This is a genomic window from Brachymonas sp. J145, assembly GCF_036312245.1.
Classification (GTDB): Bacteria; Pseudomonadota; Gammaproteobacteria; order Burkholderiales; family Burkholderiaceae_C; genus Brachymonas; species Brachymonas wangyanguii.
The window spans coordinates 340,634-395,544 of sequence record NZ_JAZDCI010000001.1; the positions used below are offsets into that span (position 1 = coordinate 340,634).

Annotated in this window: 55 protein-coding genes and 1 other RNA gene (2 of these 56 running past the window's edge); 27 read left to right on the plus strand and 29 right to left on the minus strand. The window is 64.9% G+C overall.

Features of this window, described 5'->3' with window-relative positions:
- On the minus strand, positions 1-480 hold the 5' portion of the coding sequence (locus V1261_RS01595) for a DUF484 family protein (protein WP_329769671.1). 309 nt of this gene lie to the left of the window's left edge; 480 of the gene's 789 nt are visible here — the first part of the coding sequence; the start codon lies at positions 478-480; its stop codon lies beyond the left edge, outside the window.
- The gene (gene dapF / locus V1261_RS01600; protein ID WP_329769672.1) at positions 477-1,385 is read right to left on the minus strand and encodes a diaminopimelate epimerase; all 909 of its coding nucleotides are present in this window, start codon (positions 1,383-1,385) and stop codon (positions 477-479) included. Before dapF ends, V1261_RS01595 begins: the two co-directional genes overlap by 4 nt.
- 101 nt (positions 1,386-1,486) lie before the next feature.
- On the opposite strand from dapF, the gene V1261_RS01605 reads away from it, so the two are divergent.
- A complete protein-coding gene (locus tag V1261_RS01605) occupies positions 1,487-3,163 on the plus strand; it encodes an MBL fold metallo-hydrolase (protein WP_329769673.1) in 1,677 nt (558 codons plus the stop codon).
- 30 nt (positions 3,164-3,193) lie between these two features.
- Here V1261_RS01605 and rnpB read toward each other — a convergent pair.
- Positions 3,194-3,527: RNase P RNA component class A (gene rnpB, locus V1261_RS01610), an RNA gene on the minus strand.
- A 132-nt stretch (positions 3,528-3,659) separates the two neighbouring features.
- Here rnpB and panD point away from each other — a divergent pair.
- Positions 3,660-4,043 (plus strand): aspartate 1-decarboxylase, encoded by a 384-nt coding sequence (panD, locus tag V1261_RS01615; RefSeq protein ID WP_329769674.1) that lies wholly within the window; start codon positions 3,660-3,662, stop codon positions 4,041-4,043.
- 15 nt (positions 4,044-4,058) lie between these two features.
- On the opposite strand, the gene V1261_RS01620 is transcribed toward panD, so the two are convergent.
- From V1261_RS01620 to V1261_RS01630, 3 genes are read right to left on the minus strand one after another with little or no spacing between them, the layout of a single operon-like run.
- Entirely contained in the window at positions 4,059-4,517 is a 459-nt protein-coding gene (locus tag V1261_RS01620; RefSeq protein ID WP_329769675.1) for a putative toxin-antitoxin system toxin component, PIN family, read from the minus strand.
- Positions 4,517-5,542 carry a hypothetical protein gene (locus tag V1261_RS01625; protein WP_329769676.1) on the minus strand — a complete coding sequence of 342 codons (1,026 nt, stop codon included), beginning with the start codon at positions 5,540-5,542 and terminating at the stop codon, positions 4,517-4,519. Before V1261_RS01625 ends, V1261_RS01620 begins: the two co-directional genes overlap by 1 nt.
- Positions 5,539-6,864 (minus strand): THUMP domain-containing class I SAM-dependent RNA methyltransferase, encoded by a 1,326-nt coding sequence (locus V1261_RS01630; RefSeq protein WP_329769677.1) that lies wholly within the window; start codon positions 6,862-6,864, stop codon positions 5,539-5,541. Before V1261_RS01630 ends, V1261_RS01625 begins: the two co-directional genes overlap by 4 nt.
- Positions 6,865-6,952: 88 nt before the next feature.
- Between V1261_RS01630 and V1261_RS01635 the strand changes: the two genes are divergently transcribed.
- Positions 6,953-7,180, plus strand: coding sequence for a cysteine-rich CWC family protein (locus tag V1261_RS01635; RefSeq protein WP_329769678.1), 228 nt, complete (start codon positions 6,953-6,955; stop codon positions 7,178-7,180).
- Positions 7,181-7,197: 17 nt separating this feature from the next.
- Positions 7,198-7,995 carry a class II glutamine amidotransferase gene (locus V1261_RS01640; protein ID WP_329769679.1) on the plus strand — a complete coding sequence of 266 codons (798 nt, stop codon included), beginning with the start codon at positions 7,198-7,200 and terminating at the stop codon, positions 7,993-7,995.
- Between the two features lie 51 nt (positions 7,996-8,046).
- Here V1261_RS01640 and V1261_RS01645 read toward each other — a convergent pair whose 3' ends face one another.
- The 5 genes from V1261_RS01645 to V1261_RS01665 all read right to left on the minus strand — a co-directional run bounded on the left by V1261_RS01645 (position 8,047) and on the right by V1261_RS01665 (position 12,106).
- On the minus strand, positions 8,047-9,033 hold the full coding sequence (locus V1261_RS01645) for a PhaM family polyhydroxyalkanoate granule multifunctional regulatory protein (protein ID WP_329769680.1): 987 nt from the start codon (positions 9,031-9,033) through the stop codon (positions 8,047-8,049).
- 120 nt (positions 9,034-9,153) lie between these two features.
- Positions 9,154-9,681 carry a copper chaperone PCu(A)C gene (locus V1261_RS01650; protein ID WP_329769681.1) on the minus strand — a complete coding sequence of 176 codons (528 nt, stop codon included), beginning with the start codon at positions 9,679-9,681 and terminating at the stop codon, positions 9,154-9,156.
- A gap of 153 nt (positions 9,682-9,834) precedes the next feature.
- Entirely contained in the window at positions 9,835-10,221 is a 387-nt protein-coding gene (locus tag V1261_RS01655) for a DUF2946 family protein (RefSeq protein ID WP_329769682.1), read from the minus strand.
- Positions 10,222-10,249: 28 nt separating this feature from the next.
- Entirely contained in the window at positions 10,250-11,176 is a 927-nt protein-coding gene (locus V1261_RS01660; RefSeq protein ID WP_329769683.1) for a fumarylacetoacetate hydrolase family protein, read from the minus strand.
- A gap of 27 nt (positions 11,177-11,203) precedes the next feature.
- Complete coding sequence (locus tag V1261_RS01665) at positions 11,204-12,106, minus strand: LysR family transcriptional regulator (protein ID WP_329769684.1); 903 nt, start codon at positions 12,104-12,106, stop codon at positions 11,204-11,206.
- Positions 12,107-12,214: 108 nt separating this feature from the next.
- Between V1261_RS01665 and V1261_RS01670 the strand changes: the two genes are divergently transcribed.
- The 6 genes from V1261_RS01670 (at position 12,215) to purU (ending at position 16,134) form a co-directional block, all read left to right on the plus strand.
- Positions 12,215-13,033, plus strand: a complete 819-nt coding sequence (locus V1261_RS01670) for a DODA-type extradiol aromatic ring-opening family dioxygenase (RefSeq protein WP_329769685.1) — start codon at positions 12,215-12,217, stop codon at positions 13,031-13,033.
- Positions 13,034-13,056: 23 nt separating this feature from the next.
- Positions 13,057-13,362, plus strand: coding sequence for a DUF2218 domain-containing protein (locus V1261_RS01675; RefSeq protein WP_329769686.1), 306 nt, complete (start codon positions 13,057-13,059; stop codon positions 13,360-13,362).
- An 18-nt stretch (positions 13,363-13,380) separates the two neighbouring features.
- Positions 13,381-13,905 (plus strand): cytochrome b, encoded by a 525-nt coding sequence (locus V1261_RS01680; RefSeq protein ID WP_329769687.1) that lies wholly within the window; start codon positions 13,381-13,383, stop codon positions 13,903-13,905.
- Between the two features lie 8 nt (positions 13,906-13,913).
- Positions 13,914-14,753 carry a DUF3108 domain-containing protein gene (locus V1261_RS01685; protein ID WP_329769688.1) on the plus strand — a complete coding sequence of 280 codons (840 nt, stop codon included), beginning with the start codon at positions 13,914-13,916 and terminating at the stop codon, positions 14,751-14,753.
- Between the two features lie 130 nt (positions 14,754-14,883).
- Positions 14,884-15,180, plus strand: coding sequence for a BTH_I0359 family protein (locus tag V1261_RS01690; RefSeq protein ID WP_329769819.1), 297 nt, complete (start codon positions 14,884-14,886; stop codon positions 15,178-15,180).
- A gap of 105 nt (positions 15,181-15,285) precedes the next feature.
- Positions 15,286-16,134 (plus strand): formyltetrahydrofolate deformylase, encoded by an 849-nt coding sequence (gene purU / locus V1261_RS01695; protein WP_329769689.1) that lies wholly within the window; start codon positions 15,286-15,288, stop codon positions 16,132-16,134.
- 34 nt (positions 16,135-16,168) lie between these two features.
- On the opposite strand, the gene V1261_RS01700 is transcribed toward purU, so the two are convergent.
- Positions 16,169-17,299 (minus strand): aminotransferase class V-fold PLP-dependent enzyme, encoded by a 1,131-nt coding sequence (locus tag V1261_RS01700; RefSeq protein ID WP_329769690.1) that lies wholly within the window; start codon positions 17,297-17,299, stop codon positions 16,169-16,171.
- Between the two features lie 105 nt (positions 17,300-17,404).
- Between V1261_RS01700 and rarD the strand changes: the two genes are divergently transcribed.
- Positions 17,405-18,283, plus strand: coding sequence for an EamA family transporter RarD (rarD, locus tag V1261_RS01705; RefSeq protein WP_329769691.1), 879 nt, complete (start codon positions 17,405-17,407; stop codon positions 18,281-18,283).
- On the opposite strand, the gene V1261_RS01710 is transcribed toward rarD, so the two are convergent.
- Entirely contained in the window at positions 18,265-18,984 is a 720-nt protein-coding gene (locus V1261_RS01710) for a YggS family pyridoxal phosphate-dependent enzyme (protein ID WP_329769692.1), read from the minus strand. The two genes, rarD and V1261_RS01710, sit on opposite strands and share 19 nt — an antisense overlap.
- A 174-nt stretch (positions 18,985-19,158) precedes the next feature.
- On the opposite strand from V1261_RS01710, the gene V1261_RS01715 reads away from it, so the two are divergent.
- From V1261_RS01715 to V1261_RS01740, 6 genes are all read left to right on the plus strand, one after another.
- Positions 19,159-19,983: a mechanosensitive ion channel family protein gene (locus tag V1261_RS01715; RefSeq protein ID WP_329769693.1), complete on the plus strand. Its 825-nt coding sequence runs from the start codon at positions 19,159-19,161 to the stop codon at positions 19,981-19,983.
- Positions 19,984-20,112: 129 nt separating this feature from the next.
- Positions 20,113-21,156, plus strand: coding sequence for a type IV pilus twitching motility protein PilT (locus V1261_RS01720; RefSeq protein ID WP_329769694.1), 1,044 nt, complete (start codon positions 20,113-20,115; stop codon positions 21,154-21,156).
- A 61-nt stretch (positions 21,157-21,217) separates the two neighbouring features.
- Positions 21,218-22,120 (plus strand): NAD(P)-dependent oxidoreductase, encoded by a 903-nt coding sequence (locus V1261_RS01725; RefSeq protein ID WP_329769695.1) that lies wholly within the window; start codon positions 21,218-21,220, stop codon positions 22,118-22,120.
- A gap of 9 nt (positions 22,121-22,129) precedes the next feature.
- Entirely contained in the window at positions 22,130-22,507 is a 378-nt protein-coding gene (locus tag V1261_RS01730; protein ID WP_329769696.1) for a YbaN family protein, read from the plus strand.
- 77 nt (positions 22,508-22,584) lie between these two features.
- On the plus strand, positions 22,585-23,898 hold the full coding sequence (locus tag V1261_RS01735; RefSeq protein ID WP_329769697.1) for a tryptophan--tRNA ligase: 1,314 nt from the start codon (positions 22,585-22,587) through the stop codon (positions 23,896-23,898).
- A gap of 128 nt (positions 23,899-24,026) precedes the next feature.
- On the plus strand, positions 24,027-24,212 hold the full coding sequence (locus V1261_RS01740) for a DUF1328 domain-containing protein (RefSeq protein WP_329769698.1): 186 nt from the start codon (positions 24,027-24,029) through the stop codon (positions 24,210-24,212).
- A 100-nt stretch (positions 24,213-24,312) separates the two neighbouring features.
- On the opposite strand, the gene V1261_RS01745 is transcribed toward V1261_RS01740, so the two are convergent.
- The 9 genes from V1261_RS01745 to nosZ form a co-directional block, all read right to left on the minus strand.
- Positions 24,313-25,665 (minus strand): alanine/glycine:cation symporter family protein, encoded by a 1,353-nt coding sequence (locus V1261_RS01745; RefSeq protein ID WP_329769699.1) that lies wholly within the window; start codon positions 25,663-25,665, stop codon positions 24,313-24,315.
- A gap of 115 nt (positions 25,666-25,780) precedes the next feature.
- Entirely contained in the window at positions 25,781-26,647 is an 867-nt protein-coding gene (locus V1261_RS01750; protein ID WP_329769700.1) for a pirin family protein, read from the minus strand.
- Between the two features lie 44 nt (positions 26,648-26,691).
- Positions 26,692-27,360, minus strand: a complete 669-nt coding sequence (locus V1261_RS01755) for a nitrous oxide reductase accessory protein NosL (protein WP_329769701.1) — start codon at positions 27,358-27,360, stop codon at positions 26,692-26,694.
- Positions 27,361-27,363: 3 nt separating this feature from the next.
- Positions 27,364-27,957 carry a nitrous oxide reductase accessory protein NosL gene (locus V1261_RS01760; protein WP_436231797.1) on the minus strand — a complete coding sequence of 198 codons (594 nt, stop codon included), beginning with the start codon at positions 27,955-27,957 and terminating at the stop codon, positions 27,364-27,366.
- A 2-nt stretch (positions 27,958-27,959) separates the two neighbouring features.
- On the minus strand, positions 27,960-28,778 hold the full coding sequence (locus V1261_RS01765) for an ABC transporter permease (RefSeq protein ID WP_329769703.1): 819 nt from the start codon (positions 28,776-28,778) through the stop codon (positions 27,960-27,962).
- A complete protein-coding gene (locus V1261_RS01770) occupies positions 28,775-29,773 on the minus strand; it encodes an ABC transporter ATP-binding protein (protein WP_329769704.1) in 999 nt (332 codons plus the stop codon). The genes V1261_RS01765 and V1261_RS01770 overlap by 4 nt, the downstream gene beginning before the upstream one ends.
- Positions 29,763-31,079, minus strand: coding sequence for a nitrous oxide reductase family maturation protein NosD (locus V1261_RS01775; RefSeq protein ID WP_329769705.1), 1,317 nt, complete (start codon positions 31,077-31,079; stop codon positions 29,763-29,765). The genes V1261_RS01770 and V1261_RS01775 overlap by 11 nt, the downstream gene beginning before the upstream one ends.
- Before the next feature lie 10 nt (positions 31,080-31,089).
- On the minus strand, positions 31,090-33,741 hold the full coding sequence (locus V1261_RS01780) for a 4Fe-4S binding protein (protein WP_436231793.1): 2,652 nt from the start codon (positions 33,739-33,741) through the stop codon (positions 31,090-31,092).
- A 75-nt stretch (positions 33,742-33,816) separates the two neighbouring features.
- Positions 33,817-35,778: a TAT-dependent nitrous-oxide reductase gene (gene nosZ, locus V1261_RS01785; protein ID WP_329769706.1), complete on the minus strand. Its 1,962-nt coding sequence runs from the start codon at positions 35,776-35,778 to the stop codon at positions 33,817-33,819.
- 354 nt (positions 35,779-36,132) lie between these two features.
- Between nosZ and V1261_RS01790 the strand changes: the two genes are divergently transcribed.
- Positions 36,133-37,182 carry an FAD:protein FMN transferase gene (locus V1261_RS01790; protein ID WP_329769707.1) on the plus strand — a complete coding sequence of 350 codons (1,050 nt, stop codon included), beginning with the start codon at positions 36,133-36,135 and terminating at the stop codon, positions 37,180-37,182.
- 22 nt (positions 37,183-37,204) lie between these two features.
- On the opposite strand, the gene V1261_RS01795 is transcribed toward V1261_RS01790, so the two are convergent.
- A complete protein-coding gene (locus tag V1261_RS01795; protein ID WP_329769708.1) occupies positions 37,205-37,624 on the minus strand; it encodes a polyhydroxyalkanoate granule-associated phasin in 420 nt (139 codons plus the stop codon).
- A gap of 356 nt (positions 37,625-37,980) precedes the next feature.
- Here V1261_RS01795 and V1261_RS01800 point away from each other — a divergent pair, with 356 nt between their 5' ends.
- Positions 37,981-40,188: a malate synthase G gene (locus V1261_RS01800; RefSeq protein WP_329769709.1), complete on the plus strand. Its 2,208-nt coding sequence runs from the start codon at positions 37,981-37,983 to the stop codon at positions 40,186-40,188.
- Positions 40,189-40,388: 200 nt separating this feature from the next.
- A complete protein-coding gene (locus V1261_RS01805; protein WP_329769710.1) occupies positions 40,389-41,258 on the plus strand; it encodes an EF-hand domain-containing protein in 870 nt (289 codons plus the stop codon).
- A 147-nt stretch (positions 41,259-41,405) separates the two neighbouring features.
- Here V1261_RS01805 and V1261_RS01810 read toward each other — a convergent pair whose 3' ends face one another.
- The 3 genes from V1261_RS01810 to mnmA form a co-directional block, all read right to left on the minus strand.
- Positions 41,406-41,903 (minus strand): CinA family protein, encoded by a 498-nt coding sequence (locus V1261_RS01810; RefSeq protein ID WP_329769711.1) that lies wholly within the window; start codon positions 41,901-41,903, stop codon positions 41,406-41,408.
- Positions 41,903-42,298 (minus strand): TraR/DksA family transcriptional regulator, encoded by a 396-nt coding sequence (locus tag V1261_RS01815; protein ID WP_329769712.1) that lies wholly within the window; start codon positions 42,296-42,298, stop codon positions 41,903-41,905. Before V1261_RS01815 ends, V1261_RS01810 begins: the two co-directional genes overlap by 1 nt.
- 112 nt (positions 42,299-42,410) lie before the next feature.
- Positions 42,411-43,526, minus strand: coding sequence for a tRNA 2-thiouridine(34) synthase MnmA (mnmA, locus tag V1261_RS01820; protein WP_329769713.1), 1,116 nt, complete (start codon positions 43,524-43,526; stop codon positions 42,411-42,413).
- A gap of 162 nt (positions 43,527-43,688) precedes the next feature.
- Between mnmA and V1261_RS01825 the strand changes: the two genes are divergently transcribed.
- The 6 genes from V1261_RS01825 (at position 43,689) to V1261_RS01850 (ending at position 50,670) form a co-directional block, all read left to right on the plus strand.
- Entirely contained in the window at positions 43,689-44,909 is a 1,221-nt protein-coding gene (locus V1261_RS01825) for an NAD(P)H-dependent flavin oxidoreductase (RefSeq protein WP_329769821.1), read from the plus strand.
- Positions 44,910-45,170: 261 nt separating this feature from the next.
- Positions 45,171-47,630: an adenosylcobalamin-dependent ribonucleoside-diphosphate reductase gene (locus V1261_RS01830; RefSeq protein WP_329769714.1), complete on the plus strand. Its 2,460-nt coding sequence runs from the start codon at positions 45,171-45,173 to the stop codon at positions 47,628-47,630.
- Between the two features lie 48 nt (positions 47,631-47,678).
- Positions 47,679-48,320, plus strand: coding sequence for a leucine efflux protein LeuE (leuE, locus tag V1261_RS01835; protein WP_329769715.1), 642 nt, complete (start codon positions 47,679-47,681; stop codon positions 48,318-48,320).
- A gap of 9 nt (positions 48,321-48,329) precedes the next feature.
- Positions 48,330-48,869: a 3'-5' exonuclease gene (locus V1261_RS01840; protein WP_329769716.1), complete on the plus strand. Its 540-nt coding sequence runs from the start codon at positions 48,330-48,332 to the stop codon at positions 48,867-48,869.
- A 160-nt stretch (positions 48,870-49,029) separates the two neighbouring features.
- Positions 49,030-50,211: a nicotinate phosphoribosyltransferase gene (pncB, locus tag V1261_RS01845; protein ID WP_329769717.1), complete on the plus strand. Its 1,182-nt coding sequence runs from the start codon at positions 49,030-49,032 to the stop codon at positions 50,209-50,211.
- A gap of 12 nt (positions 50,212-50,223) precedes the next feature.
- Positions 50,224-50,670, plus strand: a complete 447-nt coding sequence (locus V1261_RS01850) for a CopD family protein (RefSeq protein ID WP_329769718.1) — start codon at positions 50,224-50,226, stop codon at positions 50,668-50,670.
- A gap of 15 nt (positions 50,671-50,685) precedes the next feature.
- Here the strand turns inward: V1261_RS01850 and V1261_RS01855 are convergent, their stop codons facing one another.
- The 3 genes from V1261_RS01855 to V1261_RS01865 are packed head-to-tail and all read right to left on the minus strand — an operon-like array spanning position 50,686 to position 54,656.
- Positions 50,686-52,248: an acyl-CoA synthetase gene (locus tag V1261_RS01855; protein ID WP_329769719.1), complete on the minus strand. Its 1,563-nt coding sequence runs from the start codon at positions 52,246-52,248 to the stop codon at positions 50,686-50,688.
- Positions 52,249-52,283: 35 nt separating this feature from the next.
- A complete protein-coding gene (locus V1261_RS01860; protein WP_329769720.1) occupies positions 52,284-53,468 on the minus strand; it encodes a thiolase family protein in 1,185 nt (394 codons plus the stop codon).
- Between the two features lie 33 nt (positions 53,469-53,501).
- Complete coding sequence (locus tag V1261_RS01865; RefSeq protein ID WP_329769721.1) at positions 53,502-54,656, minus strand: acyl-CoA dehydrogenase family protein; 1,155 nt, start codon at positions 54,654-54,656, stop codon at positions 53,502-53,504.
- Positions 54,657-54,826: 170 nt separating this feature from the next.
- On the opposite strand from V1261_RS01865, the gene V1261_RS01870 reads away from it, so the two are divergent.
- Positions 54,827-54,911, plus strand: the beginning of a protein-coding gene (locus V1261_RS01870; protein WP_329769722.1) for an AraC family transcriptional regulator. The gene runs 947 nt beyond the window's last position; only the first 85 of its 1,032 coding nucleotides appear in the window; its start codon is at positions 54,827-54,829; its stop codon lies off the right edge, out of view.

A 54,911-nucleotide genomic window follows, 5' to 3' on the forward strand; every position in this document is an offset into this window, starting at 1 on the left:
CTCCACGCCCACATGCATGCCGCAATATGGCGATTGCAGCGAGCTGGCGAAGGCCTGGCCTTCTTCGCTGACGCCACAGGCAAAACCCTGGCTGGCGTATTCGGGCGTGACACCCCAGATGCGCAGCGCCACCTGCGGCACCTGGAACTGCTCCTGCAGATTGCGGCACAGCGTGGCCGGCAGCGCCAGTGGATCGTGCTGCAGATACAGCCCGGTGGCCCACTTGAGCAGGCGGTTGGTGGTCAGACTGTTGCTGCTGCCGTGGCGGATCATGTCGACCAGGCGGTGCTCCAGCACCTTGATCTTGTCGCGCAGCATCTCGGCCTGGCGCTCGTGCAGGTTGACGACGCGCTGGCCGTGGGCGCTGCCCAGTTGCACCGCTGTCAGCAGTTCGGCATTGCGCTCGAAAAAGCCGGGATTCTGGATCAGGTATTCGGCGATGTCGCGCTCGGTGATGGGGGCAAATTCGTTCGGATTCATGCGAGAAATTGTTCGTTCTGGTCGGTCGGCAGGACCGGGAATTCGGGCAAGTCGATCTCGCCATGGTAGACGGTGGTGGCCGGGCCGGTCATCATGACGCGGCTGCCGGCACCGTCCCACTCGATATGCAGGCTGCCGCCGCGGGCATCGACCTGCACGCGGCTGCCCAGCAGGCCGAGCTGACGACCGGCCACCACCGCGGCGCAGGCACCGCTGCCACAGGCCAGGGTTTCACCCACACCGCGCTCATAGACGCGCAGGCGCGCATGGTCACGCCCCAGCACCTGCAGGAAGCCGACATTGACGCTGGCAGGGAACGCCGGCAGCGCCTGCACCGCACGGCCAATGGCCTCGACCTGGGCCTCACGCGTATCAGGCACCAGCAGCACCGCATGCGGATTGCCCATGGACAGCAGCACCGCCTCGACCGGCTCCAGGCCAGCCGCCGACAGGTCCAGCTGCCACAGCGTGGCCTGCTGCGCCTGGCGCTGCGCCACGCCCTGCGGCTCGAAGGGCAGCACCGCGCTATCGAAGGCGGGAATGCCCATGTCTACCGTGACCAGTCCATCCGCACGCGCCTGCAGCACGATGGTGCCGCGCTTGACCTCGACCGCAATCGTGTCCTTGTCGGTCAGACCCTGCTCCAGCACGTAGCGCACGAAGCAGCGCGCGCCGTTGCCGCAATGCTCGACTTCACCGCCATCCGCGTTGTGGATCACGTAGGCAAAGTCGGTATCGAGCCGCGTTGCCGGGCGCACGCTCAGGATCTGGTCCGCCCCGATGCCGTAGCGCCGGTCGGCCAGAAAGCGGTAATGCGTGCGGTTCAGCCCGAGACTGCCGCGCATCTCGTCCAGCACGATGAAATCGTTGCCGGCACCCTGCATCTTGGTAAAGCGGATCTTCATGCCGGCATTATCGACCAAGGTGACAGGGTTTGCAGCAATCCGCCCGCGCAGGGCTTGTGGCATAGTTGACGCTCACGTCAATCCGATTTCTGATCTGCTCCATGCCACGCGCCAGCCAACTGCTCCACCCCGAACTGACCCCTGCCCCCCTGCGCCAGGCCGCCACCGTGCTGCTGGTACGCGATGCCCCCGACGGCTGGGAAGTGCTGATGACCAAGCGCTCGTCCAAGGCCAGTTTTGCCGCCGACCTGTACGTGTTTCCCGGCGGCGCCGTCGATGCCGCCGACCTGGCGATCCAGCAGCAGCCGCAGCTGTTCTGCCACCAGCCGCTGCAGGAAGGCGAGCCGCTGACCTGGGCGCTGGCCGCACTGCGCGAAAGTTTCGAGGAGGTTGGCGTGCTGCTGGCCACGCGTGCCGATGGCAGCCCGGCCACGCAGCAGGATGTCGATGCGCTCGATGCCGCCATCGGCCGCCGCAACACGGCCCCGGCCTTTTACGATGCCTGCCGTGACGCTGGCCTGTGCCTGCGCGTGGATCAGGTCTACCTGCTGGCACGCTGGACCGGCCCGCTGGACATTCCCAAGCGCTTCGATACCCCGTTCCTGGTGGCGCGCATGCCCGAAGGCCAGCAGGCGCTGACCGACGACCACGAGCAGTTCGAAGCCTGCTGGGTGCGTCCGTCCGACGCGCTGGAGCGCCACGAACGCAATGAATTCGCCATCATGTTCCCGACGCACGGCACGCTGCAGCGCATTGCGCACTTTGCCAACGTGCAGGAGCTGCTGGACGCCTGCACGCCGCACCAGCCGCGCTGGCACTACATGCCGCGCGGCGCACAGCTGAATGGCGAGGAGGCACGCATCGTCAACGACGAACTCGCCTTTGGCGAGATCGGCCTGGTGACGCCGCACGGCCAGCCGGTACACCCGCTGGACTGGCAGCACGAGCGCCCGGTGCCACTGCTGCGCAACGTGCAGCGTCTGACCGCCAACAACAGCGGCCGCATGACCGGCCCCGGCACCAACAGCTATATCGTCGGCACGGCAGGCAGCGGCTATATCGTGATCGATCCGGGCCCGGCACTGCCCGATCACGTGCAGCGCCTGCACGATGCCTGCGGCGGCGATATCCGCCACATCGTCTGCACCCACTCGCACCCCGACCACAGCCCAGGCGTACCGCTGCTGCAGGAACTGGTGGAGCGTAGCGGCCATCCGCGCCCGCAGCTCTACGGCCTGCCGCACGGCCCCGATGCGCGTGCCGACAGCCATCTTTCGCCGGACGTGGCACTGGCCGATGGCCAGCAGCTGGTGCTGCAGGAGGCGGATGGCAGCACGCACACGCTGCTGGCGCTGCACACGCCTGGCCATACCGCCAACCATGTCTGCCTGGCACTGCTGGAAGATGGCCTGCTGTTCAGCGGCGACCATATCCTGAACGGCAACACCACCATCGTCGATCCGCCGGATGGCCATATGGGCGATTACCTGGCCTCGCTGGAACGGCTGGAACAGCTGTGCACGGGCCAGGACGTGCAATACATCCTGCCGGCGCACGGCCATGTGATGGAAGATGCCGCCGGCGCGATCCGCCGCCTGCATGCGCACCGCCTGATCCGCGAAGCCAAGGTACTGGCCGCGGTACAGGCGCTGCCCGATGGCCAGCCGGAAGACTGGGTGCCGCTGGCCTACCAGGACACGCCGGAAGCCCTGTGGCCGCTGGCGCGCCGTTCGCTGCTGGCGCACGTGCAGCACCTGCGCGAACTGGGTCAGATCTGAGCCCGGAAAACTGAGCCCGGCAAAGGAAAAAAGGGAAGCCTGCCGATACGCCGGATTCTGTGCGCGACGGTTGCCCGTCGCGTGACCGCCATTCATCTGGGCCGGGGGTCACCCCACCGGCTCGGTGCTACCTACCCGCCAGCTCTGCGGAACCACATCAACGCTGGCCTACTTGGTATTGCTGCGCGCAGAGATTGCCCGTTTCACCCGGACTGAACCGGCTCGTCTCTGTTGCTCTGATCCTCACCTTGGTCCTTGCGGCTTTCGGTGGAGAGGTGTTACCTCCTGCGCTGTCCTGTGCAGTCCGGACGTTCCTCCAGTGCGGTGTTTCCACGCTTGCACCAGCGGCGGCCTGGCAGGCTTCGGGCGCGATTATGGCCCAGGAAAACTGTCGTGGCAATGTGAACTTGGCGACATAAAACCCATCCAAGTGCTGCACGGTATCCGTACAACCCCTAGAATGCCGATTCTTTCCCATCCACGAGGACATCAAGCAATGCCCCAACACACCCTGCTCAGCGGCAAGATCCACCGCGCCACCGTCACCCACTGCGAACTGCATTACGAAGGTTCCTGTGCCATCGACGAGGACCTGCTGGACGCCTCCGGCATCCGTGAGTTCGAGCAAATCGCGATCTGGAACATCAACAACGGCGAACGTTTCAGCACCTACGCCATCAAGGCGGCACGCGGCAGCGGCATCATCTCCATCAACGGCTCGGCCGCACGCCGCGCCAGCACCGGCGACCTGGTGATCATTGCCGCCTTCGTCGGCCTGGACGCGAGCGAGCTGGACAGCCACAAGCCGCAGCTGGTGTTCGTGGACGAGCACAACCGCCAGATCGAACTGCGCCAGCACATCCCGACGCAGCAGCCCTGAGCGGCCGCCTGTCCCTCACAGGGCAGGCACTGGCTCCCAGCTGTCGGGCAGCAGCCGTGCCACCAGCACCTGCTGCTTCGCCAGCCGCTTGCGCAGCTTGAGCACCTGGGCATCCTTGCTCAGCAGGATCGCCTGGTGCGCGGCGGCCAGATCGACAAAGCACTGGTCGTCCGTATCCTTACAGCTGACGCCCGCCGGCCCGGCCGGCTCCACATACTGCACCACCGCATCCATGCGCTGCAGCAGCTGTTCCGTGCTGTGGCCATAAAACGCCATGCGCGGGGCAATCTGCGGGTACTGCAGCACCCGCTCCAGCTCGTTGCGCATGCGCGGAATCGCCAGCCAGCGCAGCCGTTGCTGTTGCAGGGCCTGACGCAGCGGTTCCACCGCCGGCTCGGCAAACAGCAGCAAGTCGAGCACGATATTGGTATCGATCACCACCACGCGGGTGGACGTGTCTTGCGGCAGCGTCATCAGAACTCCGGCACCGGACTCGGGCCACCCTCGATCAGCTCGAAACGGCCGTCCTGGTAGCGATAGAGCTGGGACTGCTGCACCTCCTGGCGGCCGGTTTTCGGCTGCCAGAGACGCCCACGGTAGCGGATGCTGACATCGGCCGCCAGGCCCTCGCGCGAGATCGGGTGCACCTCGCCCTGCACATCAAAGCAGTCCTGTGCCGACTGCCGCTCGCCTGCAGCGCCCTGCCCCTGGAAGGCACTGTTGCGCTCCTGCCGCGACAGGCCGAGCTGCAGCGCGCAATCGGCATAGGCCTGGTTGCTGGCGGCCAGCCGCTCACGCAGGCTGGGCTGCATGCCTTGGGACCGCAGCGTATAGCCATGCAGCCACTGGCCACACACGCCCTGCCAGCAGGCCGCGGGCTGGAAGGTCAGCAGGTAGTCATTCAGGCCCAGCTTGTAGATCTGGCTCTCACCCGCAGTTCCGTCATGGCCGATCGCATCCACCACCGGCTGCCAGCGCGTGATGCGCCAGCGCTCGCCGTCCGATGCACGGCCGGCAGTGCCCGCCTCATGCAACAGGCTGAAATGGATGGCGCCGACATAGGCGCGCGTGGTCGGCGTCTGCAGCGTGCGCTGCTCGTTCTCCAGCGGCACCGATTCGATCACCAGCGTGGCATGTTGCTGGCCAAAGCGGATCACTTCACGCGGCAGCACCGCCACGCGCACGCGCTGCTGCAGCTGTGCCACCGGCACGGCGCCCGGCGCCGGCAGCTCGCGGGGCGCGCTGGACGGCAGCATGGCCGCCGGCAGGCGTGCTGGCGGCAGTTCGGGCAGTGTCATGGTGGTGCGCCAGCGCACCTGCTCCTTCTCGACCAGCTGCTGGTCGTTGCCGAAGGCGGCATCCATCAGGGCGCTCGGATGCAGGCTGTTGGCGATGCCCAGGTGCTGCACCGCACTGGCATCATTGGCCGGGCGCTCGCAGCCGGCCAGGGCCAGCAGCAAGGCCAGACCCAGCCATCGCCCGACACGCCCCAGGCTCATGCGCCCGGCTCCGCCGGCGGACCGCTGCGCGGCTGCATGGCACCGGCCACCAGGTCAAAACGGAACAGGCGGCACTCGATCGGGCCGTTCCACATCGGGATCTTGCGCGATTCACGCAGGCGCATGCGGCGCGGCAGCTCGCGATCGGGCGTAAGCAGCCAGGCAGTCCAGCCGGGGTAGTTGCGTTTCCAGTGGCTGGACAGGCGCTGGAAGAAGTCGTCGTTGTCCTCGGCCATCAGGGCATGTTCGCGACCACCACGGGTAGCTGCTGGTGCACGGTTCAGGCCGAGCCGGCCCTCGATACGCGGGCCCGCGGTGTGCACGCGCTGGGCGCGTTCTTGCGCTCGCTCGCCAGCAACGCCGGCTGCGGCAATGCGCTCGCCATACGGCGGGTTGATCAGCAGCACGCCAGGCGTCTGGCCGGGCGGCATGCGCTGCAGCGCATCACCGCCGCGCAGCTCCAGCGCATGCGCCACGCCGGCACGCTGGGCGTTGCGCTGGGCAAAGTCCACCATGCGGTGCGCCACGTCACTGCCAAACACCAGCATCTCGGACGGGCGGATTTCGGCGCTGCGCGCCTGTTCACGCAACTGCTGCCAGACATGCGGCTGGAACGGCAGCAGGCGCTCGAAACCAAAGCGGCGCTGGCTGCCCGGCGCCATGCGACAGGCCATCTGCGCCGCCTCGACGGCAATCGTGCCGCTGCCGCAGCAGGGGTCGTACAGCGGCACGCCCTGATCGGGCTGCCAGCCGCTGGCGGCAATCATGGCCGCGGCCAGGGTTTCCTTGAGCGGCGCGTCGCCCTTGTCCTCGCGCCAGCCACGCTTGAACAGCGGCTCGCCCGAGGTATCGATATACAGCGCCATGCGGTCATTGGTCAGGTGCGCATAGATGCGCACATCGGGCCAGTGGGTATCCACGCTCGGGCGGCTGCCGGCGCGGTCACGGAAACGGTCGGCGACCGCATCCTTGATGCGCAAGGCGGCAAAGTTCAGGCTGCGCAGCGGGCTGCGCTGTGCCGTGATGTCAATGCGGAAGGTGTGGCGCGGCGTGAACCAGCTTTCCCAGGCGGTCTCGAAAGCGGCCTGGTAAAGATCGGATTCATTGGCATAGGGCGTGCGCGACAGCTGGACCAGCACGCGCTGCGCCAACCGGCTGTGCAGGTTGAGCAGCATGGCATCGCGCCAGCTGCCGTCCACCAGCACGCCAGCACGCAGGGGACGCACCTGGGCGTCGCCCAGTCCGGTGATGGTGCGGGCCTCGGCGGCGAGATAGTCCTCGACACCGGCCGCACAGGGCAAAAACAGCTGCAGGGCATTCATCCCGTAACCTTACCAGAGTCTGTCAATACCGCCATGACGCAGCAGCAGGAAATTCGCCAGCAGCCTGCTCTTGGGACAAAATAGGCGCATGACCAGCTCCCCCTCTCCCGCATCGGCCGATCCGGCCCTGATCTGTCCGCGTTGCGGCCAGTCCAACCAGTGTGCCGCAGCCGCCGGCCAGCCAGCGGGCAGCTGCTGGTGCCTGAACCAGCCAGTGCTGCCGGCGATCCGCGACGGCGCCCCGATCGGCGACCGCTGCTATTGCCCGGCCTGCCTGCAGGCGCTGCACCAGGCTGCTGTTGACGCCACCCCCTGATCCAGGAGATTCCGCCCATGTGCCAGTTGCTGGGGATGAACTGCAACACCCCGACCGACATCACTTTCAGCTTCAGCGGCTTCTCGCAGCGCGCCGGCGTCACCGACCACCACAGCGACGGCTGGGGCATCGCCTTTTTCGAGGGTCGCCATGATGCGCCGCCGGACGCGCCGGACAAGGGCGTGCGCCTGTTCGTGGACCACGAGGCAGCCAGCAGCTCGGCGATTGCCCAGCTGATCCGCAGCTACCCGATCAAGAGCCGCAACGTGATCGCGCATATCCGCAAGGCGACGCAAGGCGTGATTTCGCTGGAAAACTGCCATCCGTTCGTGCGTGAGCTGTGGGGACGCTACTGGGTATTCGCCCACAACGGCAATCTGGAAGATTTTCATCCGCACCTGCACCGCCAGTTCCAGCCGGTAGGCGATACCGACAGCGAGCGTGCCTTTTGCTGGATCATGCAGGAAGTGGCCAAGTCGCATGCCGCCATGCCCAGCGTGGAGGAGCTGACGCGCACCCTGCGCGAACTGATGCCGCAACTGGCCAGTCACGGCACCTTCAACATGCTGCTCTCCAATGGCGCTGCCTTGTGGGCGCATGCCAGCACCAACCTGCACTACATCGTGCGCCAGGCGCCGTTCACCACGGCACAGCTCAGCGATGAGGATGTGAGCATCGATTTTTCCGATGTCACCACGCCGCAGGACCGGGTCGCCGTGATTGCCACGCTGCCGCTGACCACCAATGAGCAGTGGACCGCGTTTGCCAGCGGCGAACTGCGCACCTTTGTGGATGGTGCGCCGGTCGACTGCTGAGGTACTACCCCGCTGATGCGGCAGCCGTAACGCCGCCGCTGGCCTGCTGCATCAGGCAGCGCCGGGCTTGCGTGTGCGGCTGCTGGCCGGCTTGCTGGCAGCGGCCGGCTTGGCTGCCGTGGCGGGCTTGCTGCGACTGGCGGCGGGTTTGGCAGCGGGCTTGCTGGCCGCAGCACTGCTCGTCTTGCTGGCAGCCGGCTTGGCGGCAGCGGTACGCGGCGTTGCCGGCTTGCGCGTGCTGGCCGCAGGCTTGCTGGCGGCGGCAGCCGGCTTGGCCACCGGGGCAGCAGCCTTTGCCGCCGCTTCCTTGGCCGCAGCGGCCTCCTTCTCGGCACGCGCATCGGCTTCGGCCTGCATGCGGGCAGCAGCCTCTTCCTGCGCCTTCATGAAGTCGGCCTGCTGCTTGAGCACATCTTCCTGCGCCTGCTGGGCGATGCTCTGGAAGGTGTTCATCATGCTGCCCCACCACTGGCCCGCCTGAGCCCAGGCTTCGTTGAAGGGGATTTCCGGGGTGGCTTCCGTGGCGGGCGGCTCGGCGGCAGCGGCTTGCGGAGCCGCCGCTGCAGTCGGCGAGGCCGACTGGCTGGCTGGCTCAGCATTGGCGCTGCCGGTGAACGGTTGCCAGAAGGCGGCAAACGGCGACACCGGCGCCTCTTCGGCTGCGGGCGCGGCTTCGCTGCTGTCGGGCGCGACCGCCTTGACTGCCTGCGTGACGCTGGAAACAGTATCGGCCGCAGCCTGCTGGAACACCTGCGCCATGTCGTTCATGCTGACATTCATGTCCTGCAGCGTGCTCAGCGTCATTTTCTGCACTTCCAGCGCCTGGATCGTGGCCTTGAGCGCAGTGGTGTTCTGTTCCAGCCAGAACTGCACGGTGCGCAGCTCCTGGATGCGGCGATCGACCTCTTCCGGGTCAACCGTGGGCGCGACCCACTGCGCGGCCGTGGGCGACAGGCCGCGCGGCTGCGTCATCTGGCGCAGGAAATCGAATCCGGGTACGAACTTGCTGAAATCAAAGCCGGCGGCATTCACGGTCATGGCGGGGTCCCCTGTCTGGTTGGCATGGATCGGACAAGCATACCGCAAGCCACCGCTGCAGAACAGGCAGGCATTCCCTCAGGCCGGCAGCCACTGCTGCCAGGCCGCCGATTCAGGCCATCAGTGGTGCATCATCGGCATTTTCTGCTGCGGGCCGGCGCTACGTGTCAGCGCGTGCACCGGGACCTGCAGCGTACGCTCGACGGCCTTGCCCTGGGCATCGCGCAGCTCCAGCGTGAGCGGAATGACGCTGCCAGCCTGCACCGGGGCCTTCAGGTCCATCAGCATGATGTGGTAGCCACCCGGCTTGAGCGCGGTGGCCTGGCCGGCCGGCAAGGGCAGCTCGGGGAGATGGCGCATCTTCATCACGCCATCGATCACGGCCATTTCGTGCACTTCGACCACCGGCGTCAGCGGCGAACGGGCACCAACCAGCGTCATGGCCTGGCTCGGCTGCAACTGCATGAAGGCACCGGTGGCCTGCTGGCCAGTGACCGTGGCACGGATCCAGGCATCATGCACCTGCAGCTGGTGCCCGGAGACAGCGGTGGCGGCAGCGCGTGCCGGAGTGGTTTGGGCCTGGCTGGCAAAAGGCGTGACCGCAGCGGCCAGGGCGATCAGCAGGGAAGAGATACGAATGGGGGACATGGTCTTGCTCCGTCAATGGATAGTGGCAGGGTATAGCCCGCTGCAGTGGCCAAAAGGGGGAAAAGCAACACTGCAGCAGGTGCCAGCAGCGCGCCGGGCAGCTGCATGGCGAACACGCGCCGGCTGACAGGCACACGCCTGCCGGCGACCGGCTCAGCCGATGGCTGGCGGCGCGCGCGCCTTGAACGGAGAAGCCGCCACCACGGGCAGTGTCGGCTGGTGCCAGACCGGAACCGCTTCAGCTGTCTCGACCTGCGGTGGCAGGCCAAAGGTGGCGGCGGGCGGCGGAGCCTCGAGCGCCAGGCACAACGCACACTCCTTGCCGTGCTGCAGGCCCACTGACAGGGCATCACTGTCGACATCGATCCACTGGATGTGCCCCGCGCTGGAGCAGACCAGCCGCATGGATTCGGCATGCACCAGCGGGCTGACCCAGCTGGCGACCAGGGCCAACCAGACCAGGATGATCCAGCGACGCGCCCGCAGCGCCGGAGCGCGCAGCACGCGCTCGAATGGCTGGTGGTCGGCTGGAGTCCTCATGGCAACTGATTATGAGAGCAACAGACAGTTACGACAAGTCGATATCCTTAGTGAATGCCACCTCATGCTGCAGGGCACCGAACAGGACCGAGCCCTGCCGGCTGCGTGCTTCGGCACGCCAGACATCGCCCGGCTGCAGCCAGGGCGTGCTGATCTGGCCATCGCGCTGCTGCTCGAGTGCGCGGCGGTCGGCCAGGCTGCATTGGCCCTTGCGCGTGTCCTGGTTGCGCACGGGAGCGGCACACAGGATGCTGCCGGCGCGCAGCGGACGCGTGGTGCACAAGCGCGCCAGCAGTTCGTGCAGGCCTTGCGCCATGTCGCTGCCGGCATCGCACATGCCAAGCTTGCGGCCATTGCCGCTGAACTGCAGCGTGAGCTGCAGCCGGCCGTCCTGCCAGCTGTCGCCGAGTTCGTCAGGCGTCAGTGCCACCGGGCTGAAGGCGGTGAAAGGCTGCGCCAGCGCGGCATCGTCCACGCCCTGCCAGCGCAACTGGCTGCACAGCATCAGCAGGCGGATGCCGGCCAGCGCCTGGTCGCTGCTGGCGCCCTGCGGCAGATCACCGGTGACGACGGCCAGGCCCACTGCCAGATCGCCCTGGGCACGCTCCGAAGGCAGCAGCAGCCCGGCATGTGCCGCATGCAAGGGATCGCTGACGGCCTGCTCCAGCTGCGGCGTCAGCGCCTCAGGCAGCCAGGGATCGGCCTGCACGCACTGGTAGGCACGCGGCAGCGGTGCCATGCAGCGCGCCGGATCAAAGGCAAAGGCGTGCGGCGCGCGACCGCTGTTCAGGCTGTCGTAGATGTCCTGCAGCTGCGGCGACAGGAAGTTCCAGTCATCCAGCACCTGCTGCAGGCGGCCGGCGACATGGGTGGCATAGTGCGCGTGGCGCAGGTCGCGCGAGACCACGACCAGCTGGCCATCACGCGAGCCGTCGGAATAGGTAGCAAGTTTCATGTGGGGGCATAACGGCGGATCAGGCCGTCATTGTGCGACATCCTGTGCCCACTGTTCGGCCAGGAAATCGATCATCACGCGCACCTTGGCCGGCGGCCGCCGTTGCGGCGGGTAGACCGCATGGATGCCGCCCACCTCCATGCCCGGATGCTCCAGTTCCAGCAACTGCAGTCGCCCGTCCTGCACCGCATCCTGCACGATGAAATCCGGCTCGTAGATGATGCCCTGGCCGCCCACCGCCGCCAGCAGCAGCGCATCGCCGTTGCTGCAGCGCAGATTGCCGCTGATCTTCTGGCGCACCCGCCCGCCAATCCCAAAACGCCATTCATCGCTGCCCGAGCTGACCGACAGCGCATAGCGCAGGCAGTTGTGCTGCGCCAGATCTGCCACCTGGCGCGGCACGCCATGCTGGTCCAGATAGGCCGCGGACGCACACAGGCAGAGCCGGACCTGGCCCAGCCGGCGCGCCTGCAGCGGCGCGTCCTGCAAGTCACCTATGCGGATCGCCAGATCCCAGCGCTCGTCAAGCAGGTCGACGCGCACATCGGTCAGGCCCAGATCCACCGTCACCGCCGGATAGCGCTGGCTGAACAGCGGCAGCAGCGGGGCAATGCGGCGCAGGCCAAAGGACAGCGGCACGTTCATGCGCAGCACGCCGCTGGCATCGATGCGCTGCGAGGCCGCCTCGGCTTCGGCCTCGTCGATATCGGCAAGGATGCGCTGGCAGGCCTCGAGGTAAGTGGCGCCGGCATCGGTCAGTGTGAGCCGGCGCGTGCTGCGATGAAACAGGCGCACGCCCAGCCGCGCTTCCAGCGCATCCACATGGCGCGTGGCCATGGCCGGTGACATGCCAAGATGCCGCGCCGCCGCCGACAGGCTGCCGGCCTGGGCCGCTCTTGCAAAAACACGCATGCTTACCACTCTATCCATGGCTCATCTCCTACTGATAGTAGGAACTGTACCTGCCACATCGTCTCTTCTCAAGTACCAGGCTCATCCCCATAATGAGAATCATCCTCGATTCAACACCTGACTGACATGAGCACCCACACCCCCCGCATGCCCACGCTGTACATCCCGCATGGCGCCGGCCCCTGCTTCTTCATGGACTGGAACCCGCCAGACGCCTGGGACGCCACCGCGGCCTATCTGCGCAGCATCGCCGGCAGCCTGCCGCAACGGCCCAAGGCCATCGTGCTGGTCACGGCGCACTGGCTGGCGCCGCAGTTCACCGCCGGCAGCGCCGCCCAGCCCGGCATGCTGTTCGATTACTACGGCTTTCCGCCGCACACCTACCAGCTGCGCTACCCGGCACCGGGCGCACCAGCGCTGGCCGAACGTGTCACCGGCCTGATCCAGGCGGCCGGCCTGCCAGCCGCCCAGGACAGCGAACGCGGCTACGACCACGGCGTCTTCATTCCGATGCTGCTGGCCTTTCCCGATGCCGATATCCCGGTGCTGCAACTCTCGCTGCTGCAGGATCTGGATCCAGAAGCGCATCTGGCCATGGGCCGCGCGCTGGCACCGCTGCGCGACGAAGGCGTACTGATCATCGGCAGCGGCATGAGCTTCCACAATATGCGCGCCTATGGCGATCCGCGCGCCACGCCGGTGTCGCAGCAGTTTGATGCCTGGCTGTCCGAGACCGTGGCGCTGCCGGAACCCGAGCGCACGGCGCGGCTGGCACGCTGGGACAGCGCCAGCGGCCCGGCCGGCCGCCTGTCGCACCCGCCACGCGCCGAGGAGCACCTGCTGCCCCTGCTGGTCGTCGCCGGTGCTGCGGCCGATGACGCTGGCCAGCGTGGCTTCAGCGATGAGGTCATGGCCACCACCATTTCCGCCTTCCGCTTCGGCTGAAGGCCTTGTACCCGGAGACCCCCATGAGCCTGACCGACCGCGGTGCCAGCAGCACCGCAGAAATTGCCACCATCGAGCCTGCCCGCATCATCCTGCGCCTGTGCAAGCACTGGGGCCACAAGTTTGCTGTACGCTACGACGAGCAGAGCGGCGAGATCGCGCTGACCGGCTATGGCAGCTGCAGCATGCAGCAGGTGCCGGGCGGCCTCGCCTTCCGGCTGCACTGCCCAGACCCCGACATGCTGCCACGCCTGCAACAAGTGGTCGCGGAGCACGCACAACGCATGGCGCGCGACGAGACGTTTCACTTCCACTGGGCTGCGGCCTGATTTTTCCGGGATTTCATCATGAGCACAAACGACACCACCCGCCGCTACGGCACCATCACGCGACTGCTGCACTGGAGCATGGCCGCGCTGTTCATCTGGCAGTTCTGCAAGTTCTTTGACCGCATCCAGGATGGCGAGCATTTTCTCGGTAACCTGACCGGCCCGCTGCACGGTTCCTTCGGGGCGCTGATCCTGGTGCTGGGCATCCTGCGCATCCTCTGGGCCATCAGCCAGAAACAGCGTCCGCCGCAGCAAGGGCCGCTGGCCGTACTGGCCAGCATGGGCCACAAGCTGCTCTACCTGCTGATGCTGCTGATGCCCCTGAGCGGCATGATGTACGTGCGTGGAAATGGTTACCCATTGAAGGTTTTTGGTACGGAACTCATGGCCCGCACCGGAGTCAAAACCGAGTGGATGCTGTCGATTGGCGAGTTGCATTCACCACTCGCCTGGCTGACGGTCATCACGGTATTGGGCCACGTGTTTTTTGCCCTCTACCACCATATTGTGCTGAAGGATGGCACGCTGTCCCGTATCGCCTGAGGAGGCCCATGACCACTACCCGCCCTGCCACGCATTCCCTGCTGTCCCGCCGCAACGCCATGACCCGCCTGCTAGCGGGCGGCCTGCTGCTGGGTGGCGCCGCCTGGCTGACCGCGCCGTCGGCATCAGCCCAGACAGTGAACAGCTCCCAACTGGCGCAAGTCAGCCCGACCTCGCGCCTGGCCGGCAAGGCGCCGCCGAGCATGAAGCTGGACTACGCACTCAAGGGCCGGGTATCGCGCATTGGCTACAGCGCCAACGCCACGCTGGACTGGCGCCGTACCGGCAATAGCTACCAGCTTGATTTCACCGCGCGCGCACCGCTGGTCAGCCGCACCCAGTCGAGCAACGGCACGGTCGGTGCCAACGGCCTGCGTCCGTCCCGCTTTACCGACAAGTGGCGCGGCAAGACGAATAGCGCCAGCTTCCAGCGCAATGGCAGCCAGGGCAGCATCAGCTACACCAATGGCAACACCGCAGCCGCTCTGCTGCCTGGCGCGCAGGACCAGGTCAGCGTGTTCATCCAGCTGATGGCGCTGATGGATGCCAACCCGGGCAAGTACGGCACTGGCCAGATCTTCGCCTTCCAGGCCTCGGATCACCGCCGCGCGCCGGTCTGGCGCTTCCGCGTGCAGGGCAAGGAAACGATCCAGGCCGCCGGCCAGTCGTTCGACGCCTGGCGCGTACGCCGCATCCTGGAAGATGGCGAGGACAAGCTGGTGGAAATCTGGCTGAGCCCGTGGAAGGCTGCCGATGGCACTACCTACCACCTGCCGGTGCGCCTGCGCATCTCCGAAGGCCCGAACGATTACGCCGAGCAGACGCTCAAGGCACTGCCGAAGCTCTGATGCCGATGGGCGTGCGTTAGTTGACGGACGGGCTGCGGGATGCAGCCCGTTTTGCTCTTGATTCGGCCCGATCCGCTACCATGTAGAAACCATGATGTACCAAGACCTGTTTGACCAGACCGTTTCCGGCATGCATACGCTGTATGACTCCGAGAGCTTTGTCGTGGTCCACATGCAGTCCAGCCCCCTGCTCAGCGGTGCCGACAGCATCCTGATGCAGGGTCGCGACCATCTGGCGCTGGCGCGCAACGGTTTCGAGATCGTGGACAAGCGCTCCGGCCGCCACGTGTTCCTGGACGGCAGCTGGGCCGAGCTGTTCCAGCAGCAGATCGCCGCCTGGCAGGACAACACGCCAACGCAGGAAGAAGTCGAAGACACGCTGGAAGATTACGCCGTGCTGGCCTGCAGCCCGGTGCGCCTGCACTGAGCCTCGGGCGCTCCCGCTACCTCTCCCCTACAATAAGCGGCACGTGGTCAACAGCCCGTGCCGTTTTTTCTGCCTGCAGCGCCGCGACCCGGCCTGCCCTCCTGCATGAGCCATCCCTACATCCTCACCCTGTCCTGCCCTGACCGCATGGGCCTTGTCCACGCCGTCTCCGGTTTCCTGATGGAACAGGGCGGCAATATCGAAGAAGCTGCCCAGTACAACGACAGCCAGACCGGCCTGTTCTTCATGCGCGTCGGTTTTGTCTGCCCCGAGGCCGACGTGGCCGTGCTGCGCACCCGGCTGGAAGCCTTCGCCGCGCCCTTGGGCATGCAGGCCAGCCTGCACCCGCGCGCCGAGCCGATGCCGACAGTGATCCTGTGCAGCCGCCAGGGCCACTGCCTGAACGATCTGCTGTTCCGCTGGAAGAGCGGCCTGCTGGCGATCGACATCCGCGCCATCATCAGCAACCACCGCGATTTCTACCAGCTGGCCGCCAGCTACAACGTGCCCTTCCACCACATTCCGGTGAACAAGGACAACAAGCCGCAGGCCGAAGCCCGCCAGCTGGAAATCATCGAATCCGAAGGCGCCGAACTGGTGGTGCTGGCGCGCTACATGCAGGTGCTGAGCAACAGCATGTGCGAATCGCTGTCCGGCCGCGCCATCAACATCCACCACAGCTTCCTGCCCAGCTTCAAGGGCGCCAAGCCCTACTACCAGGCGCATGACCGCGGCGTGAAGCTGATCGGTGCCACCGCGCACTACGTTACCTCGGACCTGGACGAAGGCCCGATCATCGAGCAGGACGTGGCGCGCGTGGACCACAGCAAGACGGTGGAAGACCTGACCGCAATCGGCCAGGACACCGAAAGCCAGGTACTGGCGCGTGCCGTGAAATGGCACAGCGAACACCGCGTGCTGCTGAACGGACAGCGCACGGTGATCTTCCGCTAAACACAGACGGTGCCGGCTTGCCGGCCCGTTGGCATCAGCCCTGGATCTGGTCGAGTGCGTCGCGCAGCTGGCCGACGGTGCGCTCGATGTTCTGGCACTTCTCCAGGCCGAACAGGCCTAGGCGGAAGGTGCGGAAGCTGTCCGGCTCGTCGCACTGCAACGGCACGCCTGCCGCCACCTGAAGGCCTTGCGCGCGAAACTTGCTGCCATTCTGGATCTCGGGATCGGTGGTGTAGCTGACTACCACGCCCGGGGCCTTGAAGCCTTCGGCGGCCACGCTCGGGAAGCCGCGCTGCTCCAGCAACGCGCGCACCTGGCGGCCCAGCTCGTGCTGCTGCTCACGCAGCTTGTCGAAACCATAGGCGCGCACTTCCTGCATCACGTCGCGCAGCGTCACCAGCGCATCGGTCGGCATGGTGGCGTGGTAGGCAGCCTGGCCTTTTTCGTAACCTTCGGTGATCTGCAGCCACTTTTTCAGGTCGCAGGCAAAGCTGCTGCTGGTGGTGCTCTCTATGGCCTGGCGCGCATGCTCGCTGAAGCTGACCATGGCGGCGCAGGGCGTGCCACTCCAGCCTTTTTGCGGTGCCGTCAGCAGGATGTCCACGCCGGTCGCCTTCATGTCGACCCAGACCGCACCGCTGGCGATGCAGTCGAGCACGAACAGGCCGTCGTAGGCATGCACGGCATCGCTCACCTGGCGGATGTAGTCATCGGGCAGCATGATGCCGCTGGCGGTTTCCACGTGCGGCGCAAACACCACGGCCGGCTGTTCGGCGCGGATCGTGGCCAGCACCTCGTCCAGCGGCGCCGGCGACCAGGGCGACTGCGCGCTGCCATCGGCCGGGCGCGCCTTGGCGACCAGCACGTCCTGCGTGATGCGGCCAGTGTCCAGGATCTGCGTCCAGCGGAAGCTGAACCAGCCGTTGCGCAGCACCATCACCTTCTTGTCGTGGGCAAACTGGCGTGCCACGGCTTCCATGCCGTAGGTACCGCCGCCCGGCACGATCGCCACGCTGTGCGCGCCATAGGCCTCGCGCAGGCCGCTGATGATGTCCTGCATCACGCCGATAAAGCGCTGTGACATATGGTTGAGGGCGCGGTCGGTGTAGACCACGGAAAATTCCAGCAGTCCATCGGGGTCCACGTGGGGCAGCAGTCCGGGCATGTCTCTCTCCTGAATCGGTATGGGGGCATTGGGCCTGGCACGGGCGTGCAGGCGACCTGGCTGGTCTGTGCCAGCCATGACATTCCACACTGTACACTGCCTGCCATGCTTTCCGGAATCCTGTTATCCATCACTGCGTCGGTCCTGTTTGGCGCGCTGTATTACTACGCGCTGCTGCTGCATCCGCTGCAGGCGATGGAGATCCTGTCCTGGCGCATGGTGCTGGGCCTGCCGGTGCTCACTCTGCTGATCTGGCGCCTCCAGGCGGTGCCGGCGATGCGCGCCTGGTTCAGCCGCCTGCGCCAGCAACCGCTGCTGATCGGTGGCATGCTGTTGTCGGCCTCGCTGCTCGGCCTGCAGATGGGCCTGTTCATGTGGGCACCGCTACATGGCCAGGCGATGAACGTGTCGCTGGGCTATTTCCTGCTGCCGCTGTCGCTGGTGCTGACCGGCCGCTTCGTCTATGGCGAACGCCTGAGCGCGATGCAGCGGCTGGCCGTGCTGCTGGCGGCCATAGGCGTGGCACACGCGCTGTGGCAAAGCGGCGGCCTGCACTGGAGCACGCTGCTGGTGCAGCTCTACGTGCCCTACTTCATGCTGCACCGGCGCATGCGCGTCAGCGGCCTGCCGGCGATCTGGACCGAGACCCTGATCCTGCTGCCGCTGGCGATCTGGTGGCTGTCCGATGGCCGCATCGTGCAGCAGATCGCGCAGCGGCCGGAGCTCTGGCTGCTGCTGCCGCTGCTCGGCCTGATGAGCGGCATCGCACTGGGCAGCTACCTGATGGCGAGCCAGCGCCTGCCGCTGGGCCTGTTCGGCCTGCTCGGCTATCTGGAACCGGCGCTGCTGTTCGTGGTGTCGCTGCTGGTGGGCGAGCGCATGGGGGCCGGCGCGCTCTGGACCTATGGCCCGATCTGGCTGGCGCTGCTGATGCTGGGCCTGGAAGGCCTGCGCCGCTGGCGCGCTCAGCCCGCCGGCGGATAGGCGCGGCTGCCGAAAATCGCCGTGCCGATACGCACCAGCGTGCTGCCGGCGGCCACCGCCTGCTCCAGATCGGCACTCATGCCCATGGACAGCGTGTCCCAGCGCGGCAGTGCCAGCTGTTCGCCGAGCTGCTCGAACAGTTCGCGTGTGCGCTGGTGCACCGCCAGCGTCTGCGCCGGATCGGCATAGGGTTCGGGAATGCTCATCAGGCCGCGCAGCTCCAGCCCAGGCAGCTCGCGTACCGCCAGTGCCAGTTCCAGCACCTGTTCCGGCATCAGGCCGCTCTTGTTGGCACCGCCATCCATGTTGACCTGAAGGCAGAGCTGCAGCGCTGCCTTGCCGGCATCGCGCTGGCGGCTCAGGCGCTGCGCCACTTCCAGCCGGTCCAGGCTGTGCAGCCAGTCGAAATGCGCGGCCACCTGGCCGGTCTTGCGGCTTTGCAGTGGGCCGATGCAATGCCATTCCAGCGCCAGCCCGTCCAGTTCGCCGATCTTGGCCACCGCCTCCTGCACATAGTTCTCGCCAAACGCCTGCTGTCCGGCCGCCGCGGCTTCGGCCACGGCCGCCGCGGGAAAGGTCTTGGACACGGCCAGCAGGCGTACGCTGCCAGCGGCACGGCCGGCCTGCGCCTCGGCAGCCGCAATACGCGCGCGCACCTGCTGCAGGCGCGTGGCGATGGAATCGGAATCGGTGGAGTGCATGGGGCGTGATCGTAGCAGGCGCGGCCCGGTGTCGGCAACGGGAGACCACGTGTCAGCCCGCAGCACAAATCACCCCAAAGCGGGGATATGTCACGCCCGGACAACATCCAGACGCCGACTTGTCATGTTCCCTGCCTACGATAGCGCGGTCATCTTTTCAAGGAGGAATTCCCCATGAATACGGAAGCCATCTGGACTTTCATCACCACGCAGGGCATCGATTTCCTGCTCAAGCTGCTGGCAGCGCTGGCAATCTGGATCATCGGCCGCTGGATCATCAACAAGGTTGTCGGCTTCATCAGCCGCAGCATGCAGCGTGCCGGCAAGATCGACGCCACGCTGGGCAAGTACCTCGAATCCATCATCGGCGCGATCCTGACGCTGCTGCTGATCCTGGCGATCCTGGACGTGTTCGGCGTGCAGACGACCTCGTTTGCCGCACTGCTGGCTGGTGCCGGCCTGGCGATTGGCGCAGCCTGGAGCGGCATGCTGGGCAACTTTGCCGCCGGCCTGTTCATGCAAGTGCTGCGTCCGTACAAGGTGGGTGACTTCATCTCCGCCGGTGGCGTGATCGGTACCGTGAAGGAGCTGGGCCTGTTCACCACCACCATCGTCACCATGGACAACGTGGTCACCGTGGTTGGCAATGGCAAGGCCTTTGGCGACAACATCCAGAACTTCAGCGCACTGCCGGTGCGCCGCGTGGACTGCGTGGCCAAGATCGCCAACAGCGTGAACCCGCTGGATGCCATCGCGCGCCTGAAGCCGGTGATCGCCGCCATCCCCAATGTGGCCGCCGAGCCGGCTCCGGACATCGAGATCCTGGAGTTCACGCCCGAAGGTCCGAAGCTGTGCGTGCGTCCCTACACCCACACCGACCACTACTGGCAGGTCTATTTCGACACGCACAAGGCGATTGTCGAAACCTTTGGTGCCGCTGGCTACCCGGTGCCGGAAACCCCGGTGGCCATGACGCAGCGCGCCCCGCTGTCGAACTGATTCGCCTCCTGCACATGCCGGCCTGCACCACAGGCCGGATTGGACCCCGTACGGCCTTGGCTGCACGGGGTTTTTTATCGCCTGGGCATCCGACCGCATCGTTATAATTAATTCTTTTGATTTAATTTTATGATTGCTTCCTTGCTGCAGGCCATGCTGGACCAGCAGGCTTCCGACCTGCACCTGTCGGTTGGCGAACCACCCCTACTGCGCATCGATGGCCGGCTGCAACGGCTGGCGCTGCCGGTACTGGATGAGGCCGGCCTGCAGCAGCTGGTCCTGCCCCTGCTCGATGAAGCCCGCCGCCAGGCCTGGCTGCAGGGGGACGAATGCGATGCCGGCTTCAGCCGTGATGGCCTGGGCCGCTTCCGCCTGCATGCCTACTGGCAACTGCGCGGTACTGCGGCCGCCATCCGTGTCTTGCCGCGGCAGACCCCCACGCTGGCCGAACTCGGCCTGCCGCCACAGCTGGGCGACTGGGTGCTGCGCCCGCACGGCCTGCTGCTGGTCTGCGGTGCCACCGGCTCCGGCAAGTCGACCACGCTGGCGGCCCTGCTGCAGCAACTGGCGGCGGAGCGCCCTTGCCACATCCTCACGCTGGAAGACCCGATCGAGTTCGTGCATCCGCCCGGCCAGGCACTGATTCACCAGCGCGAGATCGGCCGCCACAGTACCGGTTTTGCCAGTGCGCTCAGGGCCGCCCTGCGCGAGGATCCCGACTGCCTGCTGATCGGCGAGCTGCGCGATGCCGATACCATCCGGCTCGCACTCACTGCCGCCGAAACCGGCCATCTGGTGCTGGCCTCGCTGCATGCCGGCACGCCGGAGCGCGCGGTGGACCGGCTGATCGATGCCTTTCCGGCCGGTGACAAGGAGCTGGTGCGCAGCATGCTGGCCGATACCCTGCTCGCCGTCATCGCCCAGGTGCTGTGCCGGCCTGCCAGTGGCCAGGGCCGTATCGCCGCACTGGAACTGCTGCACGCCACCCCGGCGATCCGCCACCAGCTGCGCGAAGGCCGCAGCAGCCAGCTCTACTCGGCGATGCAGACCGGTGCCCGCCACGGCATGCAGACGCTGGATCAGCAGCTGCAGCAACTGGTGCAAGCGCAGCGCATCACGCTGGCAGAAGCCCGCCGCCACGCACGCTTTCCGGAGCAGCTGGCTGACAGCTGAGGCCGGCGCTGGTTTACCATCGGACGATTCCATCCCTCTCCGATTCAGCAAGGAAGCCCCCATGTCCAGCATCCAGCCCAAGTCCTATGCCCCCTGCAACCCGCACCGCGTCGCCTTTCTGGGCCTGGGCGTGATGGGCTTTCCCATGGCCGGCCACCTGCAGCAGGCCGGCCACCAGGTCACCGTCTACAACCGCACGCCGGCCAAGGCCTCGCAGTGGGTGCTGGAATTTGGCGGTACGCTGGCTGCCACCCCGCGTGAAGCCGCCCAGGGTGCCGATATCGTGTTCTGCTGCGTCGGCAATGACGATGACCTGCGCAGCGTGGTGCTGGGTGACGATGGCGCCTTTGCCGGCATGCCGGCCAATGCCGTGTTCGTCGACCACACCACCGCCTCGGCCCAGGTCGCACGCGAGCTGGATGCCGCTGCGCGCGCACGTGGCTTGCATTTTGTCGATGCCCCGGTCTCCGGCGGCCAGGCCGGCGCCCAGAATGGCCTGCTGACCGTGATGTGCGGCGGCGCCGAAGCCGACTACGCCCGCGTCGCGCCGGTAATGGACGCCTTTGCCCGCGCCTGCTCGCGCATGGGCGAAGCCGGTGCCGGCCAGCTGACCAAGATGGTGAACCAGATCTGCATCGCCGGCCTGGTGCAGGGCCTGGCCGAAGCGGTCGCCTTTGGCCAGAACGCCGGCCTTGACATGCCGCAGGTGCTGGACGCCATCGGCAAGGGCGCGGCGCAGAGCTGGCAGCTCGACAACCGCGGCAAGACCATGGCCGAAGGCCAGTTCGATTTCGGCTTTGCCGTGGACTGGATGCGCAAGGACCTGGGCCTGGTGCTGGACGAGGCACGCCGCAACGGCTCGCTGCTGCCGGTGACGGCGCTGGTCGACCAGTTCTACGGCGATGTGCAGAAAGCCGGCGGCAACCGCTGGGACACCTCCAGCCTGATCACGCGCCTCAAGTAAGCCGGCGGCATGTTCCGGCACACGGTCCGCCTGCTGCTCTGGGTCATCGGTGCCATCGCACTGGTGCTGGGCATCATCGGCCTGTTCCTGCCGGTGCTGCCGACCACGCCATTTGTGCTGCTGGCTGCCGCCTGCTGGGCACGCGCCTCGCCACGCTTGCACCACTGGCTGCGCACGCATCCGCGCTTTGGCACCCAGGTACGCGCCTGGGACGAGCGCGGCGCCATCCCGCGCCGCGGCAAGTGGCTGTCCATCGTCATGATGGCGCTGTCCTGCCTGCTGGTGCTGGCGCGGCTCTGGGGCACGCCGCACTTCTGGCTGGGCCTGCTGATGGCGCTGGTCTGCCTGCTGGTCGGCCTCTGGATCTGGCGCCGGCCCGATGCCTGAAGCGCTCCACCGGCTTGCCGCTTGACCGATAATGGTTCCATTGCCGCCCTGCGCGGCCTTTTCTGTTGCAGATTCCCATGAGCACCTCCACCACCCGCTTTCTCACCGGCATCACCACCACCGGCACGCCGCACCTGGGCAACTACGTCGGCGCGATCCGTCCCGCCGTGCAATCCAGCCTGCGTGCCGATGTGCAGAGCTACTACTTCCTGGCCGATTACCATGCGCTGATCAAGTGCGATGACCCGGTGCGCATCCAGCGCTCCACGCTGGAAATCGCTGCCACCTGGCTCGCCGCCGGGCTCGATCCCGAACGCGTCACCTTCTACCGCCAGAGCGATATCCCCGAAATTCCCGAGCTGACCTGGCTGCTGACCTGCGTCACCGGCAAGGGCCTGCTGAACCGCGCCCACGCCTACAAGGCATCGGTCGACAAGAACCTTGAAACCGGCCAGGAGCCGGACGATGGCGTCACTGCCGGCCTGTTCATGTACCCGGTGCTGATGGCGGCCGACATCCTGATGTTCAAGGCGCACAAGGTGCCGGTCGGCCGCGACCAGATCCAGCACATCGAGATGGCGCGCGACATCGCCAGCAGCTTCAACCACCTGTACGGCAAGGATCTGCTGGTGCTGCCCGAGGCAGTGGTGGACGAACAGGTCGCGCTGCTGCCCGGCCTCGATGGCCGCAAGATGAGCAAGAGCTACGACAACACGATTCCGCTGTTCGTGCCGCAGGCCGAGATGAAGAAGCGCATCCTGTCCATCGTGACCGATTCGCGTGCGCCCGGGGAGCCCAAGGACACCGAAGGCTCGGCCCTGTTCCAGATCTACCAGGCCTTTGCCACGCCGGAGGAAACCGCCGCCTTTGCCCAGGCCTTCGCCGACGGCATCGCCTGGGGCGAAGCCAAGCAGCTGCTGTTCGAGCGCATTGACCGCGAAATCGCACCGATGCGCGCACGCTACGCCGAGCTGATCGCCAACCCGGCCGAGGTCGAGCGCATCCTGCTGGCTGGCGCCGACAAGGCGCGCGTCGAATCCACGCCCTACACGCGCCAGCTGCGCGAAGCCGCCGGCCTGCGTTCGCTGGCCCAGGCCGCACAAGGCACCACCCAGACAACCGACAAGAAGACCGCGCTGCCGGTGTTCAAGCAGTACCGCGAACAGGACGGCCAGTTCTACTTCAAGCTCAGCGCCGCCAACGGCGAGGTGCTGCTGCAGAGCAAGGGCTACGCCAACCCGCGCGATGCGGCCGGTGCGATTGCCGCCCTGAAACAGCAAGGCGCTGCCGCCCTGGCTGGCGTGCTGGCGCAGCTGGAAGCCCTCGACTGCACGCAACAACAGGCCGCCGCAGCCGCCCTGCAGCAGCTGCTGGAGGCGGCGCAAGACTGATCTGCGCACGGCATTCCGTCCTACGCCAGGCCGGGATGCCGCCTGATGCCCGCCTCGCCCGCCTGCCGGCACACTGGAATCACCTGCTGCAGACAGCCTGCAGCGCCAGACACCAAGGAGGATTCATCATGTTGAAGTGGGCCATTATTTTTGCCGTGATTGCACTGATTGCCGGTGCGCTGGGCTTTGGCGGCATCGCCGGTGCCTCGGCCGGTATCGCCAAGCTGCTGTTCATCGTGTTCCTGGTCATCGCCGCCGTGATGGTCCTGGCCGCCGTACTCGGTGGCAAGGCCGTGAGCCGGGCGATCAAGTAAGCCAGTCGGCACGCCAGCATCGGCTGGCAAGCGCTGAAGACAAGAAAGCCCTGCAGGCGAACCTGCAGGGCTTTCTCATGTCCGGATGACTCGGTGGTGCTTACGGCAGTTCGCCAGTGCGACGCTTCTCGAAAAAGTCGTGCGTTTCCTTCACCACCACGCCAGACAGCAGCACCAGCGCAATCAGGTTGGGCAGCGCCATCAGGCCGTTGAACACGTCGGAAGCCGACCAGACCAGGTCCAGGCTGAGCACGGTACCGGCCATGACCGAGGCAACGTAAATCATGCGGTAGGGCAGCACGCCGCCCTCGCCGACCAGATAGGTCGCGCATTTCTCACCGTAGTAGCACCAGCCCAGGATGGTGGAATAGGCAAAGAACACCAGGCCAAAGGTCACGATCCAGCCACCGACGCCAGGCAGCATCTGGCTGAAGGTCATGGTCGTCAGCGCCGCGCCAGTCTGGCCGTTGGTGTACATGCCACCCATCACCAGCACGATGCCGGTGATGCTGCAAACGATGATGGTGTCGAGGAAGGTACCCGTCATGGACACCAGCGCCTGACGCACCGGGTGATCGGTCTTGGCCGCTGCCGCCGCGATCGGTGCCGAGCCCATGCCGGCCTCGTTGGAGAACACGCCACGCGCCACGCCATAGCGGATCACGGTACCCAGCGCACCACCTGCCACCGCTTCGCCGGTAAAGGCATCGGTCAGGATCAGCTCCAGCGCCGGGAACAGCAGGTCCAGGTGCATCGCGATCACGATCAGGCCACCCAGCACATAACCCACCGCCATGATCGGCACGATGGCCGACGAGACGCGGGAAATGCTGCGGATGCCGCCCAGGATCACCAGGCCGGTGAACACCGTCAGCACCACGCCGGTAATCCAGGTGTCAATCGAGAAGCTGGCGTGGATCGCCTGCGCCACCGAGTTGGACTGCACCGAGCTGCCGATACCGAAAGAGGCCAGCACGCCAAAGATGGCGAACAGCACGGCCAGCCATTTCTTGCCCAGACCGCGCTCGATGTAGTACATCGGGCCGCCCGACATCTCGCCCTTGGAGTTGGTGACGCGGTACTTCACGGCCAGCACGCCTTCGGCGTACTTGGTGGCCATGCCGAACAGCGCCGTCATCCACATCCAGAACACGGCACCCGGGCCACCGGCTACCACGGCAGTCGCCACGCCGGCGATGTTGCCGGTACCAATGGTGGCCGACAGCGCCGTCATCAGCGCGCCAAAGTGCGACACGTCACCCTCGTGGTCACCGCCATCGGCACGCTTGGCATGCGGTGTGAAGGCCTGCTTCAGGGCAAAGCCCAGTGTGGTGAATTGCAGCAGACGCAGGCGAATCGTCAGGAAGACACCGGTACCCACCAGGAAGGTGAGCATCGGCACGCCCCAGACGTAGCCCCCTGCTGCGTCAAAAAAGTCCTTGATGGCTTCCATTTTTTCCGCCCTTTCATTTGCAACAAAATGCTGCGCATGATAGCAGGCAGAAATCCAGCCAATCAGCAGAAATCGTCGCCGTTACAAAAGTTTTTTACGCTTTTGATGCAGCCTGTCACAGCGTACCGAACTGGCCAGCGGCAAGATCCTGCAGGGATTGTTCGACCTGCTCCGGCGTATTCAGCACCAGCTCGCCACTGCCGGCAATCGTCTCGTCCAGCGGTTCACCGCTGATCAGCAGCAGGCGCGTATCCTGCTCGGCGCGCAGGCCCACCTCCTGGCCCGGCGTCCCCAGGAACACCAGGTGTTGTGCCGTCACCGGCTGCTGCCAGTAGTTGACATGCACCGCGCCTTCCAGCACCAGCAGCACGCCATACCAGTGGCTGGGTAGCTTCAGCAGGGTTTCCTGCTCGCCGGCCTGCAAGCGGATATCCCACAGCTGCAGCGGCGTCACGGTTTCTGCCGGTCCGACAACGCCTTCGTACTCGCCGGCAATCACGCGCAGTTCGCCCACGCCATCGCCCAGCTCGACTACCGGAATGCTGGCCGCCGCCAGGTGCTGCTGGTGCGGATCGGTCATCTTGTAGTCGGCTGGCAGGTTGACCCAGAGCGTGGCCAGCTCCAGCGTACCGCCTTCGGCAGCCAGTCGCGGGCCGCCCTGGTCCTGGCGCAGCAGGCCGCGGCCAGCGCAGTTCCACAGCACATCGCCGGCTTCCAGCATGGCGGCATGGCCGGCTGAATCACGCGTCTGCAGCTGGCCCTGGAACATCAGGGTGACGGTTTCAAAGCCGCGCTGCGGCTGCACGTCGGCGACGCCAGCGGCACCCGGCTCCAGCGTGACCGGCGCCACGTAAGAAGCGCCAATACAGGGGTTGGCCTGGCGGCCCATGCCCTGATAGCCAAAAAAGGGAATGCGATCCCAGCCTGCGCCGGTCGCCTGTGCTGCCGTGCTGGCAGAAACTCCGATAACGTTCTTTTTCATGAATGCGTCTTGCTATCTGGTCCGAAGACCGGTTGGTTCTGGTTCTAGTGGTCGTCGTGCATGCCTTCATGCAGGGCGTGGTTACGCTCTACCGACATGGTCTTGATGATGGCTGGCGTGACCTCGGCATGCGACAGTACCTTGCCGCCACGTTGCCTGCTGAAGTCCTGCGCCTGCGCCTTGTCGGCAAATGCCGGCAGATCCCCCATGCGCATCGGCCCGAGCGCGTCCGATCCATGCACGTACCAGGCCAGCTCGGCCGCCGTCCAGTTGCGGCTGGCGGCATCCGTCACCCACATCGACAGGATATCAGCGCGGCTGTGGCCCGGGTTGAAGCGCTCGACCCCGTCCAGGAACTGGAACAGGTCGATCGGGGAATCGAAAAAGTGGGCATCGCCATTGCGGTACAGCACCTGGGCGGCCCAGATCCGGTCACGCGCCGGGTACATGCCACACACCGGACAACGTGCCGACTCCGGCACCTCACGCGGTGCCTCCATCGGCTTGCCACTGGCCGGATCGTAGGGAATCGGCGGCGAAACGATGCAGACATCGAGCGCGACTTCCTCCTTTGGCTGCCACCAGCGCGTCCAGTAGCCCTGGGTGACCACGCCTCCGGTCACGGCGGCCACACCCGCGCCCGCCAGCCAGAGCCAGCGGCGGCGTGTAGTACGCGCCTGCCCGGGAGGGGCATTCTGGGGATGATCCGCCATGGCTTACATCCGGTTGTCCAGGTTGGCCCCGCCGCGCAGATCCACCATCTCCGGGGTGATGTCGCTCATGCGCACCAGTTCGCCACCGTATTCCTCGATGAACTTCTTCGCGTCGGCCTCCTGGCTGAAGCTGGCAAAGGTCGGGCCCATGGAGCCCTTGCGCTTGCTGCCATGCACAAAGATGGCGGTTCGCGCATCGATCCAGGCGCCTTGCGGGTTGTCCCAGTCGGTCTTGCCCATATCCTGCACATAGACGGCATTCACCTTGCGCACCTGCTCGGGCACCAGCAGCGTGTTCAGCACTTCCATGGTGTCGCAGTAGAACAGCGGCTGGTCCATGCCGGCATAGTGGATCTGGCCCTTGGGACCGGGATAGTCCATCAGTAGCATGCCGTCCAGTTCGCAGGACGTGCTGCGGGTGATTTCCACCGGTGCGGTGCTGGCGGCTTTCTCTTCGCTCTTGCCGCAGGCGGCCAGCGGCGCCACGGTCGCCAGCGCCAGCAGACCGAGGAACAAGCGGCGTTCCTGGGTTGCGGCGTCCAGATGGCGCGCTTCGCCCGAGCAGCACAGGCAGCCGCGGGCATGCAGTCCTTGCATGGTCATGGTTTGAATCTCCAGTTGGCAATCATCAGGGGCACCACGATCCAGGCCAGCATCACGCCCGCCAGCACGCCGACATTCGACAGCAGGGGCGGTACGACACTGACCAGGCCGTAGGCATTGCGCAGGCTCTCGGTCGAGAACACGTTGATGATGCGGAACACATCGGTCGGGTTCAGCATCAGCAGGTAAGGGAAGATATCGCCGCCGTAATGGCCGCTGGTGGCTACCAGCACGCCCAGCAGCACCAGGTCAAACACCAGCACGAACAGGAACCAGAGCACGATGGCGGCGCCGGACGCACGCGTGCGGTCATTGACCAGCACCGATACCAGCACGGCCAGGCTCAGGAACACCAGCCCCAGCAGCATGGCGCTGAGCACGAATCCTGAGTAGTGGAACAGCGCACTGCTGCCAAACTGCCAGACCAGCACCACGCCTACCGTTGCCAGACCGGCCAGCATCGCCAGCGTCATGGCCAGTGCCAGCCCCAGGTACTTGCCCAGCAGCAGTTCGCCACGCGTGATCGGATAGGCCAGCAGCAAGTCAAGTGAACCGCGCTCGCGCTCTCCCACGATGGCATCGAAACCCAGCAGCAGCGCAATCAGCGGCACCAGATAGATCACCAGGCTGACCAGACTGGTGATGGTGAACTCCAGCGAGCGCACGCCGACCGCGCCCTGCTGGGCACCTCCGGCGTAGGTGATGACCAGCGAGAACACGGCAAACACCAGCGCCACGGCCAGCACCCAGCGATTGCGCAGGCGATCGCGAAACTCCTTCATGGCCAATGTCATGACCTGTCCGGGCTGAATCATGCCTGTCCTCCTGTCTGCATGCGCGCGGCGGGTGCCTTGCGGCTGTCCTCCACGCCAAAAAACATGTCCTCCAGCGACGGTTCGACGATCTGGATGTCCTGCACCTGTTCCGGCTGGCGCAGCAGGTGCTGCAGCAGGGCCGACTTGTGCGTGCGCGGTACCTGGAAGCTGACCTGGTTGGTCAACCACTCCTGCGGACAGGCCGCCAGCTCGGGCGGCAGTCCAGCCAGCAGCGCCTGGCGCATGGCTGGGTTGTCGGCTTCTGACAGCTGCGCCTGGATCGTGATCGGCAGGTCAAAACCGGCGCGCAAATCCTGCACCGAGCCCATCGCCTGCAGCTTGCCGTTGGCCAGCACCGCCACGCGGTCGATACGGTTCTGCAACTCGGCCAGGATGTGCGAGGTCAGCACGATGGTCAGGCCCTGGTCCCGCAACTCAGCCAGCGTGTCCCAGAAAAAGTGGATCGCGTACGGATCCAGGCCGGTGGTCGGCTCGTCCAGGAACAGCACCTGCGGCTGGCCCATCAGCGCCTGGGCAAAGCCGAGACGCTGGCGCATGCCCTTGGAATAGGCACGCACCGGCCGGCTGCCGGCATGGCCCAGTCCGACTCGCTCCATCAGGCCGGGGCATTCGCTGTCGTCGATGCGCTTGAGCTTGGCAAAGAACTGCAGCGTCTCCAAGCCGTTGAGGTTGTCCCATAGGGTCACGTTCTCGGGCAGGTAGCCGATGCTGCGGCGTACTTCGCGGGCACCAGCGCCATCAACCGGTACGCCGTGGATGGAAATATGGCCGCTGGTCGGTTTCAGCAGACCCAGCATCATCTTGAACATGGTGCTCTTGCCGGCGCCGTTGTGGCCAATCAGGCCGAACACCTCGCCGCGCCGGATCTCCAGGCTGACATCATCCACCGCCACAAAGGCACCGAAACGCCGGACGACGTTTTCGGCACGGATGGTCACCTCCATGTCGGAACGCTTGCTACTCTCACGGGGCATAGTTGGAATCCTTGGTCAGACGGTCACGCCATTCGGCCCAGGCGGTCGAAAGCGGCAACATGCGGGGAGATTCCTCCACCACACTGGGAACACGAAGAATGGGAAATTGCGCGCCAATCATGCGCAGCACCTGCACCGACGGACTGGCCAGCAGCAGGCGCACCGTCGGGTAACGCCAGGTCAGGCGGTCCACCACATCGTTGGCCTCGTACGGAATATCGCCCTTGCCATCGCCGTCCCGGTCCCAGCCGCGGTAATTGCTCCAGTAGTTGCCTTGCGGCCCGCCCCACTTGATGTCACGCGTGCCCACGTACTTGATCTGTTCATGGTTCTCGATGAAGTCGTTGCCATCCACCGGGTTGCGTGCCGAACCGGACAGGTGCACGCCGATATGGTTGTAGGCCACCACGTTGCGCTTCAGGTCGGTGTATTCCACGTCATAGACGAACAGGCCACGCTCGTTGTACATGACGATGTTGTCTTCCACCACCGCATCCTGCAGCGTGCGCAGCATGATGCCGTGGTCCTGGTTGTTCCAGGCACGGTTGTTGCGGATCACCTGGTTGCGCACTTCCATCAGCGCCAGACCGCCGCGGTTGCTCCAGACATCGTTGTCCTCCCACAGGTTGTAGTAGGAGTTCATGTAGTGCGTGCCGTAACGGCTATGGTGCATCTTGTTGCGCTTGAACTCGGCCTGGTGCGATACGTCGATGTATAGGCCATCTCGCACAAAGCTGATCTCGTTGTCGTAGATGCGCGCACCTTCGGTGTTGTAGAGCTGCACGCCATTGCCGCGCTGGGCACTGTCAAAGTCACGCTTGCCGGTGATGTTGTTGTTCAGGATCTGGACATCATTGGCCTTCTCGATCCACAGGCCGAACAGGTTGTAGCTCAGGAAGCTGTTCTTGACGATGACGCGATGCGCACCCGGCTGGATGTAGATGCCGGCGTTCTGCTCACGCAGGCTGCCGCCGGAATCGGACACGATCAGGCCGTCGATCACCACATCGGGCGCGACCACGCGGATCGTGTCGCCCTTGTCGCCGCCACTGATGGTGGGGCGATCCAGGCCGCGCAGCGTCAGCGGCTTCTCGATGCGCAGGTTTTCTACATAGAGCCCGCGCTGTACCTCGATCGTGTCACCCGCCGCGGCCTGCTCGATGGCGGCCTGGATGCTGTGTCCGGGTTGTACCGTCCAGGTGGTCACGGCTTCGGCTTTCAGGACCGGCAGGGCCAGCAAGGCCGCCAGCCAGATCTGCCGACATGAAGAAATACATCCGCCTGGACGGCGCTTGAAACCCAGCATGCCCAACCCTTTACGCAATCACCATCCAGCCGGCGCGGGACAGCAGCCAGAACAGCGCGGCTCCGATCAGCAGGTTCTTGAATCCGACATAGCTGAGCATGTCCATCACGTTGGCACGGCGGTAGACCTTGCCCCACCAGACGCCATCCTTGACATAGCGCTTGCCCTGCAGGCGGATCAGCACTTCAAACACGCTCCAGCCCAGCCACCAGCCGATCACCATGATAGGTGATGCACTGCCCTGGGCTGCCAATATCCACACCAGGGTGGCGGCCAGTGCCAGCGCAATGCCGGCCGACTGCAGCAGGCGTGCAGTGCTCCAGCCTTCACGGCTGAACGGCCACAGGTGATCCCAGATCTCGGCCCAGACTCGCTGCAGGCCGGTAGCGGCGGCCACCGGCGGCACCGCCACGTCGGTCGGCAGACGCGGATCCGGCTTCCTGGCCAGCAGCGCAGCCGCATGCTGGTACTGGCGATCCTGCTCGATCGGCACGATCGGGATGAAGTAGCCGTCGCGGCCAATCGCCGTCAGCGGCTTGCCGTCACGCTCACGCTGCTTGCGCTCCTTGGACAGCGGCGGGCAGGTGTGGTCGTCCGTGTACAGGATCATGCAATCCAGGCAGTGCAGGCACTCGCGGTGGTCGATGCGGCCATCGGCGTCAATCGCCTGGGCACCACAGCCCTTGGCACAGGCCTTGCAGCTGTTGCAGTCAGCCTTGCGCTTCAGGCCAAACCAGCGGAAGGTGCTCGGCATGGCCAGCGAGGCGCCCAGCGGGCAGACGTACTTGCAGTAGGGACGCTCGATGAAGATCGAGATACCGAAAATCACGGCGACAAAGGTCACATACGGCCAGCTGCGGTTGGTCAGGCCGACCAGGAAGGTGGTCTTGAACGGCTCCACTTCGGCCAGGATCTCGGCCAGGCCCATGGAGAACAGCGACACCAGCACCAGGCCGAAGAACACCGCGTACTTGATCCACTTGAGGCGGTCATGCCAGACCTGCGGCAGCTGGAACTGGTAGCGCTTCAGGCCGATGGCACCGGCCACCTTGTGGATGATCTCCTGGATCGAGCCGAACGGACAGGTCCAGCCACAGAACAGGCCGCGGCCAAACACGAAGATCGTGATGAAGATGAAGACCCAGAACAAGAAGATGAACGGGTCGCTCAGGAACAGCGTCCACTCCCAGCGGAACAGCAGCGCGTGCAGCCAGGTCAGCACCTGCGTGATCGAGGGCTGGGCCATCATGATGAAGCCGACCCAGACCACGAAAATGCCCCAGAAACTGTACTTGAAGATGTTGACCGGCCACTTGTTCTTGTGGCTGGACAGGCGCGTCAGGCGGTCACGCACGGCGTAGACCACTGCCACGGATACCAGCAGCAGCGCAAACAGGCTGATTTCGAGTGCGCGCGACTTCCAGATCTTGACCCAGGTCGCTTCCGGCTTGACGATCTTGGGGCGGCCGCCTTCCAGATAGGCTGCGGGCAGCCAGTAATCGGTGGCAAAGCTGATGAAATCCTTGGTGCCCTTGGCCTGGTCCACGTGGTTGCCCAGGAAGCTGAAGGTCCACGGATAGGCGGCCGAGAAGGCATTCGAGCGGATCAGGAAAATGCCGGATTCGGTAAAGCGCGGCGCATTGGCGGCCTGGATGCCATACAGGTTCAGCGCATCGCTGTCGCGGAAAGAGAAGCTGTCACCGTCCTGGTGCACCAGGATACGGTCATAGATGCCACCGCGCACAAAGCCGGAGCCCTTGAACGATTCACGGCCGGCCGTGCGGATCACGAAAATCGCGTTTTCCCCTTCCTTGAGCTGGCCCATCAGGTTGCGCCAGCTGGTCTCGCCCAGAATCGCCGGACCCAACACCGGGGAGTTGAGCGCACCAAACCACAGTTCAATATACGGATCCCTGGATTTTTCCAGGCCGACCTGGTCGGTACGCACGACCACCTTCTTCACGGCGCCCTGCTTGACCAGCGTATCCCAGTCGAGTGCCGCCTGGCCGGCCGCCGGCTGTGCATAGACCACCGGCTGGCGCACCTTGGGCGCAATGATGCCGACCTGGCGCGCCACGGCAGCCCCGGACGTCATCATCACCTGGTTCTGGGCAATCACCGTCACGGTGGCGCCCGAAATCGCGTCCAGCCCGATCACGTCGTCGTCAGGACGGGACTTGCCGACTTCCAGCTTGTCGGTCACCATGCGGCCGATGTACTGGTCGTTGAATTTCAGCAGTTCGGACTCGGGAATGCCGAGCAGCAGGATCGGCTCGGAGTGCTTGAGGATCTTGACGCCGACAAACTTGCCGGTCAGATCCATGCCGATCAGCGTCACCACCGGCTTGCCGGAGTACGCCGGGATATCGGTGATGTCGGTCGACAGCATGACGTAGCCCATGGGCTTCTGGTTGGCGTCAAGCGCTTCTACATACGGCGGCTGGCCCTTCTTTTCCGAGAAGGACACGGCGCCAGGGAATACGTCCTTGCATGGCAGCAGCGCACACATGTCGGCGGCCGTTGCCAGATTGGCCGGCAATTCCGCCTCGTACGCCTGTGACCCGCCGGCACCGGCCCCCAGGGGGGCGGCTTGCGCCACGGCCATGCCCAGGGTCACACCCAATGCCAGCCCCAGTTTCCGGACAAACTTCATCCAACTCATGCTGCTGCTCCTGCTTATCCATGCAAACAGGGCCGAACCTGCTGCCAAGCCCGGCCCCGTCATCTACTCCCGCTCTCAGGCTTCGACGATCATGCGGCCACGCATCTCGAGGTGCAGCGCATGACAGAAGTTCGTGCAGTAGTACCAGAACACGCCCGGCTTGTCGATCTTGAAGGTGACCGACTTCGTCTCCAGCGGGTTGACCAGGAACTGCACGTTGTACTCCGGAATGGCGAAGCCGTGCGTCAGGTCCTCGACCTTGTCCAGGTTGGTCAGGATCAGCGTCACTTCGTCACCCACCTTGACCGTGAACTCGATCGGCATGTAGGTCGGCGCAATCGAAGCCATGCGCACCGTGACCTTCTTGCCTTCGCGCGTCACGCCGGCGTCCTTCGGATCCTTCAGCGCAAGCGGATGGTCATCCAGCGCGTAGACCTGCTTGGTCTGCAGCCATTCGCGCTTGAAGATCACGAAGTCGTGCGGCTCGGGGCGAACGGCGTTGTCGTGCGCCAGGATCATCTCGTCGCCAGAAATGTCGACAAGCTGGTCGTTTTCCGGGTGCATCGGGCCCACCGGCAGGAAACGGTCCTTGGAGAACTTGTTGCCCACGGCCATCCAGATGCCATCGGCGGCAATCGTTTCGGCGTTGGTGGCGTTGATGTGGCCCGGCTGGTACATCACGTCCAGCTTGTGGACGACCGGGTTGATGGCCTTGTCGCCGGCATACTTCTTGATCGCCTGGTCGATGTTCCACTTCACCACCTGGCTGTCCAGGAACAGCGTGGTGTAGGCGTTGCCACGACCGTCAAAGGTGGTGTGCAGCGGGCCCAGGCCGATTTCCGGCTCGCCGATGATGGACTTGTCCGGATCGTCCAACTTGCCGTCGAACCAGTCCAGCACTTTTTGCAGCTCGATGATGGTAGCCGTGGGAGACAGCTTGCCAGAGCAGATGAAGTACTTGCCGTCCGGCGTGGCGTTCACGCCGTGCGGGTTCTTCGGCACCGACACGCGCACCGACAGGGCGGTCGCGGGATCCTTGTTGGCTTCGACCGTACAGTCGACCACCGGCACCTTGGAATCGCCAATGGTGGTGAACTTGCCATCCTTCACGGCCTGCTCGATGCGGGCAATGTTGAAGAACAGGCAGGCATCGCGCTCGGCCGACATCATTTCGGGATAGAGCACGCCGTTTTCGGTGTTGTACTGGTTGCTGGCGGCCAGCTTGCCGTCAAACGAGGTGGCAATCAGGTCGCAGTTGCCATCAATGCGGGCTTGCCAGCGCACCTCCATGGTTTCTGCGTCGACGCAGGTAAACAGGCAGTGGTGCTTGGTGCTGTCGGTCATGTCCGCGCCCTTGTTGGGCATGGGTACATGGAACTCCTGGCCGCAGAACACGCGCGTGGTGTAGTTGATGGCCGGATCAACCGGGTCACGCTTGTCCGGGAAAATACCGTGGAAGCCCTGGATATTCGGGATCTTGGTGATCTTGTCGCAGACCATGTAATCCAGACGGAAACGCGCCAGACGGGCGTTGATCTTGTCGTTGATCCACGCGTACTTGCCGTCGTAAATGCCGTCCTTGTAGGAGGCGTGGATGTGGTGGGTATCGGCCACCGTATATTGCAGCGAACCATCGGGACGGGTGCCCATGATTTCCTTGGACTCGTTGGTCTGGCCCCAGCCAATCAGCGCGTCCGGCACGAAGCAGGGAATACGCAGCAGTTCGCGGCCGGAAGGAATACCCAGGATACGGGCATCACCGGTATGGCCGCTGCTCCACAGACCGTAATGGGTATCCAGTTCGCCCGGCTTGACTTCTACCGAGCCGGCACCGCCCACCTTGTGCGCCGCACCCTTGCCTGCACCGGCGCCGGAAGCACCGCTGGCGGCACCTGCACCACTGGCACCTTCGTCCTTGCAGGCGACGACGCCAACGCTGGCCACACCGGCCACGCCGAGTGCTGCAGCAGAATTGAGGAATCGGCGACGTCCAATCACGCCCGGCTCCTCGACTGTCTTCTTGGTGGTTTCGCTCATAATATCACCCCTTTTGTAACATTACACGATTTGATCTAAATCAAAGATATCCGGGTAATCTATCGGATAACAGCGCCAGCCTATCACCAACCCCTCTATTTGTAAATCCTTGTTTCATAACCATTCGGCAAAATATCCTTTTGATTCAATAACCTTTTCATTGAATAACCTTTCAATCCATCGCACTTTGCTGGCATTTGCCAATATCCATGCCTTACATGCAAGCATGGATATTGCGCAGGAACCCCGCTTTTTGCACTAAAGTAAAAGGATTAATCGGCAACCGGACTGCAGACCGCTTGCGGCAACCCGCCGATAGCGTGCGCAGACGGCGCTTGCCAGAAAGAGGATTCCATGCCACATCACCTTCCGAGCCTTCCCCGTCGTCAGCTGCTGGCAGCAGGCAGCCTGCTGGCCCTGGCACCCCTGCCCGTCTGGAGCAACACGCTCAAGCCCTACCAGGCCCGGCGCCAGCTCCTCGGCACACGCATCAGCATCACGGTCGCCGATGGCAGCCAACCCGGCACCGCCCGGCTGGTGGATCAGGCTTTTGCCGAGATGCAGCGTCTGGAAAAGCTGATGAGCCGTTTCGATGCGGACAGCCAGGTCAGCCAGATCAACCGCGCCAGCGGCCAACGCGGCATGATCCGCGTGGCTCCTGAACTGATGGCAGTATTGCAGCAAGGCCAGGCGCTGTCGCAGCGCACCCAGGGCCTGTTCAATCCGCTGCTGGGCCGCCTGACCCAGCAGGCCGACCCTGGCGGCCAGCCCTTGCCGGCACCGGTGGCGCGCAGCCTGCTGCAACACACCCGCGCCTCGGCGCTGGAGCTTTCCCCATCCAGGTTGCAGGCACGCCTGCGCCATCCGGCGGCACAGCTGGATCTGGGGGGCGTGGCCAAGCTGCCGATCCTGCAGGCCGGCCTGTCCTCGCTGGAGCGCGCCGGTCTGCGCGGCGTGATGGTCAATGGGGGGGGTGACGTGCTGGCCAGCGCACGCCCCGATGGCCAGCCCTGGCGTATCGGTATCCGCGATGCGCACCAGCCGGATCAACTCATGGCCGTGGTGCCGCTGCGCGCCGGCGTGGTGGCCTCATCCGGCGATTACGAGCGTTACCAGGATGCCGGTGGTCGCCGCTACCACCACATCATGGATCCACGCACCGGTCAATCGACCCAGGGCGTGAACGGCCTGACGCTGGTCATGCCGACTGTCTCCCAGGTCAACGGCCTGGGTACGGCGGCCATGGTGGCGGGCTCCGACCAGGCCATGCAGCGGCTGCAGCAGTGGGGCATCAGCAAGGCCTTGCTGATGCATGCCGATGGCCGCGTGCAAGTGACTGCCGGCCTGCGTCAGGAACTGCAGCCAGCTCCGGGCAAGACCGGCATTCGCGGGCTGAACGCCTGAGCGCCAACCCGCTGGCCGCTCATCAGGAGCGGCTGCTGCGGCCGTTCAGGCGGCGCGCATTGGCCACGGCACGGCCACGCACCGGCTTCATGCCGGTGTTCATGATGTCGAGCATGGACTTTTGCCACTGCTCCGACACCTTCGCGTTGCCGGTCCAGGGCTGCATCCACATGCCCGGGCGCGAGAAGGCACCCATCCAGGTGCTCATCAGCTTGAACTGCGACTGCATCGCCTGCAGGCCCATGGCCTGCCAGGATTCGGAGAAGGCAGCAACCTTCTCCATGTACATGCGGTTGAATTCCTGCACATCGTCAGAACGCGGCGCGATGCCGGAGGTGGCCATGCGACCGACACGGTGAGCGATCACCTGCGGTGCGGCAAAAGAGAGTTGCGCGGTCTGGCGTGCCAGTTGGTTGACCTTGCGCTGGGTGGCTGGGGACATGGTGTGTTCCGTTTCTGCTGGAGGGAATGGAAGGATTTTCCGGGACTCTCTGCAGGTCGATCTGTCAGCTGCCGAATATCCCTGATGTCGGACAGCCATCCCTCTTGCGGTGACAGGCGGCCTGTCGCCCCCCTGGCTGGCCCGGCCCATTCACTCCGGACGCCTTGGTGCGACACCGCCAGAATAAGGGATTTCCCTAGGTTACGGTCATATTACATTCGTAAAAGTCACGAATCTGTGGATTTTTTGGGGGTGAATCCCACGCACAAGTTGTAATACAGTAACACCCATAGACTGCTGCATGGCAGCGCCCTCCGTTTTTGTGCATTTGTCCGTATTGCTAGAAAGGAAGTTCCATGACCACGCAACGCACCCAGGCCCATCAGCTGCAAGTGGCCACCCCGCTGTACGATTTCATCAACCAGCAGGTGCTGCCTGACCTCGGCATCAGCCAGGACAGCTTCTGGCAGGGTTTTGACCAGCTGGTGGCCGACCTGGCCCCCAAGAACGCCGCCCTGCTGGCCGAGCGTGACCGCTTCCAGGCCGAACTGGACACCTGGCACCAGGCCAACCCCGGCCCGATCCGCGACATGGCCGCCTACCGCCAGTTCCTGGAGCAGATCGGCTACCTGGTGCCGCAGCCCGAAGGCGTGAAGATCACCACCACCAACGTCGATGACGAACTGGCCATTCAGGCGGGTCCGCAGCTGGTGGTGCCGATCATGAATGGCCGCTACGCGCTGAACGCCGCCAACGCCCGCTGGGGCAGCCTGTACGACGCCCTGTACGGCACCAACGCCATCGCCGAGATCGATGGTGCCGAGCGCGGCAAGGGCTACAACGCCAAGCGCGGCGAGAAGGTCATCGCCTTCGCCCGCAATTTCCTGGACCAGGCAGCACCGCTGGCCGGCAACTCCCACGCGGACGCCTCCGCCTACTTCGTCGAAGATGGCCAGCTGCGTGTTGCCGTCAAGGGCGGCCAGATCGCCAGCCTGCAGGATCCGGCCCAGTTTGCCGGCTACCAGGGCGATGCGCGCGGCCCGTCCAGCATCCTGCTGCAGAACAACGGCCTCTATATCGACATCCGCATCGACCGCAGCACCACCATCGGCCAATCCGACCTGGCCGGCATCAGCGATGTGGTGATCGAGTCTGCCGTCTCCACCATCATGGACCTGGAAGACTCCGTGGCCGCTGTGGACGCCGAAGACAAGCTGCTCGGCTACAGCAACTGGCTGGGCATCCTGCGCGGCACGCTGACCGAGACCTTCGAGAAGGGCGGCCAGAAGATGACGCGCGGCCTGAACCCGGACCGCCTCTACACCACGCCCAACGGCAAGGACGAGCTGCGCCTGCATGGCCGCTCCATGCTGTTCGTGCGCAACGTCGGTCACCTGATGACCAACCCCGCCATCCTGTGGGGCCCCGAGGGCAAGGAAATCCCCGAGGGCATCATGGACGCCGTGATCACCACCGCCATTTCCATGCACGACCTCAAGGGCCTGGGCAAGAACGGCCTGCGCAACTCGCGCAAGGGCAGCATCTACATCGTCAAGCCGAAGATGCACGGTCCGACCGAAGCCGCCTTCGCCAACGAGCTGTTCGGCCGAGTGGAACAGCTGCTCGGCCTGCCCGACAGCACCGTGAAGCTGGGCATCATGGACGAGGAGCGTCGCACCAGCATCAACCTGCAGGCCTGCATCAACGCCGCCAAGAGCCGCATCGCCTTCATCAACACCGGCTTCCTGGACCGCACCGGCGACGAAATGCACACCGCCATGCAGGCTGGCCCGATGATCCGCAAGGGTGACATGAAGGGCAGCGCCTGGATCCAGGCCTACGAGAAGAACAACGTGCTGGTCGGCCTGGCCTGCGGCCTGCGCGGCAAGGCGCAGATCGGCAAGGGCATGTGGGCCATGCCCGACCTGATGGCCGAGATGCTGGAACAGAAGGTCAACCACCCCAAGGCCGGAGCCAACACCGCCTGGGTGCCCAGCCCCACCGGTGCCACGCTGCACGCCCTGCACTACCACCAGGTCAATGTGGCCGAAGTGCAGCAGGAACTGGAAAAGATCGATGCCGCCGCCCAGCGTGACGACCTGCTGACCGGCCTGCTGTCAGTGCCGGTCACCAGCAATCCGGACTGGAGCGATGAAGAGAAGCGCCAGGAAATCGAGAACAACACGCAGGGCATCCTGGGCTATGTGGTGCGCTGGATTGACCAAGGCGTCGGCTGCTCCAAGGTGCTGGACATTCACGACATCGGCCTGATGGAAGACCGTGCCACGCTGCGCATCAGCAGCCAGCACATGGCCAACTGGCTGCGCCACGGCATCGTCACCGAGCAGGAAGTGCGTGACACCTTCGAACGCATGGCCGCCGTGGTGGACCAGCAGAACGCCGGCGATCCGCTGTACCAGCCGCTGGCCGGCAATGCCGCCACCAGCTATGCCTACCGCGCTGCGCTGGATCTGGTGTTCAAGGGCGAAGAGCAGCCCAACGGCTACACCGAGCCGCTGCTGCACCAGTGGCGCCGTGAGCTGAAGGACGCTGCACAAGGCTGATTCCATCCGCCTTCACACTGAACAAGGGCCGGTAACAAACCGGCCCTTTTCCGTGATTGTTACAAATATGGCGCTACAGGGCCCAGCCGAAACCAGTCGGTACATATTTGTGCTTTTCATTAGCACCTGTGAGCGCTTGAACGCCGCACAATGGATACATCACAAGTTTCAATAACGTCTCTATTCCCTCAGGAGGTTCCATGAAAAAGAGTCGCATCATGTTGGCCATTGGTTCTGTTGCCCTGGCCGGTGTCGTCACCCTGCCGGTGGTCGCGCAACCTTCTGGCATGCCCGGCAGCAACCAGCCGATCTTCCAGGCCTATGACCTGAACGCCAACGGCTCGCTGGATCGCAACGAGTACAACCGCATGCGCACCGAGCTGGTCACCAACTCGGCACAGCGCGATGCCAGCAGCTTCCCCGACTTTGCCGCCGCCGACCTGAACAAGGACGGCCGCATCAGCCATGACGAGCTGATGCAAGTACGCCCGGGCATGCGCTCCGGCATGATGGGCCAGAAGGGCCAGCGCATGAGCAAGCAGATGCGCGGCCAGTCCAGCTTTACCGCCATGGACGCCAACAAGGACGGCTATCTGACTCAGGCCGAGATGGATGCCTTCAAGCAGGCACGCATGAAGGAACGCGCCGATGCCGGCGGCCAACTGCGCAACTTCGGCAAGAACAGCCAGTCGGATTTGCTGCAGAAGTACGATGCCGACAAGGATGGCCGCATCAGCCAGGCTGAATTTGACAAGTTCCGCTACGACCGCATGCAGCAGCGCAGCGGCATCAAGGGCGACAAGGGCCAGCGTGGCGGCAAGATGGGCCAGATGCGCGGCACGCCTGCCACGTTTGCCGATCTGGACCTGAACAAGGACGGCAAGATCACGCCGGCTGAAGCCCGTCAGGCGCAACAGCAGCGCATGAATGCCCGCATGCAGGCCAATGCCGAGCAGCGTGAGCAGCGCCAGAACGCCTGGTTCCAGTTCCTGGACAGCAACAAGGACGGCAGCATCAGCCAGTCCGAGTTCGACGCCATGAAACAGCAGCGTCGCGGCCCTGCCCGCTAAAGACACACCCCGGAGCAGCCGCTCCGGGACACTTCCGGCACGGTATTGCAAGTGCCTTGCCGGAAGATCCTCTGCCACAGCAGCCTCGCCCCTGTTACGCCACAGCGTACGGGGGCTTTTTTTGACTGGCGGCCGGGGAAATGGGGATCAGCCGGCGGCCTGCAGGCGCTGCAGCAGGCCCGCCAGTGCGATCTGCACCGTCTGCGCACGCACCTGCGCCCGGTCACCGGCCAGCAGATGGTGTTCGGTCAAGGTCTGCCCGGCCAGCTGCCAGCCAAACCAGACCGTACCCACCGGTTTCTCGACGCTGCCGCCGGTTGGACCCGCCACGCCAGTCACGGACAGCGCCACCTGCGCCGCCGACTGCTGCACCGCGCCCTGCGCCATGGCCGCAGCCACCGGCTCGCTGACCGCGCCATGCGCCACGAGCAGCGATTCCGGCACGCCCAGCATCTGCTGCTTGGCCAGATTGGAGTAGGTCACGAAGCCGCGCTCGAACCAGACGCTGGAGCCGGACAAGCCGGTACAGGCACCGGCGATCAGGCCGCCGGTGCAGCTTTCTGCCGTGGCCATCATCCAGCCACGCTGTTGCAGCGCCTGCGCCAGTTGCTGGCACAGGGTTTCCAGCTCTGCGGAGTCGGGCATCACATATTGGAGTCGGGCACCACGCCGGCCTGGCGTTCCCAGCGGCTCTTGCAGGCCACACAGTGCTGCGTAGGCGGCTCCAGCTTGAGGCGCTCAAAGGGAATATGGCAGCCACATTCGTCGCACAGGCCGTAGACACCGGCCTCGATACGCGCCAGAGCGGCTTCCACGCGCGTCAGTTCCACCTCACCCATGTCGCTCAGCGCCAGGTCCACCTCGCGGTCGGAGCTATGCTGGCGCTCCACGCTGCCGCGCGTCTGGATGATCTCGCGCGCGTGCTCGGCGCGGGTCTGGCCATCGCGCACATCATGCAGACGTGCTTCGATCTCGGCCTTGCGCTGTTCCAGCAGGGTCTTGAGTTCCTGGATTTGCGCAGCGGTGAGGGGCTTGCTCATGGAGGCTCCTTCTGTCTCGTTATACATGCGACTGATACCCCCAGTGTACGCCGATTGCAGGAGAAAACCCACTGGCAGCCCGCTGCCCGGCGTGCCGCCGCGCCAGCCCGGATCAGGCCGTGATCACGCCGCCACCCAGGCAGACATCGCCGTCGTACAGCACGGCACTCTGTCCCGGCGTCACCGCCCACTGCGCCTCGGGGAAATCGAGTTGCAGCGCGCCGTTGGCCAGCAGCGCAGGCGTGCAGGCCGCATCCTGCTGGCGGTAGCGCGTCTTGGCGGTAAAGCCGGCCGGCGACTGGGCCGCCACCGGCGGCTTGCCGGCGCACCAGCTCAGGTCGGTCGCCTGCAGCGTGTGGCTCAGCAGCCAGGGATGGTCATGCCCCTGCACGGCATACAGGGTGTTGCTGGCCATGTCCTTGCGCGCCACGAACCAGGGCTGGTGCTCGCCGCCGCCGCGTTGCGCGCCCTTGGCCTTGATGCCGCCAATGCCCAAGCCCTGGCGCTGGCCCAGCGTGTAGAAGCTCAGGCCCATGTGCTCGCCAATCTTGCGCCCCTTCTCGTCCTTGATCGGACCGGGCTGGCTTTGCAGGTAGCGATTGAGGAATTCGCGGAACGGACGCTCGCCGATAAAGCAGATGCCGGTCGAGTCCTTTTTCTTGGCGTTGGGCAGGCCGACTTCCTCGGCGATGCGGCGCACCTCGGTCTTGGGCAGTTCGCCCACCGGGAACATCGCCTTCTGCAGCTGCGCCTGCGTCAGGCGGTGCAGAAAGTAGCTCTGGTCCTTGGTCACGTCACAGCCCTTGAGCAGCTCTGTCAGGCCGGTGGCGGCATTGTCGCGAACACGCGCATAGTGGCCGGTGGCGATCTTCTCGGCACCCAGACGCATGGCGTGGTCCAGGAAGGCCTTGAACTTGATCTCGGCATTACACAGCACGTCCGGATTCGGCGTACGGCCGGCCTGGTACTCGCGCAGGAATTCGGCAAACACGCGATCCTTGTAGTCGGCGGCAAAGTTGACGTGCTCGATCTCGATGCCGATCACGTCAGCCACGGCTGCGGCATCGACAAAATCGATGTTCGAAGAACAGTATTCGGTGTCGTCGTCATCTTCCCAGTTCTTCATGAAGATGCCCACGACCTCGTGCCCCTGCTGCTTGAGCAGCCAGGCGCTCACGGCAGAATCCACGCCGCCACTAAGGCCTACCACAATGCGATGTTTCGTCATTGGCGTATTATCCTAGAAGGTAGCCCTTTCTGCAGCCAGTCACGACGATGGACTGGCTTGACGCAACACAAGTCCAGCGCATTACCCAGCTGGTAGTCTCCCGCCATTCTGTTTTCCCGGATCGACATGCAAGTCCCTGCCCCTACTCCCTCCCTGCCCACCATGGCCGACGCCAGCGCCCTGGTCGAGCGCCTGCGCGACAAGGCCACGGCCTCCGGCCTGAAGCTCTGGAGCCTGGCCGGCAAGTCGCTGCTGCCGGTGGTCCAGGGCGGCATGGGCGTGGGCGTCTCGGCGGGTGGCCTGGCCGGTACCGTGGCGCGCCACGGCGCCATCGGCACCATCTCCTCGGTCGACCTGCGCCGCCTGCACCCCGACCTGATGGAGCAGACCCAGCACCTGGAAAAATCGCGTGACGTCGATTACGCGCGCGCCGTCATCAACGACGCCAACAGCGAAGCGCTGCGCCGCGAAATCGCCCGTGCCCGCGAAGGCTCCATGGGCTTTGGCCTGATCGCCGTCAACGTCATGAAGGCGATCAGCGCCTATGCCTCCAACGTGCGTACCGCGCTCGAAGCCGGCATCGATGCCGTGGTGGTGGGCGCCGGCCTGCCGCTGGACCTGCCCGACCTGGCCAAGGACCACCCCAAGGCCGCATTGATCCCGATCCTGTCCGACGCCCGCGGCGTGCAGCTGATCATCAAGAAGTGGGAAAAGAAAGGCCGCCTGCCCGATGCCATCGTGATCGAGCACCCGCGCCTGGCCGGCGGTCACCTGGGTGCCGCCAAGATCGCCGATCTGGATGATCGCCGCTTCGACTTTGACGTGGTGTTGCCGCAGGTGCGCGAGTTCCTGGAAAAGGCCGGTTATGCCAAGGAAATCCCGCTGATTCCGGCGGGTGGCATCAACTCCATGCAGGACATCCTGCACCTGCAGTCACTGGGTGCCAGCGCGGTGCAGATGGGCACCGCCTTTGCCGTATCGCGCGAAAGCGATGCTGCGCCCGAGTTCAAGCAGGTGCTGGCCAATGCCGGCCCGGAAGACGTGGTGGAGTTCACCAGCGTGGCCGGCCTGCCGGCGCGCGGCGTGCGTTCGCCCTGGCTGGAAAAGTACATCCGCATCGAACCCAAGCTCAAGGCCGTGGCGCACGAAAAGCGCTGCAACATGGCCTTCGACTGCCTGGTGCACTGCGGCCTGCGCGACGGCAATGCCGAGGTCGGCCAGTTCTGTATCGACAAGCAGCTGGCCGATGCCCAGCGCGGCGAAGTCAACAAGGGCCTGTTCTTCCGCGGTGCCGGCGTGTTGCCTTTCGGCAACCAGATCCGCCCGGTCGAAGACCTGCTCAACTGGCTCGTCAGCGGCGAGCGCCCGACTGTAACAGCCTGATACAATCCACTTTCCCGCACGCCCGGTCGCGAAACGCAAGCGGCTCAAGGGCTTGCGGCAGAATGCTGATTTATCAGGCATTTCCCCGATCGGCCAACTCCCCCCAAACCGGCTAAACTGGACTGATCGACACGGCATGCTGCCCCTGCAGGGCACAAGCAAAAAAGCCCACCAGAGGCTACAAGAACACAGCCCCTGCACCCCGGCACAGCATGCCGTTTCCCCTTGTACGCCCCCTATTGAACTGATGTGATGTCTGCCATGGATACTCCTGCCCGCCACCCCCTGTCTACCCTCGAACTGCCCGAACAACCGATCAGCAAGGACGTGATCCAGGAGAAATACTGCAAGGCCGGTGAATCCTCCGCCGACGAGATCTACGCCCGCGTTGCCCGCGCGCTGGCCGGTGCCGAAAAGCCCGAACTGCGTGCCGAGTGGGAGCAGAAGTTCCTGGAGAACCTGCGCGCCGGCGCGATCGGCGCAGGCCGCATCATGAGTGCTGCCGGCACCGACATCCAGGCCACGCTGATCAACTGCTTCGTGCAGCCGGTGGGCGACTGCATCCAGGGTTTTGACGACGAAGGCTTCCCCGGCATCTACGAAGCCCTGCGCGAAGCCGCCGAAACCATGCGCCGTGGTGGTGGCGTCGGCTACGACTTCTCCCGCATCCGCCCCAAGGGTGCCCAGGTCAAGGGCACGGCCAGCATCGCTTCCGGCCCGTGCAGCTACATCAACGTCTTTGACCAGAGCTGCTCCACGGTAGAGAGCGCCGGCGCACGCCGTGGCGCCCAGATGGGCGTGCTGCGCATCGACCATCCGGACGTGCTGGAATTCATTACGGCCAAGCGCACGCCGGGCCGCTGGAACAACTTCAACGTCTCGGTCGGCGTGAGCGACGGCTTCATGCAGGCCGTGACCGACGGTACCGACTGGGAACTGGTGCACAAGGCCAAACCCGGCAAGAAGGTGATGGACGCCGGCGCCTACCAGCGCGATGACGGCAACTGGGTCTACCGCAAGACGCCGGCACGCGAGCTGTGGAACACCATCATGCAATCGGCCTACGACTTTGCCGAGCCGGGCATCCTGTTCATCGACCAGATCAACCGCGACAACAACCTGAACTACTGCGAAGAGATCGCGGCGACCAACCCCTGTGGCGAACAGCCGCTGCCGAGCTACGGCTGCTGCGACCTGGGTCCGGTGATCCTGACGCGCTTCGTGCGCCATCCCTTCAATGTGGGCGGCACCGCCAGCTTCGACTTTGACGCTTTCGAGAAATCGGTGGCGATCCAGGTGCGCGCGCTCGACAACGTGCTCGACGTGACCTTCTGGCCGCTGGAGCAGCAGCGCGAGGAAAGCGCCGCCAAGCGCCGTATCGGCGTCGGCTTTACCGGCCTGGGCAACGCCCTGAGCATGCTGTGCCTGCGCTATGACCGCGAGGAGGGCCGCCAGATGGCCGCCCAGATCGGCGAGCGCATGCGCAATGCCGCCTACCGCGCGTCCGTGGAGCTGGCCAAGGAAAAAGGCGCCTTCCCCAAGTTTGACGCCAAGGCCTACCTGGGCAACGACAGCTTTGCCAGCCGCCTGCCGGCCGACATCAAGGCCGACATCAAGAAGCACGGCCTGCGCAACAGCCACCTGCTGTCAATCGCGCCTACCGGCACGGTCAGCCTGGCCTTTGCCGACAACGCCTCCAACGGCATCGAACCGGCCTTCTCCTGGACCTACACACGCCGCAAGCGCGAAGCAGACGGCTCCACCAGCGAGTACGTGGTGGAAGACCACGCCTACCGCCTGTACCACGCGCTGCATGGCCAGGACGCCAAGCTGCCCGAGTACTTCGTCTCGGCGCTGGAAATGTCTGCCGCCGATCACGTCGGCATGATGCAGGCGGTGCAACCCTTCATCGATACCTCGATCTCCAAGACGGTCAACATCCCGGCCGACTACCCCTACGAGGACTTCAAGGACCTGTACCACCACGCCTGGCGCGCCGGCCTGAAGGGCCTGGCCACCTACCGCCCGAACAGCATCCTGGGTGCCGTGCTGGAAGCTACGCCGGCCAAGAAGGAAGAGCCGAAGCCGGCCGCTCCCGCCGCCGAACCGGTCGATCCGATGCGCGTGGTGATCGAGAGCCGCCCCAAGGGCGCGCTGAACGCCGTGGCCGAGAAGATCGAATACTGGACACAGGAAGGCAAGCAGCGCCTGTACCTGATCGTCTCCTTCATGCCGATCGAAGGCGAAGACGGCCGCAATGTCGAGCGCGCCATCGAATTCTTCATGCCGGTGGGCCAGAGTAGCGAATCGCAGCAGTGGATTACCGCCACCATGCGCTCGCTGTCGCTGGCCGCGCGTGGCGGCTTCCTGGACCGCGCGCTGGACGACCTGCGCAAGGTCAGCTGGGACCGCGGCCCGGTGCGTCTGGGCACCTACGCCAAGGCCGACGGCACACTGGTGCCGCGCTGGCACGATTCCGAAGTGGCCGCAATTGCCTACGCGCTGCAGAACCTGATCGCCGAGCGCAGCCAGATGGAACTGCCGCTGCAGGACATCGATGCGCCCTCGCCCAACCACACGCCTGACGTGATGAGCCAGCAGCAGAACCTGCTGCCGGTGATGGCCGGCAAAAAGTGTCCCGAATGCGGCGCGCACGCCATGATCCGCAAGGATGGCTGCGATTACTGCACACAGTGCGGGCATATGGGGAGCTGCGGCTAAGCAACACAGCTGCCGCCGGGAGCAGCACCTGCGGCTCCTGCGCTCGCCATGTTCTACGGCGTCACCGACCTCGCCACCTTCATCCTCGGCACGATTTTCATCGTGCTGATTCCGGGGCCGAATTCGCTTTACGTGATGACGGTGTCCTCGCGCAAGGGCGTGGCGGCTGGATTCTGGGGCGCCGCCGGCATCTTCATGGGTGACCTGATCCTGATGGTGCTGGCCGCAACTGGCGTGGCCTCGCTGCTGAAAGCCTATCCGGCGGTGTTCGTGCTGCTCAAGTATGCCGGGGCCGGCTATCTGGTGTTTCTTGGCCTGGGCCTGCTGCGCGCGGCTATCGCGCGCTGGCGCCAGCCGGAGCAGGCCGCTGCGCCAGCCAGCGCGCCACGGCAGGACCGGCCATTCCGCGTAGCGCTGCTGATCAGCCTGCTGAATCCCAAGGCAATCCTGTTCTACGTCTCCTTCTTCATCCAGTTTGTCTCGCCGGACTATGCCTGGCCAGCGCTGTCCTTCCTGATCCTGGGGATCATCGTGCAGTTTTTCAGCATGCTGTACCTGGCGGTACTGATCCTGGGCGGCAGCTGGCTGGCCGGGGTTTTCCAGCGGCGACGCCGGCTGGCAGCGTCCGCTACTGGAACCGTTGGTGGCCTGTTTATTGGCTTTGGTGCCAGGCTGGCGCTGGCTGGTTGAGGACCCTGCATGATCCTGGTCATCGATCTCGAAGCCACCTGCGAAGAACACCAGAGCGGCATCGCCGATATGGAAATCATCGAGGTAGGCGCCTGCTGGGCCACGCCGGATGGTACGGTACGGGACACCTTCCAGCGCTTTGTGCGACCAGTGCAAAAGCCGCTATTGAGCAACTTCTGTCGCGAACTGACGCGCATTTCGCAGCAAGATGTGGATACGGCCGCCTGTTGGCCGGAGGTGGCAGCTGAGCTGGCCGACTTTGCCAGTCTGCATGCAGTCCCTGAACCGATCTGGGCGAGTTGGGGCCAGTACGATGCGCGCCAGATCCTGCGCGATTGCCAGCAGCACCAGACTCCCCATCCACTGGCCGGCTGGCAGCACCTGAACCTGAAGGCGGCGTTTGCACAACGGCGCGGCATCCGGCAGACCGGCATGGGCACGGCCCTCCAGCTGGTTGGACTGGTTCTCGAAGGGCAGCACCACCGCGCCCTCGCCGATGCGATGAATACCGCGAAGCTGCTGCCGTTTTCGCTACCATTGCCGACATGAACCGCCTTGCCTGGCGCACCGGCCAAGGTGGCCAGCCAGCGTAGCGGGATTGGTCTACCCTGCATGGACTTGCGCCGCGGCGGATATCCCAATACCGCACGCCGTACCCCGCATTTGGCAGTATGCTTGAACGATCAACAGACCTTCCCACGACGCCGCCATGATCATCCAGAGCCTGCTCGATACCGACCTGTACAAGTTCACCATGATGCAGGCGGTGCTGCACCAGTTTCCCGCCGCCCAGGTCGAATACAAGTTCAAGTGCCGCTCAGCCGGCGTGCAGCTCACGCCCTATCTGGAGGAAATCCGCGAGGAAATCCGCCTGCTCTGCCAGCTGCGCTTTACCGAAGACGAACTCGCCTACATGCGCAGCCTGCGCTTCATCAGCAGCGACTTTGTCGACTTCCTGGCGCTGTTCAAGCTGAACGACAAGGCCGTGACGCTGACGCCGCTGGACAATGGCGAGATCGATATCCGCATCCGTGGCCCCTGGCTGCACACCATCCTGTTCGAGATCCCGATCCTGGCGATCGTGAGCGAGGTCTATACGCGCAACACCTCGCCCGGGCTGGACTGGAGCGAAGGCCGCCGCCGGCTGGAAGACAAGCTGGACCTGCTGCAGCAGCATCCCGGTGTGAAAGTGGCCGATTACGGCACACGCCGGCGCTTCTCCGGTGCCTGGCAGCAGGAGGTGCTGCAGATCATGAAGGCGCGCCTGGGCACTGACAGCCACAGCCAGCTCACCGGCACCAGCAACGTGCTGTACGCCAAGGAAATGGATTTGCGCCCGATGGGCACCATGGCGCACGAATACCTGCAGGCCTGCCAGGCGCTGGGACCGCGCCTGCGCGACAGCCAGAAATTCGCCTTCGAGAAGTGGGCGCAGGAATACCGCGGCGACCTCGGCATTGCGCTGTCGGACGTCTACGGCATGGAAGCCTTCCTGAACGATTTCGACATGTATTTCTGCAAGCTGTTCGATGGCGTGCGCCATGACAGCGGCGATCCGTTCACCTGGGGTGAGCGCATGATCGCGCATTACGCGGCCAACCGCTGTGATCCGCTGACAAAATTGCTGATCTTCAGCGATGGCCTGACGATCCCGCGCTGCATCGAAATCCATGACCGCTTTGCCGGCCGCTGCCAGACCGCGTTTGGGGTGGGCACTAACCTGATGAACGACCTGGGGCCGGCGCCGCTGCAAATCGTGCTCAAGATGGTGCGCTGCAATGACCAGCCGGTGGCGAAGATTTCCGACACCCCGGGCAAGACCATGGTCGAGGACGAAGGCTACCTGACCTATCTGCGGCAGGTGTTCAACCTGCCGGCCGATGCGAGCTAGGAAGGCCGGATCATGTACGGATGGGCGCTATTGCTGCATGTACTGGGTGCCACGGTCTGGACCGGAGGCCACCTGATCCTGGCCTGCACCGTGCTACCACGCGTGTTGCGTGAGCAGGATGTGGACGGACTGCTGAAGTTCGAATCGGCCTACGAGCGCATCGGCATGCCGGCATTGCTGGTCCAGGTCATCACCGGATTCTGGATGGCGATGCAGCTGCAGCCTGACTACGGCCAATGGCTGGCGTTTGGCGACCCGGTCACGCGCCTGATCGGCATCAAGCTGTTTCTGCTACTCCTTACGGTGCTGCTGGCACTGGATGCACGTTTTCGCGTGATTCCCCGGCTACACCAGCCCGGCAAACTGACCGACATGGCCTGGCACATCGTGCCAGTGACGCTGATCGGCATCGTCTTTGTCGCCACCGGGGTATCGCTGCGAACGGGCTGGCTGGCCTGAACCCCGGCTGATGACTCAGGCCGACGCCGCGGCAAACTGCCGCCGCAGCTCCCGCTTGAGCAACTTGCCGGCCGTGCTGCGCGGCAGGTCATCGACAAAATGCACCGCCTTGGGCACCTTGAACGGTGCCAGCTTCGTTTTCGCGTAGGCCACCAGCTCCTCCTGCGTCGCGCTGGCGCCCTGCTTCAGGCAGACCACGGCAGTGACCGCCTCGATCCAGCGCTGGTCCGGCAGCGCGATCACCGCCACCTCGGCGACGGCCGGATGGGTGTAAAGCGCCTCTTCGACCTCGCGGCTGGACACCACCACGCCACCGGTGTTGATGATGTCCTTGACGCGATCAACCACGAACAGGAAGCCATCTGCATCGAAATAGCCGATATCTCCCGAATGGAACCAGCCACCTTCGAACACTTCGGCGGTCTGTTCCGGCTTGTCCCAGTAGCCGACCATGACCTGCGGCGAGCGGTGCACGATCTCGCCCATCTCGCCCACCGGCATGTCGTTCATCTCGTCATCGACGACCCGCGTTTCGACGTTCAGCACCGGACGGCCGGCCGAGGCCGGCTGGATCGCATGCTCTTCCGGTGACAGCACGGTCGCCAGCGGCGCAATCTCGCTCTGGCCGTAGCAGTTGAACAGGCGCACGCGCGGCAGGCGCTGGCGCAGCTCTTCCAGCACGGGGACCGGCATGATGGAGGCGCCGTAATAGCCCTTGTGCAGGCTGGACAGGTCGTGCGTTTCCAGCCCGGCATGGCGCAGCAGTGCGATCCACACCGTGGGCGGTGCAAAAAACGAGGTAATGCCTTCCTGCTGGATCGCCTGGAAGCAGGCCTCGGGCAGTGGCGCCGGGATCAGGAAGGTGGTGGCGCCGACCAGCAGGTGCGGCATCAGGAACACATGCATTTGCGCCGAGTGGTACAGCGGCAGCGAGGCCAGCGAACGGTCCGAGGCCTGCAGCTCCAGCGCGGCAATGCAGCTGGCGTACTCGGCCTGCAGCGAGCGATGCGTCATCATCGCGCCCTTGGGCGCCGCCGTGGTGCCTGAGGTGTAGAGAATCTGGCAGACGGCGTTTTCGTCAATCTCGATGTCGGGCGCCTCCACCGGGCCGTTGCCTTGCGCCAGTGCCAGCACATCCAGGCCGCTGCCGCCGTAGAAACTGCCGTGGAATTCACAGGGCAGGCTCTCGCGCACCTGTGCGACCTGCGTCTGCAGGCTGGTGTCCGCGATCAGTGCACGCGCACCGGACTGCACCACGATGTACGTCAGCTCGGATTCGGTCAGGGCAAAATTGACCGGCACATGCACCAGACCGGCGCGGTTGCAGGCCAGCCAGAGCAGCACGTAGGCATCGGAATTCTTGCCATAGGCGGCCACGCGGTCGCCCGGTTGCAGGCCTTGCGCCAGCAGCCCGTGGGCGATGCGGTTGACCGCCTGGTTCAGCGCCTGGTACGTCCAGCGGCGCTCGCCAAATACCAGCGCCTCCTTGGCCGGGAAGCGGCGCACGGCGCGCTGGAGCGCATCGCCCAGGGTGTTGCGAATGGTGCGGCGGATAGTCGGCAGCAGGGTCGATGTCATGTCTTGTCTCCTCGTTATCGTTGTTTGCCAGCCGATCAGGCCGGCAGGCGCTCCACCACCGTGGCAGTGGCCATGCCATGGCCGATGCACATCACCTGCAGGCCGAAGCGGCCATCGACGTGATCGAGCCCGGCCAGCAGCTTGGCCAGCAGGCCGCCGCCGGTACCGCCCAGCGGATGGCCATGCGCAATTGCGCCGCCCCAGGGGTTGAGCTTGTCCATGTCGGCATCGAACTCGCGTGCCCAGGCCAGCGCCACGCTGGCAAACGCCTCGTTGACCTCGATCCAGTCCATGTCGGCCAGTTGCAGGCCGGCTTTTTGCAGAGCGGCATGGGTAGCCGGAATCACACCGGTGAGCTGCAGGATCGGATCGGAGCCGACTACCACGCGGGCGCGGAAACGCGCACGTGGGCGCAAGCCATGCGCCTCGGCGGCGGCACGGCTGCCCAGCAGCACGGCCGATGCGCCATCGGACATCTGGCTGGCATTGGCCGCCGTCACTACGCCCTGCTCCGGGCTGCGGAACACCGGGGCCATGGCCGCCATCTTCTCCGCATCGATCACGGCGCGTACGCCCTCGTCGTATGCCAGCGTGATCGGCTGCCCCTCGGCATCGACGCCAGCCACCGGCACGGCACCACCTGTCAGACCGGCCAACCGCGCGGCATGGGCGCGACGATGGCTCTCACGCGCAAAGTCGTCGCAGTCGGCACGGCTGAGCTGCCACTGTTCGGCAATGCGCTCGGCGCTTTCGACCTGATGCGGAATGGCAAAACGCTGCAGGATGCCCGGGTGCAGATTGTCGAAGCCAGTAAAGGCATGCTGGCCCAGCGTCAGGTCCAGGAACATCGGCACGCGGCTCATGCTTTCCACACCGCAGCCGATGGCAAAGTCCAGGTCGCCGGCGGCAATCGCCTGCGCCGCCGCGTGCACGGCGTACTGGCTGGAGCCGCACATGCGGTTCAGGCTGACACCGGGCACGCTGGCCGGCAAGCCGGCCAGCAGCACCGCCTGGCGTGCGATATTCGCGCCCTGCTCGCCGGCCTGGCTGACGCAGCCGGCAATCACGTCGCCGATCTGGTCTGCCGGCACCTGGGCCTGTTGCAGTGTCTGCTGCAGCATGCCTGCCAGCAGTTCGTCCGGGCGCGTCTCGCGCAGGGCGCCCTTGCGCTTGCCAAACGGCGTGCGCACGGCGCTCAGAATAACGGGATCGTTGGCCATGATCATGTCGGTAATCCTTGTGTTGGCGGTTACTTAGCGGCCCTGCGCCAGATTGCGCTCCATCTCGCGCGCGATGATGCTGCGCTGGATTTCGCTGGTGCCTTCGTAGATTTGCAGCACCTTGGCATCGCGCAGCAGCTTTTCCACCGGGTATTCGGTGCTGTAGCCCATGCCGCCCAGCACCTGGATCGCCTCGCTCGCCGCCCACATGGCAGCATCGGAGGTATAGGCCTTGGCGACCGAGGCCTGCAGCGTGTTGCGCTGGCCCTGGTCGGCCTGCCAGGCCGCCTGGTAGGTCAGCAGGCGCGAGGCCTCGAGCCGGATCTGCATCTCGGCCAGCTTGTGCGCAATCGCCTGGTGGTCGATCAGGCGCTGGCCCATGGACTTGCGCTCGCAGGCATAGGGCAGCGCCTCGTCGATACAGCGCTGCACCAGCCCCAGGCCAAATGCCGCCACCATCGGACGTGACTGGTCAAAGGTGCGCATCGCCAGGGCAAAGCCTTCGCCCTCGGCACCAATGCGCTGCGCCAGCGGCACGCGCACATCGTTGAAGAACACCTCACAGGTCGGCGCGGCGCGCTGGCCGAGCTTGCCAAGCGGCTCGCCCACCGTCAGGCCGGGGCTGTCGCGTTCGACGATAAAGGCGCTGATACCCTTGTGGCCGGCAGCCGGATCGGTCTTGGCGAACACGACAAAAAAGCTCGCCAGCGAGGCATTGGAAATCCACATCTTGCTGCCATTGAGCACATAACTGTCGCCATCACGCACAGCCGTGGTGCGGATGCCGGCGGCATCGGAGCCGGCACCGGGTTCGGTCAGGGCAAAACTGGCAAACTCGCCATCTCGCGTCAGGCGCGGCAGCCACTGCTGCTTCTGCTCCTCGCTGCCACCAAGCAGGATCGGCTCGGCTGCCAGCGCATTCACGCACAGCGTGGTGCCCAGCCCCAGGCAGGCACGGCACAGCTGCTCGGTCACCAGCACCACTTCCAGCGATCCCAGGCCGGCGCCGCCGTAGGCTTCCGGCATGGCGATATTCAGCAGGCCCAGCGCCAGCGCCTGCTGCTGCAGCGGCACATGGAATTGCTGGTCGCGGTCGGCCTGCGCCGCCAGCGGCGCGATTTCCTGGCGGGCAAAATCGGCCGCCAGCTGCTGGATCATGGCTTGTTCTTCGGTGAGCTGGAACTGCATGGGATGGTTCTCAAAGGCTGGATCATGACAAGATCTGCCAGAGCGCATTCCGTTGAGAAATGGCCTGCCACAGACCCAAGGGTTTACACTGATATCGGTTTTTATTCAGGAAACTGATCTGATTCTAGGCAGATGCTACTACTATCGGGTTTGCCGCCTTTGCCTAAAACATGGCATATTCCGCCAATCCGATCATGCAGACGTCTCAGCCCACCATCGCCATCGATCTGGTACGCGCCCTGCTGCAGGGCAGCG

What these genes read in the sequence shown, in the direction of transcription:
- dapF (WP_329769672.1), bottom strand. Translation starts at nt 1,385, where the DNA reads ATGAAGATCCGCTTTACCAAGATGCAGGGTGCCGGCAACGATTTCATC.
- V1261_RS01605 (WP_329769673.1), top strand. Translation starts at nt 1,487, where the DNA reads ATGCCACGCGCCAGCCAACTGCTCCACCCCGAACTGACCCCTGCCCCC.
- panD (WP_329769674.1), top strand. Translation starts at nt 3,660, where the DNA reads ATGCCCCAACACACCCTGCTCAGCGGCAAGATCCACCGCGCCACCGTC.
- V1261_RS01620 (WP_329769675.1), bottom strand. Translation starts at nt 4,517, where the DNA reads ATGACGCTGCCGCAAGACACGTCCACCCGCGTGGTGGTGATCGATACC.
- V1261_RS01625 (WP_329769676.1), bottom strand. Translation starts at nt 5,542, where the DNA reads ATGAGCCTGGGGCGTGTCGGGCGATGGCTGGGTCTGGCCTTGCTGCTG.
- V1261_RS01630 (WP_329769677.1), bottom strand. Translation starts at nt 6,864, where the DNA reads ATGAATGCCCTGCAGCTGTTTTTGCCCTGTGCGGCCGGTGTCGAGGAC.
- V1261_RS01635 (WP_329769678.1), top strand. Translation starts at nt 6,953, where the DNA reads ATGACCAGCTCCCCCTCTCCCGCATCGGCCGATCCGGCCCTGATCTGT.
- V1261_RS01640 (WP_329769679.1), top strand. Translation starts at nt 7,198, where the DNA reads ATGTGCCAGTTGCTGGGGATGAACTGCAACACCCCGACCGACATCACT.
- V1261_RS01645 (WP_329769680.1), bottom strand. Translation starts at nt 9,033, where the DNA reads ATGACCGTGAATGCCGCCGGCTTTGATTTCAGCAAGTTCGTACCCGGA.
- V1261_RS01650 (WP_329769681.1), bottom strand. Translation starts at nt 9,681, where the DNA reads ATGTCCCCCATTCGTATCTCTTCCCTGCTGATCGCCCTGGCCGCTGCG.
- V1261_RS01655 (WP_329769682.1), bottom strand. Translation starts at nt 10,221, where the DNA reads ATGAGGACTCCAGCCGACCACCAGCCATTCGAGCGCGTGCTGCGCGCT.
- V1261_RS01660 (WP_329769683.1), bottom strand. Translation starts at nt 11,176, where the DNA reads ATGAAACTTGCTACCTATTCCGACGGCTCGCGTGATGGCCAGCTGGTC.
- V1261_RS01665 (WP_329769684.1), bottom strand. Translation starts at nt 12,106, where the DNA reads ATGGATAGAGTGGTAAGCATGCGTGTTTTTGCAAGAGCGGCCCAGGCC.
- V1261_RS01670 (WP_329769685.1), top strand. Translation starts at nt 12,215, where the DNA reads ATGAGCACCCACACCCCCCGCATGCCCACGCTGTACATCCCGCATGGC.
- V1261_RS01675 (WP_329769686.1), top strand. Translation starts at nt 13,057, where the DNA reads ATGAGCCTGACCGACCGCGGTGCCAGCAGCACCGCAGAAATTGCCACC.
- V1261_RS01680 (WP_329769687.1), top strand. Translation starts at nt 13,381, where the DNA reads ATGAGCACAAACGACACCACCCGCCGCTACGGCACCATCACGCGACTG.
- V1261_RS01685 (WP_329769688.1), top strand. Translation starts at nt 13,914, where the DNA reads ATGACCACTACCCGCCCTGCCACGCATTCCCTGCTGTCCCGCCGCAAC.
- V1261_RS01690 (WP_329769819.1), top strand. Translation starts at nt 14,884, where the DNA reads ATGCATACGCTGTATGACTCCGAGAGCTTTGTCGTGGTCCACATGCAG.
- purU (WP_329769689.1), top strand. Translation starts at nt 15,286, where the DNA reads ATGAGCCATCCCTACATCCTCACCCTGTCCTGCCCTGACCGCATGGGC.
- V1261_RS01700 (WP_329769690.1), bottom strand. Translation starts at nt 17,299, where the DNA reads ATGCCCGGACTGCTGCCCCACGTGGACCCCGATGGACTGCTGGAATTT.
- rarD (WP_329769691.1), top strand. Translation starts at nt 17,405, where the DNA reads ATGCTTTCCGGAATCCTGTTATCCATCACTGCGTCGGTCCTGTTTGGC.
- V1261_RS01710 (WP_329769692.1), bottom strand. Translation starts at nt 18,984, where the DNA reads ATGCACTCCACCGATTCCGATTCCATCGCCACGCGCCTGCAGCAGGTG.
- V1261_RS01715 (WP_329769693.1), top strand. Translation starts at nt 19,159, where the DNA reads ATGAATACGGAAGCCATCTGGACTTTCATCACCACGCAGGGCATCGAT.
- V1261_RS01720 (WP_329769694.1), top strand. Translation starts at nt 20,113, where the DNA reads ATGATTGCTTCCTTGCTGCAGGCCATGCTGGACCAGCAGGCTTCCGAC.
- V1261_RS01725 (WP_329769695.1), top strand. Translation starts at nt 21,218, where the DNA reads ATGTCCAGCATCCAGCCCAAGTCCTATGCCCCCTGCAACCCGCACCGC.
- V1261_RS01730 (WP_329769696.1), top strand. Translation starts at nt 22,130, where the DNA reads ATGTTCCGGCACACGGTCCGCCTGCTGCTCTGGGTCATCGGTGCCATC.
- V1261_RS01735 (WP_329769697.1), top strand. Translation starts at nt 22,585, where the DNA reads ATGAGCACCTCCACCACCCGCTTTCTCACCGGCATCACCACCACCGGC.
- V1261_RS01740 (WP_329769698.1), top strand. Translation starts at nt 24,027, where the DNA reads ATGTTGAAGTGGGCCATTATTTTTGCCGTGATTGCACTGATTGCCGGT.
- V1261_RS01745 (WP_329769699.1), bottom strand. Translation starts at nt 25,665, where the DNA reads ATGGAAGCCATCAAGGACTTTTTTGACGCAGCAGGGGGCTACGTCTGG.
- V1261_RS01750 (WP_329769700.1), bottom strand. Translation starts at nt 26,647, where the DNA reads ATGAAAAAGAACGTTATCGGAGTTTCTGCCAGCACGGCAGCACAGGCG.
- V1261_RS01755 (WP_329769701.1), bottom strand. Translation starts at nt 27,360, where the DNA reads ATGGCGGATCATCCCCAGAATGCCCCTCCCGGGCAGGCGCGTACTACA.
- V1261_RS01760 (WP_436231797.1), bottom strand. Translation starts at nt 27,957, where the DNA reads ATGCAAGGACTGCATGCCCGCGGCTGCCTGTGCTGCTCGGGCGAAGCG.
- V1261_RS01765 (WP_329769703.1), bottom strand. Translation starts at nt 28,778, where the DNA reads ATGATTCAGCCCGGACAGGTCATGACATTGGCCATGAAGGAGTTTCGC.
- V1261_RS01770 (WP_329769704.1), bottom strand. Translation starts at nt 29,773, where the DNA reads ATGCCCCGTGAGAGTAGCAAGCGTTCCGACATGGAGGTGACCATCCGT.
- V1261_RS01775 (WP_329769705.1), bottom strand. Translation starts at nt 31,079, where the DNA reads ATGCTGGGTTTCAAGCGCCGTCCAGGCGGATGTATTTCTTCATGTCGG.
- V1261_RS01780 (WP_436231793.1), bottom strand. Translation starts at nt 33,741, where the DNA reads ATGAGTTGGATGAAGTTTGTCCGGAAACTGGGGCTGGCATTGGGTGTG.
- nosZ (WP_329769706.1), bottom strand. Translation starts at nt 35,778, where the DNA reads ATGAGCGAAACCACCAAGAAGACAGTCGAGGAGCCGGGCGTGATTGGA.
- V1261_RS01790 (WP_329769707.1), top strand. Translation starts at nt 36,133, where the DNA reads ATGCCACATCACCTTCCGAGCCTTCCCCGTCGTCAGCTGCTGGCAGCA.
- V1261_RS01795 (WP_329769708.1), bottom strand. Translation starts at nt 37,624, where the DNA reads ATGTCCCCAGCCACCCAGCGCAAGGTCAACCAACTGGCACGCCAGACC.
- V1261_RS01800 (WP_329769709.1), top strand. Translation starts at nt 37,981, where the DNA reads ATGACCACGCAACGCACCCAGGCCCATCAGCTGCAAGTGGCCACCCCG.
- V1261_RS01805 (WP_329769710.1), top strand. Translation starts at nt 40,389, where the DNA reads ATGAAAAAGAGTCGCATCATGTTGGCCATTGGTTCTGTTGCCCTGGCC.
- V1261_RS01810 (WP_329769711.1), bottom strand. Translation starts at nt 41,903, where the DNA reads ATGCCCGACTCCGCAGAGCTGGAAACCCTGTGCCAGCAACTGGCGCAG.
- V1261_RS01815 (WP_329769712.1), bottom strand. Translation starts at nt 42,298, where the DNA reads ATGAGCAAGCCCCTCACCGCTGCGCAAATCCAGGAACTCAAGACCCTG.
- mnmA (WP_329769713.1), bottom strand. Translation starts at nt 43,526, where the DNA reads ATGACGAAACATCGCATTGTGGTAGGCCTTAGTGGCGGCGTGGATTCT.
- V1261_RS01825 (WP_329769821.1), top strand. Translation starts at nt 43,689, where the DNA reads ATGGCCGACGCCAGCGCCCTGGTCGAGCGCCTGCGCGACAAGGCCACG.
- V1261_RS01830 (WP_329769714.1), top strand. Translation starts at nt 45,171, where the DNA reads ATGGATACTCCTGCCCGCCACCCCCTGTCTACCCTCGAACTGCCCGAA.
- leuE (WP_329769715.1), top strand. Translation starts at nt 47,679, where the DNA reads ATGTTCTACGGCGTCACCGACCTCGCCACCTTCATCCTCGGCACGATT.
- V1261_RS01840 (WP_329769716.1), top strand. Translation starts at nt 48,330, where the DNA reads ATGATCCTGGTCATCGATCTCGAAGCCACCTGCGAAGAACACCAGAGC.
- pncB (WP_329769717.1), top strand. Translation starts at nt 49,030, where the DNA reads ATGATCATCCAGAGCCTGCTCGATACCGACCTGTACAAGTTCACCATG.
- V1261_RS01850 (WP_329769718.1), top strand. Translation starts at nt 50,224, where the DNA reads ATGTACGGATGGGCGCTATTGCTGCATGTACTGGGTGCCACGGTCTGG.
- V1261_RS01855 (WP_329769719.1), bottom strand. Translation starts at nt 52,248, where the DNA reads ATGACATCGACCCTGCTGCCGACTATCCGCCGCACCATTCGCAACACC.
- V1261_RS01860 (WP_329769720.1), bottom strand. Translation starts at nt 53,468, where the DNA reads ATGGCCAACGATCCCGTTATTCTGAGCGCCGTGCGCACGCCGTTTGGC.
- V1261_RS01865 (WP_329769721.1), bottom strand. Translation starts at nt 54,656, where the DNA reads ATGCAGTTCCAGCTCACCGAAGAACAAGCCATGATCCAGCAGCTGGCG.